We start from the raw sequence: 57,139 nt of genomic DNA, 5'->3' as shown, positions 1-57,139 counted from the left end.
ATCACCGGGCAGGTCGCTGCGCCGCTGATTGGCACCGACGCTTTTCAGGAAGTGGATGTGCTGGGCATGTCCCTCTCCTGTACCAAACATAGTTTCCTGGTTGACTCCCTCGATTCGCTGCCGCGCGTGATGGCCGAAGCGTTTCATATCGCCAACTCTGGTCGCCCCGGCCCCGTGCTGGTTGATATTCCAAAAGATATTCAGCTCGCCGTCGGTAATTGGGAGCCGGACTTCGTCACTGAGCAAGAGGAAGTGGTATTCCCTCAGGCTGAGGCGGCTCAGGCCGCAATGATGCTTGCCCAGGCGAAAAAGCCGATGCTCTACGTTGGCGGCGGCGTAGGCATGGCGCAAGCGGTTCCTGTTCTGCGCGCGTTTCTGGCAGAGACGCAAATGCCGATCGCCTGCACGTTGAAAGGCTTGGGCGCCGTGGCATCTGACTACCCTTACTACCTCGGTATGCTGGGCATGCACGGCACGAAAGCGGCTAACTTTGCCGTACAAGAGTGTGATTTGCTGATTGCGGTTGGCGCGCGTTTTGATGATCGTGTGACCGGTAAACTGAACACCTTCGCGCCTCATGCTCGCGTCATCCATATGGATATCGACCCGGCAGAGATGAGCAAGCTGCGCCAGGCGCACGTTGCCTTACAGGGTGATTTAAATGCGCTGCTGCCTGCACTGCAACAGCAACTTGCGATCGATGAGTGGCGTCAACACTGTGCCGATCTGCGCCACGAGCATGCCTGGCGCTATGACCACCCCGGCGAGGCGATCTATGCTCCGCTGCTGTTAAAGCAGCTCTCCGATCGCAAACCGGAAAACAGCGTTGTGACGACGGATGTCGGCCAGCATCAGATGTGGGCCGCGCAGCATCTGAGCTTTACCCGTCCGGAAAATTTCATCACCTCCAGCGGCTTAGGCACGATGGGCTTTGGCCTGCCCGCCGCCGTTGGCGCACAAGTTGCACGCCCGGAAGATACGGTAATCTGTATCTCCGGTGACGGCTCCTTCATGATGAACGTGCAGGAGCTGGGCACCGTAAAACGCAAGCAGTTACCGCTGAAGATCGTTTTACTTGATAACCAGCGATTAGGGATGGTTCGCCAATGGCAACAGCTGTTCTTCAATGAGCGTTACAGTGAAACCACCCTGACCGATAACCCCGATTTTCTCATGCTGGCCAACGCCTTCGGCATCCCAGGCCAACACATTACCCGTAAAGACCAGGTTGAAGCGGCACTTGACGCAATGCTCTCAAGCGATGGGCCCTATCTGCTTCATGTCTCGATCGACGAGCTCGAGAATGTCTGGCCGCTGGTGCCGCCTGGTGCCAGTAACTCACAAATGCTGGAGAAATTATCATGATGCACCATGACGTCGCTGTTGAAGCCCGCTTTAATCCGGAAACATTAGAACGCGTGCTGCGCGTAGTACGCCATCGTGGCTTTCAGGTATGTGCAATGAACATGGAAACGGCCTGCGATGCGCGCAACATAAATATTGAATTGACCGTTGCCAGCCCGCGGCCTGTCGAATTACTGTTTAGCCAGTTGAGCAAACTTGTCGACGTTGCCAGGGTCGATATCCGGCAGCGCGCTACATCATCATCATCACAACAGATCCGCGCGTAAGCGCAAAAGGAAGCATAATGACGACGAAAAAAGCAGACTACATTTGGTCCAATGGCGAGATGGTACGTTGGGAAGACGCGAAAGTTCACGTAATGTCTCACGCATTGCACTATGGTACGTCTGTGTTTGAAGGTATTCGCTGCTACGACTCCCACAAAGGGCCGGTTGTTTTCCGCCATCGTGAACATATGCAGCGTCTGCGCGACTCCGCCAAAATCTACCGTTTCCCGGTCTCCCAGAGCGTCGACGAGCTGATGGAAGCGTGCCGCGCGGTGATCCGTAAAAATAATCTGACCAGCGCCTATATCCGTCCGCTGGTATTTGTCGGTGATGTTGGCATGGGCGTTAACCCGCCGGCAGACTACACCACCGATGTCATCATTGCCGCCTTCCCGTGGGGTGCCTATCTGGGCGCAGAAGCGCTGGATCAGGGCATTGATGCCATGGTCTCCTCCTGGAACCGCGTGGCACCGAACACCATTCCGACTGCTGCGAAAGCGGGCGGTAACTATCTCTCCTCCCTGCTGGTCGGTAGCGAAGCGCGCCGCCATGGTTATCAGGAAGGCATCGCACTGGATGTTCACGGTTATATCTCTGAAGGCGCGGGCGAAAACCTCTTCGAAGTGAAAGATGGCATCCTGTTTACCCCGCCATTCACCTCCTCCGCGCTGCCTGGCATTACCCGCGACGCCATCATCAAGCTGGCAAAAGATCTCGGTATCGAAGTGCGCGAGCAGGTGCTGTCCCGCGAATCGCTCTACCTGGCGGATGAAGTCTTTATGTCCGGTACTGCGGCTGAAATCACGCCGGTGCGCAGCGTCGATGGTATTCAGGTTGGTGAAGGCCGTTGCGGCCCGGTGACCAAACGTATTCAGCAAGCATTCTTTGGCCTCTTTACCGGTGAAACGGAAGATAAGTGGGGCTGGTTGGATCAAGTTAATCAATAACTATCCGTCATAATTTAGGTTGTCGGTGTGTTGGCTGCACGCGTTCAGCCCAGTCACTAACTTATGTAAGGTGCTGGGCATTTGCTCGCTTGCCGCCTTCCTGCAACCCGAAATGATTTAGGGTAGAGCAAATAATATGGGATGGCATGCACCATCCCATCGACAAGACAGACGGGAGTAAAGAGCATGCCTAAGTACCGTTCCGCCACCACTACTCATGGGCGCAATATGGCGGGTGCCCGCGCGCTGTGGCGCGCCACCGGAATGACAGACGATGATTTCGGCAAGCCGATTATTGCCGTCGTAAACTCGTTTACCCAGTTCGTGCCAGGCCACGTTCATTTGCGCGATCTCGGTAAGCTGGTTGCAGAGCAAATCGAAGCCGCAGGCGGCGTAGCGAAAGAGTTTAATACCATCGCTGTGGATGACGGCATCGCCATGGGCCACGGCGGCATGCTCTACTCTCTGCCTTCGCGCGAACTGATCGCCGACTCCGTTGAGTATATGGTGAATGCCCACTGTGCCGACGCGATGGTGTGCATCTCCAACTGCGACAAGATCACTCCAGGGATGTTAATGGCCTCTCTGCGCCTGAACGTTCCGGTCATTTTTGTCTCCGGTGGCCCAATGGAAGCCGGGAAAACCAAACTCTCCGACCAGATCATCAAGCTCGATCTGGTGGATGCGATGATTCAGGGCGCTGACCCAAAAGTCTCTGATGATCAGAGCGAGCAGGTTGAACGCTCTGCCTGCCCGACCTGCGGCTCCTGCTCCGGCATGTTTACCGCCAACTCGATGAACTGCCTGACTGAAGCACTCGGCCTGTCGCAGCCGGGTAATGGTTCGCTGCTGGCAACCCACGCTGACCGCAAAGAGCTCTTTATCAACGCCGGCAAACGCATTGTTGAGCTGACCAAACGTTACTACGAGCAGGACGATGAAACCGCGCTGCCGCGCGCTATTGCCAGCAAAGCCGCTTTTGAAAACGCCATGACGCTGGATATCGCCATGGGCGGCTCCACCAATACCGTGCTGCACCTGCTGGCTGCGGCGCAGGAAGCGGAAATTGATTTCACCATGAGTGATATTGACCGTCTCTCCCGCCATGTGCCGCAGCTGTGCAAAGTGGCACCGAGCACGCAGAAGTACCATATGGAAGATGTTCACCGCGCGGGCGGCGTGCTGGGCATTCTGGGCGAGCTGGATCGCGCCGGTCTGCTCAACCGTGAGGTAAAAAACGTGCTTGGCCTGACGCTGCCGCAGACACTGGAAAAATATGATGTGATGCTGACCCAGGACGAGGCGGTGAAAACCATGTTCCGCGCGGGCCCGGCAGGCATTCGCACCACCCAGGCGTTCTCGCAGAATTGTCGCTGGGATACGCTGGATGACGATCGCGCCGAAGGATGTATCCGCTCCCTGGAGCACGCTTACAGCCAGGAGGGCGGTCTGGCGGTGCTGTACGGCAACTTCGCGGAGAATGGTTGTATCGTCAAGACCGCAGGCGTGGATGACAGCAACCTGACCTTCACCGGCCCGGCGAAAGTGTATGAAAGCCAGGATGCCGCTGTTGAAGCGATCCTCGGCGGGAAAGTGGTCGCGGGCGATGTAGTCGTTATTCGTTACGAAGGGCCGAAAGGCGGACCGGGCATGCAAGAGATGCTCTATCCGACCAGCTTCCTGAAATCGATGGGTCTCGGCAAAGCGTGCGCGTTAATCACCGACGGTCGTTTCTCTGGCGGTACCTCTGGCCTCTCTATTGGTCACGTTTCACCGGAAGCCGCCAGCGGCGGCAATATCGGCCTGATTGAAGATGGCGACATCATCGAGATTGATATCCCGAACCGGGGTATTCAGCTGCAACTGAGCGACCGCGACCTGGCGGCCCGCCGCGAAGCGCAGGAAGCCCGTGGCGATAAAGCCTGGACCCCGGTTAACCGTGAGCGTCAGGTCTCCTTTGCGCTGCGCGCTTACGCCACTCTCGCCACCAGTGCGGATAAAGGCGCAGTACGCGACAAATCCAAACTGGGAGGTTAATGATGGCCGATGCCCAACCCCTCTCTGCCGCCCCTGAAGGGGCGGAGTATCTGCGCGCCGTGCTGCGCGCACCGGTCTATGAAGTGGCGCAGGTGACGCCGCTGCAGAAGATGGAGAAGATCTCTGCCCGGCTGGATAACGTTGTGCTGGTGAAGCGGGAAGACCGCCAGCCGGTACACAGCTTTAAGCTGCGCGGCGCCTACGCGATGATTGCCGGCCTGAGCGCAGAGCAGAAAGCCCACGGTGTGATCACTGCCTCGGCAGGCAATCATGCCCAGGGCGTGGCGCTATCATCCACGCGGCTCGGCATTAAGTCGCTGATTGTGATGCCAGTGGCGACGGCGGATATCAAAGTCGACGCGGTACGCGCGTTTGGCGGCGAAGTGCTGCTCCACGGCGCAAACTTTGACGAAGCGAAGGCCAAAGCGATCGCTCTCTCGCAGCAGCAGGGCTACACCTTCGTGCCGCCGTTCGATCACCCGATGGTAATCGCCGGCCAGGGTACGCTGGCGCTGGAGCTGTTGCAGCAGGATGCGCATATCGACCGCATCTTTGTGCCGGTGGGCGGCGGCGGGCTGGCGGCGGGTGTCGCGGTGCTGATTAAGCAACTGATGCCGCAGATTAAAGTGATTGCTGTTGAAGCGGAAGATTCCGCCTGCCTGAAAGCGGCACTGGACGTCGGTTATCCGGTTGACCTGCCACGCGTGGGGCTGTTTGCCGAAGGCGTGGCGGTAAAACGCATTGGCGATGAGACCTTTCGCCTCTGCCAGGCCTACCTTGATGACATCATCACCGTCGATAGTGATGCCATCTGCGCGGCAATGAAAGATCTGTTTGAAGATGTGCGCGCGGTAGCTGAACCCTCCGGTGCGCTGGCGCTGGCGGGGATGAAGAAATATATCGCCCAGCATAACATTCGCGGCGAGCGGCTGGCGCATGTGCTTTCCGGCGCGAACGTCAACTTCCACGGCCTGCGCTATGTCTCAGAGCGCTGCGAGCTGGGCGAACAGCGTGAAGCGCTGTTGGCGGTGACTATTCCGGAAGAGAAGGGCAGTTTCCTCAAATTCTGCCAGCTGCTGGGCGGCCGCTCGGTGACGGAATTTAACTACCGCTTTGCGGATGCGAAAGATGCCTGCATTTTTGTCGGCGTGCGCCTGAGCCGCGGGCTGGAAGAGCGTAAAGAGATCCTCGCTCTGCTACATGAAGGCGGCTACAGCGTGGTGGATCTCTCCGATGATGAGATGGCAAAACTGCATGTGCGCTATATGGTCGGCGGGCGTCCGTCCAAGCCGTTGCAGGAGCGCCTTTACAGCTTCGAGTTCCCGGAGTCGCCCGGCGCGCTGCTGAAATTCCTGCATACCCTTGGCACCCACTGGAATATCTCGCTGTTCCACTACCGCAGCCACGGCACCGATTACGGGCGTGTGCTGGCGGCGTTTGAGCTGGGCGAGCATGAGCCGGATTTCGAAACCCGCCTCAATGAACTGGGCTATGAGTGTCACGATGAGACCCAAAACCCGGCGTTTCGCTTCTTTCTTGCCGGTTAATGGCCCGGCAGGATCTGCCAGAACGCGTTAATAAGCGGCTCATGCAGCCGCTTTTTTTGTGCGCAGACGCCAAGCTCGAACGGCGTTTTTTCATCGCTACGCTCAAGGATCATCACGCGGTTGCGCACCGGTTCAGGGCTGTTCTCCAGCACCACTTCCGGGATTAACGCTACGCCGCAGCCGAGTGCGACCATGGAGACCATCGCTTCGTGACCGCCAACGGTGGCATAAATCGATGGGTTGCTGATTTTATGGTGGCGGAACCAGAGCTCAATGCGGCGACGCACCGGCCCCTGATCCGGCAGAATAAACGGCACCGTCGACCAGTCCGGATCGGGCTGGGAGACCTGGTTACGTACCGGGCAGGGCAGCGCCGGGGCAATCAACACGACCGCAAGATTCTCCAGCATCGAAAAGGCCACGGCACCTGGCAACGTCTCCGGTTTGCCGGCAATTGCCAGATCCGCTTCACCGGTCACCACTTTTTCCATCGCATCGGCGGCATCGCCGGTAGAGAGTTTGATCTCCACCGACGGATGCTCTGCACGAAAGCGATCAAGAATCGGCGGCAAATGGCTGTACGCCGCGGTCACCGAGCAAAAGAGATGCAGTTCACCGGAGAGTGATGGGCCTTGCTGATCGAGAGTGTGTCGCAACTGCTGATACTGCAACAGCGTCTGCTGGGCAAAAACCCGCAGCTCGTCGCCCGCTTCGGTCAGCGTGACCGTGCGGTTATCGCGCACAAAGAGCGGTTGGCCGAGATCCTCTTCCAGCCGCTGAATCTGGCGCGAAAGCGTTGAGGGGCTGACATGCATGGCGCGCGCGCTGCGGCCAAAATGGCGGCTCTCCGCCAGGTGCAGAAACATTTTCAGATCGCGTAAATCCATGAGACCCGCTCCACAAAATTACATTGCAAAAATTGCAATGTCACATTGTTAATATATCAATTTAAGCAACGCATTTCCTGACATATAGTGGGTTCAACCTCGCGCAACAGCGAATCGAACAATAAGCACGACACAACATCTACGGAGTACACCATGGCTAACTACTTTAATACACTGAACCTGCGCCAGCAGCTGGCGCAGCTGGGCAAATGTCGCTTTATGTCGCGTGAAGAATTTGCTGATGGCGCAAGCTACCTTCAGGGTAAAAAAGTGGTCATCGTCGGCTGTGGCGCACAGGGCCTCAACCAGGGTCTGAACATGCGTGACTCCGGTCTGGATATCGCTTACGCCCTGCGTGCGGAAGCGATCGCCGAGAAGCGTGCCTCCTGGCGTAAAGCGACTGAAAATGGTTTTAAAGTAGGCACTTACGAAGAGCTGATCCCGCAGGCGGACCTGGTTGTTAACCTGACGCCGGACAAACAGCACTCTGACGTTGTACGTACCGTTCAGCCGCTGATGAAAGATGGCGCAGCGCTCGGTTACTCTCACGGTTTCAACATCGTGGAAGTGGGCGAGCAGATCCGTAAAGATATCACTGTAGTAATGGTTGCACCGAAGTGTCCGGGGACCGAAGTGCGCGAAGAGTATAAGCGTGGTTTCGGCGTGCCGACGCTGATCGCGGTTCACCCGGAAAACGATCCGAAAGGCGAAGGGATGGCGATTGCCAAAGCCTGGGCGGCAGCGACCGGCGGTCATCGCGCTGGTGTGCTGGAATCCTCCTTCGTTGCCGAAGTGAAATCTGACCTGATGGGCGAGCAAACTATCCTCTGCGGCATGCTGCAGGCGGGTTCGCTGCTCTGCTTTGACAAGCTGGTGGCGGAAGGTACCGATCCGGCCTATGCGGAAAAACTGATTCAGTTCGGCTGGGAGACCATCACCGAAGCGCTGAAGCAGGGCGGTATCACGCTGATGATGGATCGCCTCTCCAACCCGGCGAAACTGCGTGCTTACGCACTCTCCGAGCAGTTGAAAGGCATTATGGCGCCGCTGTTCCAGAAGCACATGGATGACATCATCTCCGGCGAATTCTCCTCCGGTATGATGGCTGACTGGGCGAACGACGATAAGAAACTTCTCACCTGGCGTGAAGAGACCGGCAAAACCGCCTTTGAGACTGCGCCGCAGTACGAAGGCAAAATCAGCGAGCAGGAGTACTTCGATAAAGGCGTACTGATGATCGCGATGGTGAAAGCGGGCGTTGAGCTGGCATTCGAAACCATGGTCGCTTCCGGCATCATCGAAGAGTCGGCTTACTATGAGTCTCTGCACGAGCTGCCGCTGATCGCCAATACCATCGCGCGTAAGCGTCTGTACGAAATGAACGTGGTGATCTCCGATACCGCCGAGTACGGCAACTATCTCTTCTCATACGCCTGTGTGCCGCTGCTGAAAGAGTTTATGACCATGCTGCAGACCGGCGATCTGGGCAAAGCGATTGCAGAAGGTGCGGTAGACAACGCGCAGCTGCGCGATGTGAACGAAGCGATTCGCAGCCATGAGATTGAGAAAGTGGGTCACAAATTGCGTGGATATATGAAAGATATGAAACGTATCGCCGTCGCGGGCTAATTTTCGCAAAGTAATAATAGAAGCCCGGTAAATGCTACCGGGCTTTTTTATTAGTTGCGGTACAGCACTTTGATAATGTGGTAACCGAACTGGGTGTGCAGCGGGCCGGTTGGCTCCAGCACCGGGCAGGAGAAGACTACTTTATCGAACGCCGGTACCATCTGTCCCTGACGGAATTCACCTAAATGGCCACCCTTTTTGCCTGACGGGCAGATAGAGTGCTTTTTCGCCAGCTTCTCGAAATCGCCGCCGTTTTTGATCTGCTCCAGCAGGTCCAACGCCAGTTTCTCTTCTTTAACAAGGATATGCAGTGCTGCTGCGGTTTTTGCCATGATCGTGCCTTGAGTGAGGTTATTGAGGCTGGCTATACTACCACGCCTTTATACACTTCGGCCTTCAACCTGCCTCTTTGTCGGCCCGTCGTCGCCTTGCCGAATCGGTGTATTTTCCCTGACTTTCATTGAGTGATGTTTCTTTATGCGTTTAAACCCCGGACAACAACAAGCCGTCGAATTTGTCACCGGACCTTGCCTGGTGCTTGCGGGCGCGGGATCCGGTAAAACACGCGTGATCACCAATAAGATCGCCCACCTGATCCGCGGCTGCGGCTATCAGGCGAAGCATATTGCTGCCGTCACCTTTACCAACAAAGCGGCGCGCGAAATGAAAGAGCGCGTAGCACAGACGTTGGGGCGCAAAGAGGCGCGCGGTCTGATGATCTCCACCTTTCATACGCTGGGGCTGACCATCATCAAGCGCGAATATGCCGCACTGGGTATGAAAGCCAACTTCTCCCTGTTTGACGATACCGATCAGGTGGCGCTGCTCAAAGATCTTACCGAAGGGGTGATCGATGACGACAAGGTCGTGTTGCAACAACTGATCTCAACGATCTCCAACTGGAAAAACGATCTGCTGACGCCGCAACAGGCTGCCGCGCAAGCGGCGGGCGAACGGGATCGCATTTTCGCGCACTGCTATGGTCTCTACGACGCGCATATGAAGGCGTGTAACGTTCTCGACTTTGACGACCTGATTCTGCTCCCGACACTGCTGCTACAGCGCAATGAAGAGGTGCGCGAGCGCTGGCAGAATAAGATCCGCTACCTGCTGGTGGATGAGTATCAGGACACCAACACCAGCCAGTATGAGCTGGTAAAACTGCTGGTTGGCCAGCGCGCGCGGTTTACGGTAGTAGGCGATGACGATCAGTCGATCTACTCCTGGCGCGGCGCGCGTCCGCAAAACCTTGTCCTGTTAAGCCAGGATTTTCCTGCACTGCAGGTCGTGAAGCTGGAGCAGAACTACCGCTCTTCCGGGCGCATTCTGAAAGCGGCCAACATCCTGATTGCCAATAACCCGCACGTCTTTGAAAAGCGGCTCTTTTCGGAGCTGGGCTACGGTACTGAGTTGAAAGTGCTCAGCGCCAACCATGAAGAGCATGAGGCGGAGCGTGTCACCGGTGAGCTGATCGCCCATCACTTCATCAATAAAACGCAATATAAAGATTATGCGATCCTCTACCGCGGTAACCATCAGTCGCGCGTGTTTGAAAAATTCCTGATGCAGAACCGTATTCCTTACAAAATTTCCGGCGGCACCTCGTTCTTCTCGCGACCGGAAATTAAGGATCTGCTCGCTTACCTGCGCGTGCTCACCAACAGCGATGATGACAGCGCTTTTCTGCGCATCGTCAATACGCCAAAGCGCGAGATTGGCTCCGCGACGCTGCAAAAACTGGGCGAGTGGGCAATGGTGCGCAACAAGAGTTTGTTTGCCGCTAGCTTTGATGTCGGTCTTAACCAGACGCTCACCGGGCGCGGTTATGAGGCATTAACGCGCTTTACCCAATGGCTCGGCGAGATCCAGCGCCTGGCGGAGCGCGAGCCGATCGCTGCGGTGCGCGATTTGATCCACGGCATTGATTACGAATCCTGGCTGTTTGAAACCTCGCCCAGCCCGAAAGCCGCTGAAATGCGGATGAAAAACGTCAATACGCTGTTTGGCTGGATGACCGAGATGCTCGAAGGTAACGAGCTGGATGAAGCGATGACGCTGGCCGAAGTGGTCACGCGCTTCACCCTGCGCGACATGATGGAGCGCGGCGAAAGCGATGATGAATCGGATCAGGTGCAGTTAATGACCCTACACGCTTCGAAAGGCCTCGAATTTCCTTATGTCTTTTTAGTCGGCATGGAGGAGGGGCTATTGCCGCACCAGAGCAGCATTGATGAGGACAACGTTGACGAAGAGCGACGTCTGGCTTATGTCGGCATTACCCGCGCACAAAAAGAGCTCATCTTTACTCTGTGTAAAGAGCGTCGCCAGTATGGCGAGCTGGTGCGCCCGGAGCCAAGCCGATTCCTGCTGGAACTGCCGCAGGACGATCTTATTTGGGAGCAGGAGCGTAAAGTCATCAGCGCTGAAGAGCGAATGCACAAAGGCCAGGCTAACGTCGCAAATATTCGTGCCATGCTGGCAAAAGCGAAGGGCCAATAAAATAAACATAAGCTTTCTGAATAATCATCAGGAAGCTTCTGTTTCTATTCTCGCAAATATTATTCGGAATTTTGTTTTTTATTGAAGCATGCTTATTGCATGGTTATTTCTTTCTGCTATTAATTGTGACTCTCTCCTCGCTCTTATTAAATAAAGAGTTATCTCGCTTATAGTCTTTGACATTATCAAATGTCGCTTGTAGTTTAATTTGTGTCACAGCCTCTGCTGTATATTAGTTATCTATATTTATTGTCATAAACATGTTTATAAGGATATGGATATGAGCGAAAAACTCGATCGTTTTCTGCGGTCGTTAATTAATAAGCTAACAGATTATGATATCGCAGAGCTTAATCACACTACCCCATCGAAGCGCTGGAATTGGTTAGCCTTGACTTTGTGACTATTAAAGTCGAAGCGAAAACGGTGCTCGGCATTGATATAGATTTGAATGCATTAGCTGAATCACAGCCCGCAACCTACGGTGATTTAATTAGCTATTTGCAAAAGAAATATTTTCGAGAGGAATAAGATGCAAGCTGCCGTAAATCATGGGCACCGCGTTGTTATTACAGGATATGGTGCTATCTGCTCATTAGGTGAGAATAGCGAGAAAATATGGCAAGCGATACGTGATAAAAAATTAGGCTACGAAATATGTGACGATCCGGGAAAAGGCGTCGGTGCGAAATTCTTTGGGCGGGTAAACTTTCCGCTTAATCATTCTCGCTTCTCGAGAAAAGTTCTGAAAAATGCCCCGCGTTTTGCCGAGTTTGGTCTCATTGCTGCTGATGAAACTATCACCATGGCCTTCGGTAACGAGCAAGATATCTTTTCTCATTACGATCCATGCGACTGCGGTGTTATTTTTGGCACCGGATGGGCGGGGTTTGATTGCTCGACTATCAATTATTACGCCTATTCCGATCCCAACTCGCTGACCGCATCGGCACATAGCTGCTTTCACTCGATGCCGAGCATCGGTACCTCACTTATTACCGTCAACTGGAAGCTCAGGGGTTATCAGAATAGCCCGGTTGCCGCCTGTGCCACGGGCAATATCGCGATAGGCGATGCCTATGAAATTATCAAAAGCGGAAAAGCGCGAATGATGATTGCCGGAGGCGGCGAGAGCCTTATGCAGCCTTTCACCGTCTGGTCTGTCGACATCCTTGGTGCTTTGTCGAAAGAGCAGCAGAACGTTATTAGAGCCTGTTGTCCTTTCAGCCTCGACAGAAGCGGGTTCATACTCTCCGAAGGCGCGGCAACTGTCTGCCTTGAGCGGCTGGAAGATGCGCTGGCGCGGAATGCGACCATCTATGGCGAAGTGGTGGGCTATGCGAACCACAGCGATGCTTATGTTAATCCCACCGCGCCTGCGCCAGATCTCGTCGGTAGAGTGACCACCATTCAGCGTGCCATGGCGTATGCTGGGCTTGGCGTTGAGGATATCGACTACATCAATGCGCATGGTACCTCGACGCCGATGAATGATTACAACGAAACGTTGGTGTTAAAAGAGGTTTTTGGCGAGCGGGCGTACGCCATTCCGGTTTCCAGCACCAAATCCTATACGGGTCATCTGATTGCCGCGGCGGGCGGGGCAGAAACCATATTCTGTCTGAAAAGTATTGCCGATGGGATGATCCCGGCAACGATAAATCTTCAGCGACCAGACCCGAAATGCGATCTTAACTATGTACCTAATAACCATCTTTTCGATCAAAAATTAGAGCATATCGTAAACGTGAATTACGGCTTTGGTGGGGCAAATAGCTGCCTGGTACTGAAGAGGTTCGCCGCATGATGAGACGCTATGGCGCGCAGGATATCGAGCGATGGGCGCAATTTTCCGGCGATCGCAATCGTGTTCACTTTGATAAAGACTTCGCCATTAAAAATGGTCTAAAAGATATTATCGTGCAAGGGATGCTGACGCTACTTGATGCTAAGCTGCTGCTTGTAGATAGCCTCGACCAAACCGCTATGCTCAATTTCTATATCAAGAAGCCGGTGTTTATAGATACGGCTGTTCATATGAGCATTAAGGGTGAGGACGCGAAGAGAAGCGTCGCGGTTACAATCGGAGATGATCCGCAGAATATCTGTATTACGGCAGCGGTTTTGCCGCAGAAGCCGCCGGATCCTTTCCTGAGCGCCCACCCCGTAGCGGTGAGCGGGCAAACAATCCAGATGCATCTTGAACAATTAAGATCCGGTTTCCCACACGTCACTAATCGATGGGTAATGTTTGATACCTTACTGTTTTCAATTTGCTTTAATCAAAGGAAAGATGACTACTTTAAAAAGCAGGCTGAAAAAATAGTTAAATATCATCCTTTAGAAAATATTACGACATACCATGTGGCGAATAAGCTATTTATTAGCGAGCGGTTGATTAGTGGCGGGGAGCTAAATTATTCAGGCCTCAACTATCTGATTGAAGACAAAGATATCTATATTGATAAAGCTTCCGCCTACAACACCTTTACTATTCATGTACTGGAGAATAATGAGATTATTTTCCAGTCCTCTATCGATTGTTTAACCAGAGCATACGATCGCACGCAGGAAAGTTAAGGGACTAACAAAATGAGTAACAAAAAATGGGTTTTAGTCACGGCAGGCAGTCGTGGCATTGGGGCTGCTATTGTTAAAGAGCTGGTGCGGCGCGATTACAATGTTGTCTTCACCTATAAAAATAATAGCGCGCTTGCGGCTGTGCTTATGCATTCGCTCAACGTTAATCGTGAGGTTTGCTGGTGCTATCCATGTGATGTATCAAGCGTTGAGTCCGTAAAAAAGCTCAGCGAAACGCTACGCAAAAATCATGGCACTCCCTACGGCATTATTAATAATGCCGGTATTACCAAAGATGCTCTCAGCTTTACCATGAGTCTGAATGAATGGCTGGATGTAATTAATACCAACCTTAATTCGCTATTTTATCTGAATCACTTTTTGCTTAATGACATGTTAATGCAGAGAGATGGCTGCATTATCAATATCAATTCTGTTGCTGGCTTACGCGGTAATATCGGACAGGCGAACTATTCAGCGTCAAAATCCGCACAGTATGGTTTTACCAAAACGCTGGCCCGGGAAGTGGGTAATTTTAATATTCGCGTGAACTGCATTGCGCCGGGTCCGGTGAAGACCGACCTGCTTTCGGCACTTCCGGAAAAGGCCGTTTCGCAACTAATCAAAATGACCCCGCTAAGGAAGTTGGGCCAGCCTGAAGATGTGGCGCTCATGGTTGCTTTTCTGCTCGGTAAAGGCGGGAAGCATATCACCGGGCAGACCTTTGTCATCGACGGTGGCTTGTCCATTTGATCAGGACGTTCAAATGAAGAGGAAAAGAGTATGGATCTTAAATTAAGAGCGGTACCGCAAGAAGTGTATGGCGTAATGGAGTTGAATGAGAATTTTAATTTTCAGTGGAACCCCGATCCCGTCTCTTCGCTTATTGGCCTTGGTACCTCTTATGTTCTGGAGTTTTTCGAATTCTACGGTGAGCGTATCGGTGACTACTACGATGAGTTCATTCAGGGATCGCCGCAAAAAGATGAACGCTTTGCCGTATTTGTGACGCAAGAAAAAAGGCACGCGGCAGCACACCGCAAATTAAATAATTTTATTACTAAAGGCATTACTCCGCCGGTAAGGGAGAAGTTCCATCCTCGCGTTTACGATTTTCTGTATGGTGCTTATAAAGAGCTGGCCGAGCCGATTATCGGCGGCATTGAGCGCGATAAAGCCAGCGGCAAAAAAGCCGATGGTGGCTTTTTTAAAGAGGCGGTTCGCAGCATCGCGATTTTTGAAAGCCAGGTCTGTATGACCGGGCTCTCGTTCTTTGAGAATCTGTTTGAAAATGGTCGCTTTGAACTAGTGAGCAATTTGTCTGGTAATCTCGGCGTGCTCTATTTACTGGGCTACCACTACACCGAAGAGATGGAACACTGCTGCGTTTCAATTGAAGCGTTCGAAACTATTTATCAGGAAAAAGTCTGGACCCCTGCCTTAGTTGATCAACACATCTATGGCCGCGACCTGCTTGCCAGCCAGGTTCTGCTTTCAACCCTGCATGTCGCCAGAATGCTTAACCAGGAACTTACCGTTGAGCAGATCATGAATAGCGTTGCTTACCAGTATCGCGAGCAGATGGCGAAGAAATACATCGTTGCCGGGTTCAATGCCAGAGAGCCGGAAATTCTGGCTCGCCGTAAATCGCTGGTCGAACGCTGGGACAACGAGTGGGAACCGCGTTTGTTAGAGAAGATCGTGCAGCGTATTCGCGCAGGTGCCTGAGGATAGCGTTCCACCCTCGCTGATACCTGAAGCGTGTTGGGCATCAGCGAACAATATGCAGAAGAGTGATGATGACGCAGACAAGTCAGATGCTGCATTTTGTCAGTCATGACAACCAGCAGATACCTTACCAGCTTTTTCCGGCGCGTTCGCAAAGCGGGCCTGCGACGGCCATCGTGTTGTTGCACAACACTGAGGATGTTAATAAGAAAATTGCCGCGTTCGGGTTGCCCGAGTGCATTTTACTTGCTGTTGATTTTTCACCTGGCAAGGTCAATACAGGCACCTCCGATGGTTCGTCGGCTCTCTCTCTACAAGGTTATTATTTTCAGCAGTTTATTGAGCACATTACCGCGCAGTGTGGGCTACGAGCGCAGGATATTGCCGCCGGAAAGGGTCGCTATATTGTGGATGCGATCGAAAAAATTGAGCCGGCCGTGGAACATCTTCTGCTACGCGATTTTGATGCTGCAAACGTGGATGCGGGCAACCGCCTCCTGCTACAGCGAGGGTTAAGTGAACGTGCGCGTTTCGAGCAGGGAGATGCTTTTTCACCCGCCGATCTCGCGACGCTGCCTGCCGACCGTACTCTGGCGGTGGTGTCGGGCTTCTATGAACTCTTCAGCGATAACAACCTGGTGCTGGCTTCGCTCAATGGCCTCGCCAATGCGGTGAAGAAAGGGGGATATCTGGTCTATACGACAAAGCTGTGGAACCCAAAACTGGCGTTAATGGCACGCATTTTACCCAGACACCAGAAAGGAGCGTTCTGGTTACTGCGTCAACGTTCTCAGCGTGAGATCGATCAGTTGGTGAGGCGGGCCGGTTTTGCCAAAGTGACGCAGCGGGTCGATGGCTGGGGATTATTCAGCGTTACGCTGGCGAGAAAGGTAAGGTAAGGGCTATAACAGGCTGGTTTGTTGCCGCGGAGGAGTTCACGGCAACATACTCTTGCTCTTAATGAATAATCAGCGCCCAGTGGACATAGCTTTGCCACTGGCTCTCCTGCTCAATCAGCTCTGCGCCCAGCGGATGGCTCGCCAGCCAGCCCGATGGCAGCGCCAGCGTAAGCTGTTCCCCTTGTGCGGTGACAGAAATTTCCGGCAGTAAATCATCACGACGACGGCTGGCGAAAATAATCGCCAGTCGCAGCAAGCGGCAGAGATGCTCCGCAACACGCGGTGGAACGGCATTTTGCTGATGCAAAGAAGAGAGATCGATGGCGTTGGTCTGGTTGAGTAGCAGCGTGGCGAGCAGCTTTTTCTGCGCGGGAGTAAAACCCGGTAGATCAAGGTTACGCACCAGCCAGGCGGCATGAAGCGGTGCCTGTTTAAATTCAATGCTCAGACCTATTTCATGCAGTTCGCAGGCAACATGCAAAATTTCGGTGCTATAAGCGTCTAAATCCCAGCTTGTCGCCACGCTCTGCGCGAACCGTTCCGCCAGCATTGATACGCGTCTCGACTGATCGATATCAACCATAAACCGGCGCTGAATATTGCGCAGTGTCCGGCTGCGAATATCTTGATCTACCGCCAGATGAAGCATGCCGTAAACCAGCCCTTCGCGCAGCGCGCCGCCGGCGAGGGTCATGCTCTCAATATTCATTTCGGTGAAAATGGCGATCAGAATGGCGAGGCCGCTGGGAAAGACCAGCGCGCGCTCAAGGGTTAGCCCTTCGATCTCCAGCTCTTCAAGCCGCCCGCACTGGATCGCGCGCTGCTTAAGCTGCTGGAGTTTGGCAAGCGTGATGCGCTCATCCATGCCCTGGGCCATCATAATCTCTTGCAGCGCCTGCACGGTACCTGACGCACCGACACACACTTTCCAGCCGTGGCGACGGAGCTCATCGGCGACCGGGCGCAGCACTTCACGGGCCGCTTGCTCCGCAGTATCGAAATTTTCCTGCCCCAGATGACGATCGGTGAAGTAGCGCTCCAGCCAGGTGACGCAGCCCATCGACAGGCTGAACAGCGAGGTGGTTTGCGCCCCGGTACCGGTGACGAGTTCTGTACTCGCGCCTCCGATATCAACCACCAGGCGCTGATCCGCGCCGCCGGTAGTGTGGGCAACGCCCTGGTAAATCAGACGGGCTTCTTCCTCGCCGCTGATCACCTGTACTGGACAGCCGAGAATCTCCTGCGCTTTGTCGAGAAATTCATGCGCATTGACGGCCAGACGCAGCGTGGCGGTTGCCACCACGCGGATCTGCTGTTGCGGGATATCTTGCAGACGTTCGGAAAAGAGGCGCAGGCACTGCCAGCCGCGTTCCATCGCCTCCTGAGAGAGGCGATTATCCTGGCTCAGGCCCGCCGCGAGGCGGACTTTGCGTTTAATACGCGACAGAGTCTGGATACTGCCAGCCACCTCGCGCACAACCAGCATATGAAAACTGTTGGAACCGAGATCAATAGCTGCGTAGAGCGAGGCGGAACCGAGCATAGTAATTAACCTGAACGACGACGATTACGCGGCGCGCCACCACCACTACGGCGCGGACCATTAGCCGGGCGAGAACGCGTTAAGCGCTTCGGCGGCGGCAGCTCGCTGAGCAGCGCATCAGGGTTATATTTGCTGACCGGAATAGAGTGACCAATGTAGGTTTCAATTGCTGGCAGGTTCAGCGCGTACTCTTCGCACGCCAGGCTGATTGAGTTACCGCTGGCACCTGCGCGACCAGTACGTCCGATACGGTGAACGTAATCTTCGCAGTCGTCCGGCAGATCGTAATTAAAGACGTGCGTGACAGCAGGAATATGCAGACCACGTGCCGCGACGTCGGTCGCAACCAGAATATCGAGATCGCCACGGGTGAACTCATCAAGAATACGCAGGCGTTTCTTCTGCGCGACGTCGCCCGTCAGCAGGCCAACGCGGTGACCATCGGCGGCCAGGCTGCCCCAGATCTGCTCACAACGGTGTTTGGTATTGGCGAAAACAATGGCGCGATCCGGCCACTCTTCTTCAATCAGGGTCTGCAGCAGACGCATTTTCTCGTCGTTAGACGGGTAGAAAAGCTCTTCTTTAATGCGGTGGCCGGTTTTCTGTTCCGGTTCCACTTCAACATATTCTGCGTTGTTCATCTGCTCAAATGCCAGTTCACGCACGCGGTAAGAGAGCGTAGCGGAGAAGAGCATATTGAGGCGCTGATCGGTTGCCGGCATACGGCGGAACAGCCAGCGAATATCTTTAATAAAGCCCAGATCGTACATGCGATCGGCTTCGTCCAGCACCACGACCTGAATCGCGCCCAGGTTAATATGGTTCTGTTTGGTGTAATCAATCATACGACCGGTGGTGCCGATAAGAATATCGACGCCGCTTTCCAGCACTTTCAGCTGTTTGTCGTAGCCATCACCGCCATAAGCCAGACCCAGCTTCAGGCCTGTCGCCTGAGCCAGTGGCTCTGCATCAGCGTGAATTTGCACTGCGAGTTCACGTGTCGGCGCCATGATAATCGCGCGCGGCTGGTTGACTTTACGGTCTTCGATTGCCGGGTGAGAGAGGAGATAATGAAACGTTGACGTTAAAAACGCCATCGTTTTACCGGTACCGGTTTGCGCCTGACCTGCAACATCACGACCCGCCAGCGTCAGCGGAAGGGCGAGAGCCTGAATAGGCGTGCAATTATGAAAGCCTTTATTTTCAAGGGCTTCTATCACTTTTGGGTGCAGGGCGAAGTCGGAAAACTTCTGTTCTGTTAAATGTGTTTTGCTCATAGTGTGGTAGAATATCAGCTTACTATTGCTTTACGAAAGCGTATCCGGTGAAATAAAGTCAACCTTTAGTTGGCTATTGTGGCATCAACACGTTGCTGTTTTATGCTACACCAACATGCCAGGCTTATTCCTGTGGAGTTATATATGAGCGATAAAATTATTCACCTGACTGACGATAGTTTTGACACGGATGTACTCAAAGCGGACGGGCTTGTGCTCGTTGATTTCTGGGCAGAGTGGTGTGGACCGTGCAAAATGATCGCCCCGATTCTGGATGAGATCGCTAATGAGTACGAAGGCAAATTGACCATTGCGAAGCTGAACATCGACCAGAACCCAGGCACTGCGCCGAAGTATGGTATTCGTGGCATCCCGACCCTGCTGCTGTTCAAAAGCGGCGAAGTGGCGGCGACCAAAGTGGGCGCACTGTCCAAAGGTCAGTTGAAAGAGTTCCTGGACGCTAACCTGGCGTAATCCCAGACTCTCATCGGTGCGGCCAGCTATCCTAAATTGCCAGGATTGCTGGACGCCCGTCCCCTGGCGTGCTAATTTAGTTTTGACTTCGTTCTAAACATATCTATAGTTGTTTGAACCTTGCATTACCCCAATACTTCCCGCTGAGCATCTTAGCCGCGTTGAGAAGTAGACAGATTCCGGGCTTGTCGCTCATTCCGTCTTATCGTTTCAGTTCTGCGTACTCTCCTGTGACCAGGCACCGATTAGACATGAGTTGATGGCCGCTAACAGGCATGGATGACCCTGCCATACCATTCACAACATTAAGTTCGAGTATCACCCCGAGTTTAAGAACCCACACCATTATGAATCTTACCGAATTAAAGAATACGCCGGTTTCTGAGCTGATCACTCTCGGCGAAAATATGGGGCTGGAAAACCTGGCCCGCATGCGCAAACAGGACATCATTTTCGCCATCCTGAAGCAGCACGCTAAGAGTGGCGAAGATATCTTCGGCGACGGTGTGCTGGAGATTCTGCAGGATGGATTTGGTTTCCTCCGCTCCGCAGACAGCTCCTACCTTGCCGGCCCCGACGACATCTACGTATCCCCCAGCCAAATCCGCCGTTTCAACCTCCGCACCGGTGACACCATTTCAGGTAAGATTCGTCCGCCTAAAGAAGGTGAACGTTACTTTGCACTGCTGAAAGTTAACGAGGTGAACTACGATAAACCGGAAAACGCGCGCAATAAGATCCTGTTTGAGAACTTAACGCCGCTGCATGCGAACTCTCGTCTGCGTATGGAACGTGGTAACGGCTCTACTGAAGACTTAACCGCACGCGTTCTCGATCTGGCCTCGCCAATCGGCCGTGGTCAGCGTGGTCTGATTGTGGCGCCGCCGAAAGCGGGTAAAACCATGCTGCTGCAAAATATTGCGCAGAGCATCGCTTACAACCATCCTGACTGTGTGCTGATGGTGCTGCTGATTGATGAACGTCCGGAAGAAGTGACGGAGATGCAGCGCCTGGTGAAGGGCGAAGTCGTTGCGTCAACCTTCGACGAACCGGCTTCCCGCCATGTGCAGGTCGCTGAAATGGTTATCGAAAAAGCGAAACGCCTGGTTGAGCACAAGAAAGATGTCATCATCCTTCTCGACTCCATCACCCGTCTGGCGCGTGCGTATAACACCGTTGTTCCCGCTTCCGGTAAAGTGTTGACCGGTGGTGTGGATGCGAATGCCCTGCACCGTCCGAAGCGCTTCTTCGGTGCTGCACGTAATGTGGAAGAGGGCGGAAGCCTGACCATCATCGCGACGGCGCTGATCGACACCGGTTCGAAGATGGATGAAGTGATTTACGAAGAGTTCAAAGGCACCGGTAACATGGAGCTGCATCTCTCGCGTAAAATCGCGGAAAAACGTGTCTTCCCGGCGATTGATTACAACCGCTCCGGTACCCGTAAAGAAGAGCTGCTTACCACGCAGGAAGAGCTGCAGAAAATGTGGATCCTGCGCAAAATCATTCACCCGATGGGTGAGATTGACGCGATGGAGTTCCTCATCAACAAGCTGGCCATGACCAAGACTAATGATGAGTTCTTCGACATGATGAAGCGCTCTTAATTTAAATAAACCTCAGAAACGCCACGTTTTTACGTGGCGTTTTTCATTGGTGGGCTATACGCTATATGCACCAGGACAGGCATCGTCCGAGGCTAGCGGCACCCGAGAGGTTATTGATTTTTAAATACTCTGTCTGGTTGAAAAGTAAAAATAATATCCGCGAAAGACCTCCATTCTCCTTTTGTGGGTCATAGCTCTGTCGTTATACTGTCAGGATAAACATTAGCTGAGAGCATGCATTGTGAATCTACTCACTGCTTTTACTGAATTATTCAGTATTTTTTTGTTTACTATGCTTTTCTTATTTGTTGCGCGCAAAGTAGCAAAACGGATTGGTTTGGTTGACAAGCCCAACTTTCGTAAACGTCACCAGGGATTAATACCGTTAGTGGGTGGGATCTCGGTCTATGCAGGTATCTGTTTTACCTTTGGGATCACAAACTACTATATTCCTCACGCCGCTCTCTATCTTCTCTGCGCCGGCGCGCTGGTTTTAATCGGCGCGCTGGACGATCGTTTTGACATAAGCGTTAAATTCCGTGCCTCTGTTCAGGCTCTGGTCGCTGTCGTCATGATGGTGGTCGGTAAACTCTATCTCAGCAGCCTCGGTTACATCTTTGGCTCATGGGAAATGGTGCTTGGCCCATTTGGTTACCTGCTTACGCTCTTTGCCGTGTGGGCCGCGATCAATGCCTTTAATATGGTTGACGGGATTGATGGTTTGCTTGGTGGGCTCTCCTGCGTATCCTTTGCCGCGATTGGCTTCATTCTATGGTTCGATGGGCAATCAAGCCTTGCGCTGTGGTGTTTCGCCATGATCGCCGCCATCTTGCCCTATATTCTGCTCAACCTGGGCGCCCTTGGGCGTCGCTACAAAGTCTTTATGGGTGACGCCGGCAGTACGCTTATCGGCTTCACCGTGATTTGGATCTTACTGGAAACTACGCAGGGTAAAACTCACCCTATTAGCCCGGTGACGGCGCTGTGGATAATCGCTATTCCGCTGATGGATATGGTGGCGATTATGTACCGTCGCCTGCGTAAAGGCATGAGTCCTTTCTCTCCCGATCGCCAGCATATTCATCATCTGATCATGCGCGCAGGTTTTACTTCTCGTCAGGCATTTGTGCTGATCACCTTAGCCGCCGCACTGCTCGCTACTATCGGCGTGGTGACGGAATATCTTCGTCTGGTTCCAGAGTGGGTGATGTTGGCATTATTCTTGCTAGCGTTCTTTCTGTATGGCTACTGTATTAAACGCGCATGGAAAGTGGCGCGTTTTATCAAACGGGTAAAACGCAGAATGCGCCGTAACAGAGGTCATAAATCAACACTAACCAAGTAAAATCGGGAAAGCGATGATTCAACAAGCGTCGGAAACACCTTCAGCGGTTACGGAAAATGAACTGGATATTCGGGGTTTGTTTCGTACTTTGTGGGCAGGAAAATTTTGGATTGCTGGCGTCGCGCTGCTCTTCTCATTGCTGGCGCTAGTCTGGACCTTTTTTGCTCCCCAGGAGTGGGGAGCCACTGCTGTTACCGACCGACCAACCGTCAATATGCTCGGCGGCTACTACTCCCAGCAGCAGTTTTTACGCAATCTGGATGTAAAAGCAAACCTGACACCTGTAGAGCAAGTGTCTGTCATGGATGAGGCGTATAAAGAGTTCATTATGCAGCTTGCTGCATGGGATACGCGCCGCGATTTCTGGTCGCAAACCGACTATTACAAACAGCGTCGCGTCGGCAACAGTAAAGCGGATGCCGCGATGCTCGACGATCTCATCAACAATATCCAGTACACACCAGGCGATGTCATGCGTAATCAGAATGACAACGTAAAACTGATCGCTGAAACCGCGCCGGATGCGAATAATCTGCTGCGTCAATATGTTGCTTTCGCCAGCCAGCGTGCCGCCAGCCATCTGAACGATGAGCTGAAAGGTGCATGGGCCGCACGAACCATTCAGATGAAAGCGCAAGTGAAACGTCAGGAAGAGGTTGCCAAAGCTATCTATAACCGGCGTGTACATAATGTTGAGCAGGCGCTGAGAATCGCTGAACAACATAACATTTCGCGCAATGAGACCGATATTCCGACGGATGAGCTGCCGGATTCTGAACTCTTCATGCTTGGTCGCCCGATGCTGCAGGCACGTCTGGAAAACCTGCAGGCAGTGGGGCCGCAATACGATCTCGATTACGATCAAAACCGGGCGATGCTGAACACTCTCAACGTCGGCCCGACGCTGGATCCGCGTTTTCAGACCTATCGATATCTGCGTACACCGGAAGAGCCGGTGAAACGCGACAGCCCGCGTCGTGCTTTCCTGATGATTATGTGGGGAATTGTCGGTGCGTTAACCGGAGCTGGGGTGGCGTTAGCACGTCGCCGTTCGAACTAAACGCCGTCTGAGATGGGGGCGTTATGCCTCCATCCTCCAATTAAAGAGAATCGTTGTGAAAGTACTGACCGTATTCGGCACGCGACCAGAAGCCATCAAAATGGCACCGCTGGTTCATGCGCTGGCAAAGGATCCTGACTTTGAGGCAAGAGTCTGCGTCACTGCACAGCATCGGGAGATGCTCGATCAGGTGCTAAACCTCTTTTCTATCGTCCCGGATTACGATCTAAATATTATGCGTCCCGGACAGGGGCTGACCGAAATTACCTGCGGTATCCTGCAAGGGTTAAAACCTATTCTTGAAGAGTTTCGCCCTGATGTCGTACTGGTTCACGGCGATACCACCACGACTATTGCCGCCAGCCTCGCCGCGTTTTATCAACGCATTCCCGTGGGGCATGTGGAGGCGGGGCTGCGTACCGGCGATCTCTCATCGCCCTGGCCGGAAGAGGCTAACCGCACGCTCACAGGTCACCTGGCAATGTACCACTTCGCACCCACGGAGAACTCCCGGCAAAATTTACGCCGGGAAAACGTTGCCGATGAGCGCATTTTCGTCACCGGCAATACGGTAATTGATGCGCTCTTCTGGGTACGCGATAGCGTGATGAACAACCCGACGCAATATGAGGCGCTGGCAGCCCGGTACCCTTTTCTGGATAGCAAGAAGAAGCTGGTGCTGGTTACCGGCCACCGCCGGGAGAGCTTCGGCCAGGGCTTCGAGCAGATTTGTCAGGCGCTGGCGGATATCGCTGCCCAGCATGATGATGTGCAGATCGTCTATCCGGTGCACCTCAATCCTAATGTCAGCGAACCGGTAAACCGTATTCTCGGGCCGGTTGAGAATGTCTTTTTAATTGAGCCGCAGGATTATTTACCCTTCATGTGGTTGATGAACCACGCCTGGCTGATCCTCACCGACTCCGGCGGTATTCAGGAGGAGGCGCCTTCACTGGGGAAACCCGTGCTGGTGATGCGTGATACAACCGAGCGTCCGGAAGCCGTCGACGCCGGGACCGTAAAACTGGTGGGCACCGATCGCCAGCGCATACTGGATGAGGTTACGCACCTGCTTAATGACAATGAAGCATGGCAGACCATGAGCCGCGCGCATAACCCCTACGGGGATGGGCAGGCTTGTGGCCGAATTTTGCACGCACTTAAAAACAATCAGGTAACACTATGAGCTTTACAACCATTTCCGTGATTGGCCTCGGCTACATTGGCCTGCCTACCGCAGCGGCTTTTGCCTCCCGCCAGAAGCAGGTCGTGGGGGTAGATATCAACGCGCGTGCCGTGGAGACCATTAACCGCGGAGAGATCCACATCGTTGAGCCGGAACTGGATAGCGTAGTAAAAGCGGCGGTGGAGGGGGGATACCTGCGCGCCAGCACCACGCCTGTTGCGGCAGACGCCTACCTGATTGCCGTGCCGACGCCGTTTAAAGGCGATCACGAGCCGGACATGGCCTACGTTGAAGCCGCCGCAAAATCGATTGCACCCGTACTGCATAAAGGCGCGCTGGTGATCCTCGAGTCCACCTCGCCGGTTGGCGCGACGGAGCAGATGGCGCAGTGGCTCGCCGAGGCGCGCCCGGATCTGACTTTTCCCCAGCAGGCTGGTGAACAGGCGGACGTCAATGTCGCTTACTGCCCGGAACGCGTGTTGCCGGGCCAGGTGATGGTCGAGCTAATTAAAAATGACCGCGTGATTGGCGGCATGACTCCGCAGTGTTCAGCGCGCGCCAGCGAGCTCTATAAAATCTTTCTTGAAGGCGAGTGTGTGGTCACTAACGCCCGCACGGCCGAGATGTGCAAGCTGACGGAAAACAGCTTCCGTGACGTTAACATCGCTTTTGCTAACGAGCTGTCGCTGATTTGCGCCGATCAGGGGATCAATGTCTGGGAGTTGATCCGCCTGGCGAATCGCCATCCGCGCGTCAATATCCTGCAGCCGGGCCCGGGCGTTGGCGGCCACTGTATCGCGGTCGACCCGTGGTTTATCGTGGCTCAGAACCCGGATCAGGCAAGGCTTATCCGCACCGCGCGTGAAGTGAACGATCACAAACCGCACTGGGTGCTGAACCAGGTGAAAGCCACCGTCGCCGATTGCCTTACCGCGAGCGGCAAGCGCGCCAGCGAGGTCAAGATCGCCTGCTTCGGGTTGGCGTTTAAACCGAACATTGACGATCTGCGTGAAAGCCCGGCGATGGAGATCGCGCACGATATCGCCCAGTGGCACAGCGGCCAAACCCTCGTCGTCGAACCTAATATCGATACGCTGCCGGAGAAAATGGCCGCGCACAGCACGCTGGTTAATACCCAGGATGCGCTGGCGCAGGCCGATGTGCTGGTGATGCTGGTCGACCATAAGCAGTTTAAAGCGGTCAATGCCGCCACCATTTCGCAACCGTGGGTTGTCGATACCAAAGGCGTCTGGCGCTGAGGATAGAAGAGCATGGCTCTGCATGGCACGATTGAAGAGCTGGCATGGGAAAGCGCCTTTTTTGGTCTGCGCAGCGCGATCATTCGGCTGAATCCCTCCGCGCCGGCGCTCACTGGCGCAGATTTTGCAAAGTGGGAACGTCTGCAGGTGAAATTGCCCGCCACGCACACCCATCAGCTTGATGCTCTGCAACAGCAGGGTTTTCAACTGGTCGAAGGTGAGATCGATCTGCGACTGTCCGTCGCCGCACAGAGTGTCGATCCCATCGCCAGCGTGGCAGATGAAAGCGATATTTCCGCGCTGCGCCAGATGGCGGCAGAGATATTTGTCCAGAGCCGCTTTCGTGCGCCCTGGTATGCGCCCGATGCGAGCGGGCGTTTCTACGCGCAGTGGATTGAAAATGCGGTAAAAGGCCTCTTTGATCACCAGTGCCTGATATTCCGCGCACCGGACGATACTATCAGTGGTTTTGTCTCCCTTCGCCAGCTTAATGAGCATGAGGCGCGTATTGGCCTGCTCGGCGGACGCGGTATGGGAGAGAAATTGATGCAGGCGGCGTGCCAGTGGGCGCGAGCGCGGCAGTTAACACACGTGCGCGTGGCGACCCAGCTTGGGAATACAGCCGCGCTTAAACGCTATATTCAGAGCGGTGCGAACGTCGAAAGCACCGCCTTATGGTTATACAGGTAACGCTATGATCCCTTTCAATGCACCACCGGTAGTAGGAACGGAAATTGACTACATGCAGTCGGCAATGGGCAGCGGGAAGTTATGCGGCGACGGCGGTTTTACCCGCCGCTGCCAGCAGTGGATGGAGCAGCGTTTTCGCAGCGCTAAAGTTCTGCTGACGCCTTCATGCACCGCATCGCTGGAGATGGCCGCGCTGCTCCTCGATATCCAGCCCGGTGATGAAGTGATCATGCCGAGCTACACCTTCGTCTCCACCGCGAATGCCTTTGTGCTGCGCGGGGCGAAGATCGTCTTCGTGGATATCCGCCCGGATACGATGAATATCGACGAAACGCGAATTGAAGCGGCGATCACCGACAAGACGCGCGCAATTGTGCCGGTGCATTACGCGGGTGTCGCCTGTGAAATGGACACCATCATGGCGATCGCGCAAAAGCATAAGCTTTTTGTGGTGGAAGATGCCGCGCAGGGCGTGATGTCGACCTACAAAGGGCGGGCATTAGGCACCATCGGCCATATTGGCTGCTTCAGTTTTCACGAAACCAAAAACTACACTGCGGGCGGGGAAGGCGGCGCGACGCTGATTAATGACCGTGCGCTGGTTGAACGTGCAGAGGTGATTCGCGAAAAGGGCACCAACCGCAGCCAGTTTTTCCGCGGGCAGGTCGATAAGTACACCTGGCGTGATATCGGTTCCAGCTACCTGATGGCCGATTTGCAGGCCGCTTACCTGTGGGCGCAGCTGGAGTCAGCCGAGCGTATTAACCAGCAGCGGCTGACTCTATGGCAAACCTACTATGATGCGCTCTCCCCGCTGGCGCGCACCGGGCGCATTGAGCTGCCCTCCATTCCGGCAGAGTGCAGCCATAACGCGCACATGTTTTACATTAAGCTGCGCGACGAAGCGGATCGCAGCAAACTGATCGCCTTCCTGAAGGAGGCGGAGATTATGGCGGTGTTCCACTATATTCCGCTGCATGCTTCTCCGGCTGGCGAGAAGTTCGGTATCTTCCACGGCGAAGACCGCTACACCACGCAAGAGAGTGAGCGGTTGCTTCGCCTGCCGCTGTTCTACAACCTGGCGTCGGTCAACCAGCGGACGGTGATCAGCACGCTTCTGAGCTACTTCAGCTGATATGTCGCTGGCAAAAGCATCGCTCTGGACTGCCGCAAGCACGCTGGTCAAAATCGGCGCGGGCCTGCTGGTGGTCAAACTGCTGGCTATCGCATTTGGACCATCCGGTGTCGGGCAGGCGGGGAACTTCCGCCAACTGATTACCGTGCTTGGCGTACTGGCGGGCGCAGGGATCTTTAATGGCGTCACGAAGTTTGTGGCGCAGTCCCATGACGATCCCGCGCGTCTGCGCATAGTTGTCGGCACCTCATCAGCGATGGTGCTCGGGTTTTCAACCCTGCTGGCGCTGCTCTTCCTGCTTGCCGCCGCGCCTATCAGCCAGGGGTTATTTGGCCATACCCACTATCAGGGCCTGGTGCGCTTAGTCGCGCTGGTGCAGATGGGCATTGCCTGGGCTAACCTGCTGCTGGCGGTGATGAAAGGGTTTCGCGATGCAGCAGGGAATGCGCTATCGCTGATTATCGGCAGTATCATTGGCGTGCTGGCCTGGTCTCTCTGTTATCGCATCGGTGGCTATCAGGGGGCGCTGCTGGGGCTGGCGCTGGTGCCCGCGCTGGTAGTCATCCCGGCGATGATCATGTTGCTAAGACGCAAAGCGATACCGCTGCGTTTCTTTGCGCCGCAGTGGGATCGCGCCCTGGCAGGCCAACTAGGTAAATTCACACTGATGGCGCTGATCACATCGTTTACGATGCCGCTGGCGTACGTGATGATGCGAAACCAGCTTGCTGCCCACTACAGCTGGGACGAAGTGGGGATTTGGCAGGGGGTAAGTACGATTTCTGATGCTTACCTGCAGTTTATTACCGCCTCGTTTAGCGTCTATCTGCTACCAACGTTGTCACGGCTGGTGACGAAGCAGGAGATCTCGCGTGAAATCGGCAGATCACTGCGCTTTGTTCTCCCCGCCGTGGCGGCGGTGAGCCTCGGCGTCTGGCTGCTGCGCGATGTAGCGATCTGGCTGCTCTTTTCCGATAAGTTTATCGCCATGCGCGATCTCTTCGCCTGGCAGCTGGTCGGGGATGTATTAAAAGTGGGGGCTTACGTCTTTGGCTATTTAGTCATCGCGAAGGCTTCGCTGCGATTCTATATACTGGCTGAAATAAGCCAGTTTGCGCTGCTGACCCTCTTCGCGCGCTGGCTTATTCCAGCGCACGGCGCTGCAGGCGCGGCGCAGGCCTATATGGCCACCTACATTATCTATTTCGCTGTTTGTTGCGGCGTTTTTTTGATTTGGCGTAAAAAGGCATGACTGCACTGATTCACATACTGGGATCGGATATCCCACACCATAACCAAACTGTGCTGCGCTTCTTTAACGACCATCTTGCGGCATCGGGAGAGCATGCCCGCGAGTTTATGGTTGTCGGGCGCGACGAGTCGCAGCGGGCGCGCTATCCTGCGCTGACGCTACATTTTTATCCCGACAAAAAGAGTCTGGCAAAAGCGGTCATCGCCCAGGCGAAGGCGCAACGTCAGCAGCGCTTCTTCTTCCACGGCCAGTTTAATTTCGATCTCTGGCTGGCACTGCTGCAAGGGGCTATCAAGCGCGAGCAGTTTTACTGGCACGCCTGGGGTGCCGATCTGTATGAAGTCTCCCGCAGCCTGAAATTCCGTCTCTTTTATCCACTGCGCCGTTTAGCACAGCGTCGCGTAGGGCGTATCTTCGCAACCCGCGGCGATCTGGCGTGGTTTGCCGAACGTAACCCTAAGGTGCCCGGTGAGCTGCTCTACTTCCCAACGCGTATGGACCCGGCGCTGAACACCATGGCGGATGAACGCCCGCAGAGGGACAAGCTGACGGTTCTGGTCGGCAACTCCGGCGATGCGAGCAATGAGCATATTGCCGCTCTGCAGGCGATCCACCGACAGTTTGGCGATACGGTCAATATCATTGTGCCGATGGGCTATCCGGCGAATAACGACGCTTATATCGCGTCGGTACGCAGCGCTGGGCTGGCGCTCTTCAGCGCCGGAAACCTGCGTATTCTTGATGAGAAAATGGATTTTGATGCCTATCTGGCGCTGCTCGCGCAGTGCGATCTGGGTTACTTCATTTTTGCCCGTCAGCAGGGGATCGGCACGATGTGTCTGCTGATCCAGGCAGGCGTGCCTTGTGTGCTGAACCGTGAAAACCCCTTCTGGCGTGATATGGTGGCGGAAGGCATTCCTGTTCTCTTTACCGGCGATGCGCTGGATGAGGCGGTGATCCATGAGGCCCGCCGTCAGCTGTTAGCGGTGGATAAAAATGCCATCGCCTTTTTTAGCCCGAATTACGAAACGCTGTGGCACAAAGCGCTCCTTAACGCTGCGGGGATCAACGGATGAGCCCACTCGAATTTTGCGGATTGTTTGTTATCTGGTTGCTGGCGACGCTGTTTATCGGCACGCTCACCTGGTTCGAATTTCGCCGCGTACGTTTTAACTTTAACGTCTTCTTCTCGCTGCTCTTTTTGCTGACCTTCTTCTTCGGCTTTCCGCTGACCAGCGTGCTGGTGTTCCGCTTCAACGTCGGCGTTGCGCCACCCGATATCCTGATGCAGACGCTGCTGGCGGCGGTCTGCTTCTATGGCATCTACTATGTCACCTATAAAACGCGGCTGCGGGCAACCTCAACGCTTACGCCGCGACGTCCGCTTTTTACTATCAACCGTGTAGAGGCGCACCTGACGTGGGTGATCCTGATGGTCATCGCGCTAGTGAGCGTCGGCATCTTCTTTATGCACAACGGCTTTTTACTTTTCCGTTTGCACTCCTATAGCCAGATTTTTTCCAGCGAAGTCTCTGGCGTGGCGCTAAAGCGCTTCTTCTATTTCTTTATTCCGGCGATGCTGGTGGTCTACTTCCTGCGGCAGAATGCCCAGATGTGGCTCTTCTTCTTGGTTAGCACCGTGGCGTTTGGCCTGCTGACCTACATGATTGTTGGCGGTACGCGCGCCAATATCATCATTGCCTTCGCTATCTTCCTGTTTATTGGCATCATTCGCGGCTGGATCTCTTTGTGGATGCTTGCGGCGGCGGGCGTGCTCGGCATTGTGGGTATGTTCTGGCTGGCGCTGAAACGCTACGGGCTGGATGTGCGCGGCGATGAGGCGTTTTATACCTTCCTCTACCTGACGCGTGACACCTTCTCGCCGTGGGAAAACCTTGCCCTATTGCTGCAAAACTACGACAAGATCGAGTTCCAGGGGCTGGCACCGATTGCGCGTGACTTCTATGTCTTTATCCCTACCTGGCTGTGGCCATCGCGCCCGGGGATTGTGCTTAACACCGCGAACTACTTTACCTGGGAAGTGCTGAACAACCACTCGGGGCTGGCGATTTCACCGACGCTGATTGGCTCATTAGTGGTAATGGGCGGCGCGTGGTTTATTCCGCTGGGCGCGGCGACGGTAGGGCTTATCATTAAATGGTTCGACTGGGTTTATACCCTCGGCAACCGGGAAACAAACCGCTACAAGGCGGCGATCCTGCACAGCTTCTGCTTCGGCGCAATTTTCAACATGATTGTGCTGGCGCGCGAAGGGCTCGATGCATTCGCCTCCCGTGTGGTCTTTTTCCTCGCCGTTTTCGCTTTCTGCCTGCTGGCGGCGAAACTGTTGTACTGGCTGTTCGATAGCGCCGGGTTGATACAGCGTCGCGGTACGCGCGCGGTCAAACCGCTCTCCCAGTTGTAAAAAGGACGAAACATGACGGATAAGACGGCGGCACCGCTGTATGACCTGCGCGGCGTGAAGCTGATTGGCTGGCGCGATATGCCCCACGCGCTGGATTACCTCTTCGCAGACGGGCGCGTAAAGCAGGGCACGCTGGTGGCTATCAATGCCGAAAAGATGCTGACGCTGGAAGATAATGCCGAGGTTCGCGCTCTGATTAACGCGGCGGAGTTTAAATATGCCGATGGCATCAGCGTTGTGCGCTCGATACGCAAAAAGTTTCCGCAGGCGCAGGTTTCCCGCGTGGCGGGTGCCGATCTGTGGGAAGCGTTAATGGCACGGGCAGGAGAGTCGGGCACGCCGGTGTTCCTCGTGGGCGGTAAGCCGGACGTATTGGCGCAAACCGTGCAGAAACTGCGCGATCAGTGGCAGGTGAATATTGTCGGATGCCAGGATGGCTACTTCAAACCCGAGCAGTCCGAGGCGCTGTTTGCGGCAATCCGCGAAAGTGGGGCGAAAATTGTCACCGTAGCGATGGGCTCGCCGCGGCAGGAAATTTTTATGCGCGACTGCCGCCTCATCTACCCGGATGCGCTCTACATGGGCGTCGGCGGCACCTATGATGTCTTTACCGGCCATGTTAAGCGTGCACCGAAATTCTGGCAGAACCTTGGACTTGAGTGGCTGTACCGCCTGCTATCGCAGCCTTCGCGGCTAAAGCGCCAGCTCCGCCTGCTGCGTTATTTACGCTGGCACTACAGCGGAAAACTCTGAACTCTCCCGGCGGCGCAATGCGCTGCCTTTTTCCCTCCTGCTGCTCTTTAATTGTGCGGTGCTCGGATTTTTTATCGACATCGTTTGCCATTTCCGTCGTTTTAAGAAACCATTCGCTCTCTCCTTGCAGTGCCGCGCTGGTTTTGCGCCATCCCTTTCGCGGGGCGAAGCAGCATGGATTGCTATGGGGTGAGGGAAACTCATAACAATAACCCGCGACGCGGGCGAAGAAAGAAGCAAATACAACAGAGGATTTATGGCCGAAAAACAACCCGAACTTCAGCGTGGGCTGGAGTCTCGTCACATTGAATTAATTGCCCTTGGCGGCACCATCGGCGTTGGCCTGTTTATGGGTGCCGCCAGCACCCTGAAGTGGGCTGGTCCGTCAGTTCTGCTGGCCTATATTATTGCCGGACTTTTCGTCTTCTTTATCATGCGTTCGATGGGCGAAATGCTCTTTCTCGAGCCGGTTGCCGGGTCGTTCGCGGTCTACGCTCATCGTTACATGAGCCCCTTCTTTGGTTATCTCACCGCCTGGTCCTACTGGTTTATGTGGATGGCGGTGGGGATTTCGGAAATCACCGCCATTGGCGTCTATGTCCAGTTCTGGTTCCCGGATCTCGCCCAGTGGATACCGGCCCTGATTGCCGTTGGGCTGGTGGCGCTGGCGAACCTCGCGGCGGTGCGCCTGTATGGCGAGATTGAGTTCTGGTTTGCGATGATCAAAGTCACTACCATCATTGTGATGATCATTGTGGGTCTGGGCGTGATTTTCTTCGGCTTCGGCAATGGCGGCCACTCCATCGGCTTTAGCAATCTCACCGGGCATGGAGGCTTCTTCGCCGGCGGCTGGAAAGGGTTCCTTACCGCGCTCTGTATTGTTGTCGCCTCCTATCAGGGCGTTGAGTTAATCGGTATTACCGCGGGTGAAGCGAAAAACCCGCAGGTGACACTGCGCAGCGCGGTAAGCAAGGTGCTGTGGCGTATCCTGATTTTCTATGTCGGTGCAATCTTCGTTATCGTCACTATCTTCCCGTGGAATGAAATTGGTACCAACGGCAGCCCGTTCGTCCTGACCTTCGCGAAAATCGGTATTACCGCGGCGGCAGGCATCATTAACTTTGTGGTGCTGACTGCGGCGCTCTCCGGCTGTAACAGCGGCATGTACAGCTGTGGCCGCATGCTCTATGCGCTGGCGAAGAACCGCCAGTTACCGGCAGCGGTCGCAAAAGTCTCCAAAAACGGCGTACCGGCGGTAGGGGTGACCATTTCGATTATCATCCTGCTGATTGGTTCGTGCCTGAACTACATCATTCCTAACCCGCAGCGCGTGTTTGTCTATGTTTATAGCGCCAGCGTACTGCCGGGCATGGTGCCGTGGTTCGTGATCCTGATTAGCCAGCTGCGTTTTCGTAAGGTTCACAAAGAGGCGATTGCCAACCATCCGTTCCGCTCAATGCTCTTCCCATGGGCGAACTGGCTCACTATGGCCTTCCTTGTGTGCGTATTGATTGGGATGGGATTCAATGAAGACACCCGTATGTCGCTGTTTGTCGGCGTGATCTTTCTTGCTGCCGTAGCCCTCATCTATAAGGTCTTTGGCTTCGATCGTCGTGCGGCAACGCCTCAGGTGGGTGAATAAGAGACAAAGTGCGCAAAGCATAACCAAACGCGCATTTTTCTTCAAAAAAGCACTAGACAGCTGCCCCCGAAGTCCGTACTATCCACCCCCGCAACGGCGCTACGCGCCCGTAGCTCAGCTGGATAGAGCGCTGCCCTCCGGAGGCAGAGGTCTCAGGTTCGAATCCTGTCGGGCGCGCCATTTTAACCCGGCGCTTGAGCTGCGGTGGATCGTGAATTATCACGATACCGCGTGAACAGATTTACAGTGGTGGCTATAGCTCAGTTGGTAGAGCCCTGGATTGTGATTCCAGTTGTCGTGGGTTCGAGTCCCATTAGCCACCCCATTATTTAGCAGTAAAAAGTTTCGTGGCGATGCGAAGGTGGCGGAATTGGTAGACGCGCTAGCTTCAGGTGTTAGTGTCCTTACGGACGTGGGGGTTCAAGTCCCCCCCCTCGCACCACAACTTTGATTGAACAAAAAAGTCAAAAAGCAGTAAAACGGCGAGTAGCGCAGCTTGGTAGCGCAACTGGTTTGGGACCAGTGGGTCGGAGGTTCGAATCCTCTCTCGCCGACCAATTTTGAACCCCGCGTAAGCGGGGTTTTTTGTTTTCTGCGGTTCAGGTTTTCCTCATTTCCCTCTGTTGCTCTTCAGCAACATTCCCATCGCGCGTTGTCGCCTATTGGCTACATATAACCTATTGATTTAAAATAATTTATCTAAGATGGCGCAGATATGTCGTCCCACAGCGACACACTGTGGCTGCAAAGAGGTTTGAACGGATGTTTGCTGCCTGCTAACGGCATGAATATAGAGGTTTCTTAAAACGTTGCGTGATGTAACATTTCTTAATGCGGGGTTGGCACGCTATGTGCAATAATACATGGGTAGATGCTCATTCCATCTCTTATGTTCGCCGTCTGGCCTCATAAACCCAGGAATGACGCAGAGCCGTTTTATGGTGCTTATCGTCCACCGAGAGATGTCGCTTCGGCCTCATCAAACACCATGGGCATAACGTTGAGTGAAGCACCCATTAGTTGTCAAAGACCTGTTTTAACGCCTGTCAGTTTATGCTGACAGGCGTTTTTTTATGGCTGAAGAGAAGACTCGCGCTACAGACAAATTCTGTAACGCGAAGGGAAGGTTAAGCTGGGGGATTGTTCTGCAACGTTAACAGCAGGCCGTCACGACGCATCGTTGCGGCCTCTTCAGGCTGGCGCAGGCGGTCGAGACAGTCGGCGAGCCATGCGTAGTCAAATGCATCCGGGCGCTGTTTCAGCGCGGCGCGAAATGCGACCGTCGCTTCTTGCCACTCGCCGTGTTTCATCAGCGACTGGCCGAGCGTGCTCCACAGCAGCGGGCGATCGCCCTGGGTTTTGATCTGCTGACGCAGCACTTTTTCAACCTGTTCCGGGTTGTTGGTCTTCAGGCGCGGGATCACCAGCACCAGACGATCGTCATATTGTCGTTTCAGGCCGTCGAGGATGATCTCCTGCGCGGTGTCGTGATCGTCGCACTCAATTAAGTGCTCCGCCATGGCCACCTGCAGCGCTACCTGGTGGCGCGTCTTACGGCTCTGATTCTTCCACCAGCCCTTCAAGCCGTCGCTACCCTGATCGGCGCGAGCTTGATCCATAATGCCGATCCACGCCTGCTGTTGCAGCCTGTCGCGGTGCTCTTCATCGCCAACGTTAGCTTTCGCCATCGAAGGAGTGATATCGAGCAGCGATGTCCATGCACCGGTGCGAATATAGGCCTGTTCCGCCAGACGCAGCACTTCCGGATGGCGCGGCGCGATCTCCAGCAGTTTATCAACGCCATGGCGTGCAGCATGGTTTTCATTGCGCGCCAGTTGCAGACGAACGCGCGTGATTTCTACCGGAATCGGATCATTTTCTGCCAACTCAGCGGCACGCTGAAGATGTTGATTAGCGCGCATTTCATCGCCGCGCTGCTGTGCAGCTTCCGCTGCCAGCAGGTAGTTAACCAACGGCTGCTCTGCGTGATCGGCATTTTTCGACATCAGCTTCTCAACCTGCTGATAATCGCCTTCCGCCAGCTTCAGCAACGCCTGTTCCGTCTGCTTGCGCGCACGACGGCGCTTACGACCCATAAACCAGCCGCGGGTATGCGCACCGGTGCGGAAGATACGGCGCAGCAGCCACTCCAGTGCGAACATCACCACCAGCGTCAACACCAGTAAAATCACCAGACCGGTGACGCTGGTTTCAATGTTGTAGTTATCCGTCTGGATCAGCACATAGCCCTGATGCCCGGCGAGCATTGGGCCAAGCACAATACCAGCGAGAAGCAGTGCAAAAAGCAATAATACTTTCAGCATAATTATTCTCCCTGCGCTGCATCAGCGGGCGCTGATGGGGCCTGTTCAGACGGCACAGCGGGCTGCGCGAGCAGATTGCGCACGCGGGTCTGCATCAGTTTTTCCAGAATAGGCTGGCTCTGGAGCGATTCAGGCAGCTCCATAGCGATAGATTGCTGGCCGAGCTTATCCACCTCTTCGAGAAACGCTTTGGTGGCCGCATCGTCAGTATCGTAGTAGGCGCGAACCCACGTCGACACGTTATCCAGCGCCTGTTTATAGGTCTCTTCCTGGTGACGCGGCACGGCCTGCGCCGCAACCAGCAGACGCGAGCGGATATTCTCGCGCAGATAGACATCCTGATTTGGCGCTAACAGCGGCACGGCGGTCTCATCCCGGCGGCGAATGGTAATAAAGCTGTCCATAAAATTGCGCCAGCTTTTTTGCAGGTTGACGCGCCACTCGCTGATGGAGCTTGAGAGCTCGCCGCTGTCGGCATCCATCGGCGAATCATCGTCGTTATTGTCCGCCAGCCGCAGGTTATCGATCTGATTAGAGAGCTGGTTCAGCTTAAGAATGGCACCGTCATAATCGACCTGGGCCACAGATGAGAGGCTGGCGATATCGTCAGTGATGGCGCGGCGCGCAGTAATCAGGCTCGGATCGTTCATATCCGCCAGGCTTGCGTCAGCGCTTTTCAGCAGCGCGGCTGCGGTGGTGACATCCTGATCGCTCCACAGCTTGCGACCCGCCAGCTTGACGAGGAAATCGGCCTGCGCCAGCTGCCAGGTCCTGGCATCGGAGCCGGAGATGGTCGCGACTTTCTGCTGCACTTCATCAAGCTGCTTCGCCAGCGCTTCGCTTTGGCGTTTTTCTGCCGCCAGCGCATCAGCCTGCTGTTTAATCACCCCTTCCAGCTCGCTACGCTGCTTATCCTGCGTCTGTTGCAGCGCGATCAGTTGGTCAGCAATTTCGCCGTTAGTGGTTTGCAGGGTTGCATTTTGATGCTTCACCCAGCCATAAAGCCCGGCGCCCGATGCCAGCGCAATAGCGATGGCGATCGCGCTTAGCGCGAGGCTGGTCCTGTTAGCGCGTCTCTTCTTCTCTGCTTTCTCCGGCGGCGGCGTTACGCCGTCAGCCGCTTTGGTCTCTTCAACCACGGCGGAGGAGTTTTCGTGTTCCGTCATTATGGCTTCCCATTATGAGAGTTATTGTAATGCGCGAAGCAGCGCATCGTTGTCGGCATTGTCAGCGACCTGAATGTCTTGCCAGCCCAGTTCCCGGGCAAGGTTCGCCAGACGTTCGCTTACCACCACCAGGCGGCAGCGAAGTAACCAGTTCTCCCGATACCAGGGAGGAATAAGTGAAAAAAGTTGCTGCAGCATTTCGCCGCTGGTGACCACCAGCGTTGAGACGCCCCGCGTATGCCAGCGCATCGCTTCTTCTGCACCGTCATAAAATTTTGCACTGCGTTGATAACACTCGCAAAATTCAACCTGTGCGCCGCGCTCAGTCAACGTCTCTGCCAACAGTTCGCGTCCGCCGTTGCCCCGTAAGATTAGCGCATGCTTGCCCTGAACATCTTGCAATTCAGGTAATTGTAGCAACACTTCGCTGATTTCCCGGTCGTGAGGGTAGCGCACATCAATGCCGCTTACCGTATGTAGCGCGAGCGCGGTGGTGCGCCCGATAGCAAACCAGGCTGGTTCCATTGGGAAAGAGAGGCCAGCCTGCTGCAAATGGGCGTGCGCGAAGGAGACAGCATGCTGTGACAGGACAAACGCGAGATCATGTGCGCCGAGCTTGGCGAGCCGCTCAGGCAATAATGGCAACTCGCGGCCCGGCGTAAATTCAATCAACGGAAAGCTCCAGGCCACCAAACCCAGTGTGCGCAGTCGGCTCACTAACTCTTCTCCGGAGGGAGAGGGACGGGTGACCAGGATACTCATGCAGGGGCTTCTCCGTTGTAAATATCAGCAAGAATGGCGCGTGCGCCGTTATCTAACAGCTCTTCCGCCAGTGAGATGCCCATTTCAACCGCATCTTCCGGCCGACCACGGCGCTCGCCGCGTATCATCGTCGAACCATCCGGCGCGCCAACCAGCCCGCGTAACCAGAGCTCGCTGCCGATCAGTTCAGCATAGCTGCCGATCGGCACCTGGCATCCACCTTCAAGACGGGTATTCATCGCCCGCTCGGCTTTAACGCGGATTGCGGTCTCATCATGGTTCAACGGCTGCAGCAGCGCACGGGTGCGCGCATCGTCAAGACGGCACTCAACGCCGACCGCGCCCTGGCCTACGGCCGGGAGTGAGATCTCCGGCGGCAGCGCCCAGCGTACGCGATCGCTCAGACCCAGGCGGTTAAGACCGGCGACGGCGAGGATAATCGCATCGTATTCGCCGTTATCGAGCTTGCTCAGGCGAGTACCCACGTTGCCGCGCAGGGAGCGGATCACCAGATCGGGGCGCAGCGCAGCCAGCTGACACTGGCGACGTAAACTGGAGGTGCCGACAATACTGCCTGCGGGCAGTTCGTCCAGCGCTTTATAGCGGTTCGATACAAAAGCATCGCGCGGATCGTCGCGTTCGCAAATCGTCACAAGGCCGAGGCCATCGGGAAAGTCGACCGGCACATCTTTCATTGAGTGCACGGCGATGTCGGCGTGGTTGTCGAGCAGTGCCCGTTCAAGCTCTTTGACGAACAGACCTTTGCCGCCCACTTTCGCCAGCGGCGTATCAAGGATCACATCGCCGCGCGTTACCATCGGCACCAGTTCCACTGATAACCCCGGATGGCTCGCTTCAAGGCGCGCTTTTACATAATGTGCCTGCCAGAGCGCAAGCGGGCTTTGCCGTGTGGCAATTCTTAAAACATTGTCTACCATGCTTGATACCGTCAATTTCGTCCGTTGACCATCCTAACACTGTTGCATTAGGGTGTCAGTGTTCACGGTCGATTGCGGGTCTCGCCCCGCGCAACAGGCGCAGCGGGGGATGTAATTCGGAATTTACAGGGTGCGTTTAATGCTAAACTGGTTTGTAGCGCATCTTTCTTTACGGTCAATGAGCAAGGTGTTAGATTGATCACGTTTTAGACCATTTTTTCGTCTGTCCTCCCATAACGATAACGACGAAAAAAGGGCAACGGCTACTTTTGGATTCTCTGTCTACGCACCCCTTTTCAAGCTGCGGCCTACAAAACATCAGCATGAAGGTGTGTATAAAACATCAGGCGATATGTCTTGTACCTCTATATTGAGACGCTGAAACAGCGACTGGATGCCATTAATCAACTGCGTGTGGATCGCGCGCTTGCTGCCATGGGCCCTGCTTTTCAGCAGGTTTACAGTCTGCTGCCGACATTACTGCACTATCACCATCCGCTGATGCCTGGCTACCTTGACGGTAACGTTCCCAATGGCATTTGCCTCTACACGCCTGATGAAAACCAACTTCACTACCTGAACGAACTTGAGCTGAACCGTGGCCTACCTGCGCAGGATGCGCCGACCGGCGAGCTGCCGATCACCGGTGTCTACTCCATGGGCAGCACCTCCTCGGTTGGGCAGAGCTGCTCTTCGGACCTTGATATCTGGGTCTGCCACCAATCCTGGCTCGATAACGACGAGCGCCAGCTGCTACAGCGTAAATGCAGCCTGCTTGAGAGCTGGGCGGCCTCCCTCGGCGTGGAAGTGAGCTTCTTCCTGATTGATGAGAACCGCTTCCGCCATAATGAAAGCGGCAGCCTCGGCGGCGAAGATTGCGGCTCAACGCAGCACATTTTACTGCTCGATGAGTTCTACCGCACCGCCGTGCGCCTGGCAGGTAAACGTATTCTGTGGAATATGGTGCCGGGCGACGAAGAGGAGAATTACGACGATTACGTCATGACGCTCTACGCGCAGGGCGTGCTGACGCCGAACGAGTGGCTCGATCTGGGCGGCTTAAGCTCGCTCTCGGCGGAAGAGTATTTTGGCGCCAGCCTGTGGCAGCTCTATAAGAGCATTGACTCGCCCTATAAAGCGGTGCTGAAAACCCTGCTGCTCGAAGCCTACTCCTGGGAATATCCGAATACCCGCCTGCTGGCGAAAGATATCAAACAGCGCCTGCACGACGGCGAGATCGTCTCCTTTGGCCTCGATCACTACTGCATGATGCTTGAGCGCGTGACGCACTATCTGCAGGCGATTGAGGATCCGACGCGTCTGGATCTGGTGCGTCGATGTTTCTACTTAAAAGTGTGTGAAAAGCTGAGCCGCGAACGCGCCTGCGTCGGCTGGCGTCGCGAAGTGATCACGCAGTTAGTAAAAGAGTGGGGCTGGGATGAAGCGCGCCTCGCGATGCTCGATAACCGCGCTAACTGGAAAATCGATCAGGTGCGTGAAGCGCACAATGAGCTGCTTGATGCGATGATGCAGAGCTACCGCAACCTGATCCGCTTTGCCCGCCGTAATAACCTGAGCGTCTCCGCCAGCCCGCAGGATATCGGTGTCTTGACCCGTAAACTCTACGCGGCGTTTGAAGCGTTGCCGGGCAAAGTGACGCTGGTGAACCCGCAGATTTCACCGGATCTCTCCGAACCGAATTTAACCTTTATTCATGTGCCGCCGGGGCGCGCCAACCGCACCGGTTGGTATCTCTATAACCGCGCGCCGAATATGGACTCCATCGTCAGCCATCAGCCGCTGGAGTATAACCGCTACCTGAATAAGCTGGTGGCCTGGGCGTGGTTTAACGGCCTGCTGACGTCGCGTACGCGCCTGTTTATTAAGGGCAACGGCATTGTCGATCTGCCGAAGCTGCAGGAGATGGTTGCTGATGTTTCGCACCACTTCCCGCTGCGCCTGCCTGCACCGACGCCGAAAGCGCTCTACAGCCCGTGCGAAATCCGCCACCTGGCGATTATCGTCAACCTGGAGTACGACCCGACAGCGGCGTTCCGTAACCAGGTGGTGCACTTTGATTTCCGTAAGCTTGATGTCTTCAGCTTTGGCGAGCAGCAAAATTGCCTCGTTGGCAGCGTCGATCTGCTCTACCGCAACTCGTGGAACGAAGTGCGTACCCTGCACTTCAACGGTGAGCAGGCGATGATTGAAGCGCTGAAAACCATCCTCGGCAAAATGCACCAGGATGCTGCGCCGCCGGACAGCGTCGAGGTCTTCTGTTATAGCCAGCATCTGCGCGGCCTGATCCGCACCCGCGTGCAGCAGCTGGTCTCTGAATGTATCGAGCTACGCCTCTCAACGACGCGTCACGAAACGGGTCGCTTTAAAGCGCTGCGCGTGGCGGGGCAAACCTGGGGCTTGTTCTTCGAGCGCGTGAACGTTTCGGTGCAGAAGCTGGAAAACGCCATTGAGTTTTACGGGGCTATCTCCCACAACAAGCTGCACGGTTTGTCGGTGCAGGTGGAAACCAACCACGTCGAATTACCGGCGGTGGTGGATGGCTTTGCCAGCGAAGGGATTATTCAGTTCTTCTTTGAAGAGGCGGGGGAAGAGGGCTTTAACATCTATATTCTGGATGAGAGCAACCGCGCCGAAGTGTATCACCACTGTGAAGGTAGCAAAGAGGAGCTGGTGCGTGACGTAAGCCGCTTCTTCTCCTCCTCCCACGATCGTTTTACCTACGGCTCAAGCTTTATCAACTTCAACCTGCCGCAGTTCTACCAGATTGTGAATGTTGAAGGGCGCGCGCAGGTGATCCCGTTCCGCAACCAGGCAATCAGCACCGCATCGCCGGCCAATCAGGATAACGCTGCACCGCTGTTGCAGCAGTACTTCTCCTGATATTGCTGCCCGGTCTCCCGGGCAGTGCCTCTTAGCGGAAAGTGACGCTTTCGCCGGCTTGCTGGCTTGCGGCCTTCTCCAGCAGATCCCAGAAGGTTTCGCCGCTGCGATCGCAGACCCACTCATTCCCTTTGAGACTGAAATGGTAACCGCCCTGTTTTGTCGCCAGCCACACCTGGTGCAGCGGCTCCTGACGGTTAATGATGATTTTACTGCCGTTTTCAAAGCTGAGGGTTAACACGCCGCCGTTGATTTCACAGTCGATATCGCTGTCGCCGTCCCACTCATCCAGGCGTTCTTCGATGGTGAGCCACAGGCCGTCGGCGAGGCGATGAAATTCTGAATCGTTCATTCTGCTTTCCTGTTTTTTATGATGGCCGCAGTATAACGCGAAACATTTCCCGTTGCCCTAAACGTGCAAACTCTTGCTTTTGTGTCTTCTCCTGCGATGATAGAGCGCAGTAAGAATCAACTCACAGGCAATGATAATGAAAGATCTGTTTCGCACGCTGGCCGTAGTGCTGACTCTGTTCAGCCTGACGGGCTGCGGTCTGAAAGGGCCGCTCTACTTCCCTCCGGCCGATAAAACCGCGCCGCCGCCAACCAAAACGCAGGAAAGCACGATCCAGCCTACTATTCCGGATAGTAACGATCGGGGCGATACCGGCTCGCCGACTCAGGTGAATTATTGACGTTACCGCTCTGTACCCGCGTAAATGGAGTAGATAATGCAGTTCTCAAAGATGCATGGCCTTGGCAACGATTTTATGGTCGTCGACGCGGTGACGCAGAATCTCTTTTTCTCCCCGGAGTTGATCCGTCGTCTGGCGGATCGCCATCTTGGCGTCGGCTTCGACCAGCTGCTGGTGGTTGAGCCTCCTTACGATCCCGAGCTCGATTTTCACTACCGTATTTTCAACGCTGACGGCAGCGAAGTGTCCCAGTGCGGCAACGGCGCGCGCTGCTTCGCCCGCTTTGTGCGTCTGAAAGGTTTGACCAATAAACGTGACATTCGCGTCAGTACGGCGAACGGGCGTATGGTATTGAGCGTAACGGAAGATGAACTGGTACGCGTAAACATGGGCGAGCCGAACTTCGAACCGTCGCAAGTGCCGTTTCGCGCAAACAAAGCTGAGAAGACCTATATTATGCGCGCGGCGGAACAAACCGTGCTCTGTGGCGTCGTATCGATGGGCAACCCGCACTGTGTTATCCAGGTCGATAGCGTGGAAAACGCGCCGGTAGAGACGCTGGGACCGGTGCTGGAGAGCCATGAGCGTTTTCCTGAACGCGCCAATATCGGCTTTATGCAGGTCATCAAAACCGATCATATCCGCCTGCGCGTTTTCGAGCGCGGCGCAGGTGAAACGCAGGCGTGCGGAAGCGGTGCCTGCGCAGCCGTTGCCGTCGGCATTCAGCAAGGCTTGCTGGCGGAAAGCGTTCGTGTGGAGTTACCGGGCGGTCGACTTGATATCGCCTGGAAAGGCCCGGGCCAACCGCTGTACATGACTGGCCCGGCGGCACATGTCTATGACGGGTTTATTCATCTATGAAGCAACCAGGGGAAGAATTGCAGGAGACGCTGACGGAGCTGGAAGATCAGACCGTCGCTGATTATTTGGTGCGTCATCCTGACTTCTTTATCCGTAACGCGCGGCTGGTGGAACAGATGCGTGTGCCGCATGCGGTGCGCGACACGGTTTCGCTGGTGGAGTGGCACATGGCGCGTTCGCGCAACCACATCAACGTGCTGGAAGAGAACATGACGCTGCTGATGGAGCAGGCAAGCGCCAATGAAGGGCTCTTTTATCGCCTGCTGCGCCTGCAAAGTCGGCTGGCTTCCGCGCCAAGCCTGGATGAGATGCTGAACCGCCTGCACCGCTGGGCGCGCGATTTAGGGCTGGCGGGTGCCACGGTGCGCCTCTTTCCGGATCGCTGGCGTCTCGGCGCGCCGTCGCGCTACACCCATCTCTCTCTCTCCCGGCAGGCCTTTGAGCCGCTGCGCATTCAGCGCCTTGGTCACCAGCATCACTACCTGGGATCGCTCAACGGGCCGGAGCTGTTGCTGCTGCTGCCGGAAGCGAAAGCCATCGGTTCTGTCGCGATGTCGCTAATGGGGCAGGATGGATCGCTCGGCGTGGTGCTGTTCAGCAGCCGCGATCCGCACCATTATCAACATGGCCAGGGTACCCAACTGCTGGAGGAGATCGCGCAGATGCTGCCAGATCTGCTCGAGCGCTGGATCGCGCGCGCATGACCGCTTCGCCGCTCTTTCCGCTCGTTACCCGCTTTTTACGTTACCTCGGCGTTGAGCGCCAGCTCAGCCCGATCACCCTGCGCAACTATCAGCGCCAGCTGGACGCCATTATGGCGATGGCAGGCGATCTTGGGCTCAAAAGCTGGCAACAGTGCGATGCCGCGACGGTGCGATCGATTGCCACCCGCAGCCGCCGCAAAGGGCTGGGTGCGGCGAGTCTCGCGCTACGGCTCTCCGCCCTGCGCAGCTTCTTCGACTGGCTGGTGAGCCAGGGCGAGCTGCCCGCCAACCCGGCGAAAGGGGTCTCCGCACCGAAAGCCGCACGCCATCTGCCGAAAAATATCGATGTCGATGATGTAAGCCGTTTGCTGGAGATCGACATTAACGATCCGCTGGCGGTGCGCGACCGCGCGATGCTGGAAGTGATGTACGGCGCGGGCCTGCGTCTGTCGGAACTGGTCAATCTCGATATCAAACACCTCGATCTGGAGAGCGGCGAAGTGTGGGTGCTCGGCAAAGGCAGCAAAGAGCGCCGCGTGCCGATTGGCCGCAATGCGGTGAGCTGGGTGGAGCACTGGCTCGATCTGCGCGAACTGTTTGGTGCGCAGGATGATGCGCTCTTCCTCTCAAAGCTTGGCAAGCGCATCTCGGCGCGCAATGTGCAGAAACGGTTTGCCGAGTGGGGCATTAAGCAGGGGCTGAACAGCCATGTGCACCCGCATAAGCTGCGCCACTCCTTTGCCACCCATATGCTGGAGTCGAGCGGCGATCTGCGCGGCGTGCAGGAGCTGCTCGGCCACGCCAATTTATCCACCACCCAGATCTATACCCATCTTGATTTTCAACACCTTGCTTCGGTCTACGATGCGGCGCATCCGCGCGCAAAACGGGGGAAATAATGCGTTTTTACCGCCCACCAGGCGAGATCTCTGCGATCACCTTCGACCTGGACGACACCCTTTATGACAACCGGCTAGTGATCCAGCGTACAGAGCAGGAGTCACTGACCTTTTTGCAGGGCTACCACCCGGCGCTCTCGACGCTGGAGAACAGCGAATTTAAGCGCCTGCGCCAGTCGCTGCGCGAAACCGAGCCGGATATCTATCACGATGTCACCGAGTGGCGGCGGCGCGCCGTTGAGCGCGCCATGCTTGATGCCGGGCTGACGGCAGACGAGGCCGCAGCCGGTGCAGAAGCGGCAATGGCCAACTTTGCGCACTGGCGCAGCCGTATTGATGTCCCGGAAGAGACTCACGACACGCTGGCGAAGCTGGCAGAGAAGTGGCCGCTGGTGGCGATCACCAACGGCAATGCGCAGCCGGAGCTGTTCGGGCTCGGCGACTATTTTAAATTTGTCCTGCGCGCCGGGCCGGATGGGCGTTCAAAACCCTTCAGCGATATGTATCACCGCGCCGCAGAGCGTCTTGGCGTGCCCATTGGCAACATTCTGCACGTTGGCGACGATCTCACTACCGACGTTGCGGGCGCGATCCGCTGTGGCATGCAGGCCTGCTGGATCAAACCCGAGGGCGCAGATCTGCTGCAAGCCAGCGACAGCCGCCTGTTGCCGCATATGGAAATTTCGCGGTTGGCATCCCTCACTACGCTGATATAATCACCCATTGTTCTGTATAAAATACCAGGGTTTTGGTGGCGGGCGCGGCGCGAATGCGTCCACGCAAACCGGACCCTGGTACGCGAAGCGCCACCGGCGTTTTGTTCAATTCCTGATGACTACGCGACGGTACCTATGGACGTTTCTTATCTGCTCGACAGCCTCAATGACAAACAGCGCGACGCCGTAGCGGCGACACGCAGCAATATGCTGGTGCTGGCGGGAGCGGGAAGCGGCAAGACGCGCGTGCTGGTGCACCGTATCGCATGGCTGATGACCGTGGAGAACTGTTCGCCCTTCTCGATTATGGCGGTCACCTTTACCAACAAAGCGGCGGCGGAGATGCGCCACCGTATCGGCCAGTTGATGGGCACCACCCAGGGCGGCATGTGGGTCGGCACCTTCCACGGTCTGGCGCACCGGCTGCTGCGCGCACACCATATGGACGCGAAGCTGCCGCAGGATTTCCAGATCCTCGATAGCGAAGATCAGCTGCGCCTGCTCAAGCGCCTGATCAAAGCGATGAACCTTGATGAGAAGCAGTGGCCAGCGCGGCAGGGGATGTACTACATCAACGGTCAGAAGGATGAGGGCATTCGCCCGCACCACATTCAAAGCTTCGGCAATCCGGTAGAGCAGACCTGGCAGAAGGTCTACCAGGCCTATCAGGAGGCGTGCGATCGCGCCGGGCTGGTCGATTTTGCGGAGCTGCTGCTGCGCGCCCACGAGCTGTGGCTGAACAAACCGCATATTCTGCAGCACTATCGCGAACGCTTTACCAATATCCTGGTCGATGAGTTCCAGGATACTAACAACATTCAGTACGCATGGATCCGTCTGCTGGCGGGCGATACCGGCAAGGTGATGATCGTCGGCGACGATGACCAGTCAATCTACGGCTGGCGCGGCGCGCAGGTGGAGAACATCCAGCGCTTCCTCACCGATTTTCCCGGTGCGCAAACCATTCGCCTGGAGCAGAACTACCGCTCCACCAGCAATATTCTGAGCGCCGCCAACGCCCTGATTGAGAACAACAACGGGCGTCTGGGGAAAAAGCTGTGGACCGAAGGATCCAACGGCGAGCCGATCTCCCTCTACTGCGCGTTTAACGAGCTGGATGAGGCGCGTTTTGTTGTCAATCGCATCAAAGCCTGGCAGGACGATGGCGGCCAGCTGACGCAGTGCGCCATTCTCTATCGCAGTAACGCCCAGTCGCGCGTGCTGGAAGAGGCGTTACTGCAGGCGAGCATGCCCTACCGCATCTATGGTGGCATGCGCTTCTTCGAGCGGCAGGAGATCAAAGATGCGCTCGCCTATCTGCGCCTGATCGCTAACCGTAACGACGACGCGGCATATGAGCGCGTCGTTAATACGCCGACGCGCGGCATTGGCGATCGCACCCTCGACGTGGTTCGCCAGACCTCTCGTGAGCGTCAGCTGACGCTGTGGCAGGCGACCCGCGAGCTGTTACAGGAGAAAGCGCTGGCGGGTCGCGCAGCGGGCGCGTTACAGCGTTTTCTTGAGCTAATTGACGCGCTGGCGCAGGAGACGGCGGATATGCCGCTGCATGTGCAAACTGACCGGGTGATTAGCGATTCCGGCCTGCGCGCGATGTACGAGCAGGAGAAGGGCGAGAAAGGCCAGACGCGTATTGAGAACTTAGAGGAGCTGGTCACCGCAACGCGCCAGTTCAGCTACAACGAAGAAGATGAGGATTTAATGCCGCTGCAGGCGTTCCTCTCCCACGCGGCGCTGGAAGCGGGCGAAGGGCAGGCGGACACCTGGCAGGATGCGGTGCAGTTAATGACCCTGCACTCGGCGAAGGGGCTTGAGTTCCCGCAGGTGTTTATTGTCGGTATGGAAGAGGGGATGTTCCCGAGCCAGATGTCCCTTGATGAGGGTGGTCGTCTGGAAGAGGAGCGCCGTCTGGCCTATGTCGGCGTCACGCGTGCGATGCAAAAACTGACCTTAACCTACGCGGAAACGCGTCGGCTTTACGGTAAAGAGGTTTATCACCGACCTTCGCGCTTTATTGGCGAACTGCCGGAAGAGTGCGTCGAAGAGGTGCGCTTACGCGCCAGCATCAGCCGTCCGGTCAGCCATCAGCGGATGGGCACGCCGGTCGCGCAGAGCGATACGGGTTATAAGCTTGGTCAGCGTGTGCGCCACGCCAAATTTGGCGAAGGCACGGTGGTGAATATGGAAGGCAGCGGTGAGCATAGCCGCTTGCAGGTGGCGTTCCAGGGGCAGGGCATTAAGTGGTTAGTTGCCGCCTATGCGAAGCTAGAAACCGTGTAACATTCAGAAAAATATCATTATTTTGTAATATTCTGCTAGCCTTATACGCTGAAGGGCAAATATTGCTCTTTAGCGTTTCGTTGCGTGTTGACGCCTTCAGAGTGCTGGCGTAACATGCGCGCACGATCACGCTAAGAGGACATTCGCCTTGGACACACCCAGTAGATGCTGGCTCAATTTCCTGGATTTCAGGAACAACTCCTAAGGCTTTCTCCTCATGCTGATGGCCTTAGTGGTTGTCGGCGACCCGCTTTATCCCCCGTCGCGCTGAGTCAGACTGTTTAATGGTCTGAAACCCCAATTGTTTCTTGTGTGCCCTGCGAACTGTCCGATATTTTTTGCATTGGGAGTCCCGGCCATGCTGAGCGCATTTCAACTGGAAAACAACCGTTTAAGCCGTCTTGAGGCTGACGAAATCAAACACCTCGCCAGCTCGGTTTGGGTTGATTTGGTCGAGCCGGACGATGATGAACGTACCCGCGTGCAAACGGAATTGGGCCAGAATCTGGCTACGCGACCTGAACTGGAAGACATCGAAGCCTCGGCGCGTTTTTTTGAAGACGAAGATGGCCTGCATATTCACTCATTCTTCTTTTATGAAGATGCGGAGGATCACGCAGGCAACTCAACGGTGGCATTCACCATTCGCGAAGGGCGTCTCTTTACCCTGCGCGAGCGTGAACTGCCCGCGTTTCGTCTCTACCGTATGCGCGCCCGCAGCCAGGAGATGGTCGACGGCAACGCCTATGAGCTGCTGCTCGATCTCTTCGAAACCAAAATCGAACAGCTGGCGGATGAGATTGAGAACATCTACAGCGATCTGGAAAAGCTCAGCCGCGTCATTATGGAAGGGCAGCAGGGCGATGAGTATGACGAAGCGCTCTCGACGCTTGCTGAACAGGAAGATATCGGCTGGAAAGTGCGGTTGTGTCTGATGGATACCCAGCGCGCGCTGAACTTCCTGGTGCGCAAAGCGCGTTTACCGGCGGGTCAGCTTGAGCAGGCGCGTGAGATCCTGCGCGATATCGAATCGCTGCTGCCGCATAACGAATCCCTGTTCCAGAAGGTGAACTTCCTGATGCAGGCGGCGATGGGTTTTATCAATATCGAGCAGAACCGAATCATCAAGATCTTCTCGGTCGTTTCGGTGGTGTTTCTGCCGCCAACGCTGGTGGCGTCGAGCTATGGGATGAACTTCGAGTTTATGCCTGAGCTGCACTGGAGCTTCGGCTATCCCGGCGCGATTATCTTTATGATCCTCGCCGGCCTTGCTCCCTACCTCTACTTCAAACGCCGCAACTGGCTTTGACGTCATAAAAAAGGTTCAGCCTGCGCTGAACCTTTTTTCTTTACAGGCCCCAGGTCTGGATGCCTTTAACCTTATATTCGTGATACCAGACATTCGTTCGCATCATGATAAGCATGGGCACGATAAAGGAGAGGAAAGGGAAACCTATAAGAGCGGCGACTAATAATCCCAATACGTTCAGCCCAATAGAGGTCAGCGCTTTTTTCCACAGGCCCAGGACAAAGAGATAAATACAGCCGAAGAAGAATGCGTAGAAGTTTTGGTTAACAGTTACTTTCTCCCCAAATTTCATCTGCTTAAACGCTTGTTTCCACGCCGGAGTAGGGCGCCAGAATCCGGGGTAACCATTCTTTTCAAAAAATGCGAAGCGATATTTCCACGTATCGCTCAGCGATTCATCTTTCTGATAGTCATAGTCGTTGATGGTGCTCATTTTTCTCTCCTGAAAAACCCTGTCTTTTAAACTAATTAGCTGTTTTTACTTCCGTTGGCGCGAACATAAACATAAAAAATACCAGGCCGTCGAACCAAATATAGATCTGAGCGCCAAGCAGCAGATATTCATCATCCAGCACGAAACCGGCCGCAGAGACCACTGGCGAAATGAGATAAACCAGGATCGACAGAATGACGACATAACGCCCCTTTAATCCACTATCCCGGCAGCGCTGCGCATTGATATTGATCTTCACCCACGTGTAAACCAGCAGGCAGAGCAGTGGCAGTATGGGAAGCTTCGCCACGCTAACCATGGCAATTAAAAAAACAATATGCAGAAGCATAAAAATAAGGAAGTAGGGCTTACGCGCGAGGCATGCCTTGCCTGTTGGCCAAAAAATCCTGCGGATCATTTTTCCGGGTCGTCCTGAATAGCGTAATAATAAAGCGGCGAACATACCATTCAGCAGATTAATATGCGACGCGACGATCGAATAACCCACGAATATTTGTAGGTCGCGGGCGGCAATTCCGCCCGCCTGATTAGTTCCCTAAGCGGAATTAGCGTGTTTTACGCAACGCGCGCTGGGTGTAAAGGGCATCCATTACGAAGATCGCCAGTGCCACCCAAATAAAGCCAAAGGTCACCATCTTATCCGCGCCGGGATGCTCGCCGTAAAAAGTGACCGCTAGCAGGAACATCAGTGTCGGGCCGATGTACTGAAAGAAACCGAGTGTTGAGAGGCGCAGACGCGTTGCCGCTCCGGTAAAGCAGAGCAGTGGCACGGTGGTGATCACGCCTGCTGCCATCAGTAGCAGATTGAGGGACAGGCTATTTTGCGACATATGGCTGGTCGGGCTATCGGTAATGCCAAACAGCCAGATAGCCGCTACCGGCAGCAGCCATAAGGTCTCTATCAGCATGCCGGTTTGCGCCTCGACGGCGATTTTTTTTCGCAACAGGCCGTAAAAGGCGAAGCTAAAGGCGAGGCCGAGGGCAATCACCGGCAGCGAACCAAAGGTCCAGAGCTGCACCAGTACACCCAGCGCGGCGAGGATCACTGCCAGCCACTGCATACGGCGGAAACGCTCGCCCAGGAAGAGCATTCCCAGCAGGATATTCACCAGCGGGTTAATAAAGTAGCCGAGGCTCGCCTCCAGCATATGGTTATGGTTAACTGCCCAGATAAACAGCAGCCAGTTGCCCCCTACCAGCACCGCCGAAACCGCCAGCAGCAGGATCTTTTTCGGCGTTTGCAGCAGCGTTTTCACACTCTTCCACTGACGGCTTACGCTTATCAGCGCCAACATAAAAAAGAAGGACCAGATGACACGGTGCGTCAGGATCTCATCGGCGGGAACATACCAGATTAGTTTGAAATAGGCGGGCGCAATGCCCCAGATAAAATAAGCGGCGAGCGCAAGTAATACGCCAAGCCGCGTCTGCTTTGCATCCATCAGAAAGACTCGTTGCGAAAATGTAACCGCATGGTACCCGATTTCGCAGGCCTGCTCACCCCACCATATAGGTGGCGGTCGCGCTGGCGATATGCACCTGCTCTTCGTTATGCAGCTCCACGCGCGCAACGGCGACTTTATTGCCAGCGCGCAACAAACTGCTGCTGGCGGTAAAGCGCGTACCGCGGCCCGGTCGCAGGTAATCGACACGCAAATCAATCGTTCCCATACGTGACAGGCGCTGGCGAAGTTCATCTTCGCTAATGGTTTCATGGCGTGTCAGAGTGCTGCCAACACAGACCAGCCCTGCGGCAACATCCAGCGCAGACGCAATCACTCCACCGTGTAAAATACTCTGCGCCCAGTTACCGACCATCATCGGCTGGTTAGTGAAATGGAGCTCTGCGAAGGCTTTTTCATAGCGCCCCAGTTCAAGACCTAACGCGCGGTTGTAGGGCATGTGATAGACAAAAATTTCGCCTACCATTTGCAGAGCCTGATCGGCGGTAAGAACGGCTGACATATCAATCTGATCCGATGAGTTAATAGAGTGTTAATTTTATGCCCAATGTTCGTTGATTGCTACTTTAAGAGCGATAGACGAGCAGTGGCGCAAGAAATATGTAGAATACGTGCGGATAAGACTATTAACTAACTCAACAATAATTCGGAGTTTGAACCGATGCGCACCTGGCCGGGGTATTTTTTCGCAGTGCTGGCACTGCCGTTTATGGCTCTCGCACAAGAAGCAACTGTCAAAGAAGTGCATGATGCGCCCGCCGTGCGCGGTAGCATTATTGCGAATATGTTGCAGGAGCATGATAATCCCTTCACGCTCTATCCGTATGAATCCAACTACGTGATCTATACCGATACCAGCGATCTGAATAAGGAAGCGATCCGCTCCTACAACTGGGCTGACAACGCGCGTAAAGATGAAGTGAAGTTCCAGATAAGCCTGGCCTTCCCCTTCTGGCGCGGCATCCTCGGGCCAAACTCGGTTTTAGGCGGCTCCTATACGCAAAAATCCTGGTGGCAGCTCTCTAACAGCGGCGAGTCTTCTCCCTTCCGTGAAACCAACTATGAACCGCAACTGTTCCTCGGTTTCGCCACAGATTACACATTTGCCGGCTGGACGCTACGCGACATCGAGGTTGGTTTTAACCATGACTCCAATGGCCGCTCCGATCCGACCTCGCGCAGCTGGAACCGCGCTTACACCCGCTTGATGGCGCAAAATGGTAACTGGATGGTAGAAGTGAAGCCCTGGTATGTCGTAGGCTCGACCGATGACAACCCGGATATCACCAAATATATGGGTTACTACCAGTTGAAAATCGGTTACGAAATTGGTGATGCGATCCTTAGCGCGAAAGGGCAGTACAACTGGAATACCGGTTACGGCGGCGCGGAGATTGGCCTCAGCTACCCGGTTACCAAACACGTTCGCCTCTATACTCAGGTTTACAGCGGCTATGGCGAATCGCTGATTGATTATAATTTCAATCAGACCCGTTTCGGCGTGGGCGTGATGCTCAACGATCTGTTTTAAGGCATTGCAGTTTCAGTCACAGGCGCTGAAAATAGCGCCTGTTTTTATTTCAGGCAAATGGGGTCAATGTGGCGCAGGCGGAAGTATTGAATCAGGAATCGCTGGCTAAACAGGTTTTACAAGAGACCTTTGGCTACCAGCAGTTCCGCCCTGGCCAGCAGGATATTATCGACACCGTGCTTGGCGGTCGCGACTGCCTGGTGGTGATGCCGACCGGCGGCGGCAAATCGCTCTGTTACCAAATTCCGGCGCTGGTGCTGGAAGGGCTGACGGTGGTGGTCTCGCCGCTTATCTCGCTGATGAAAGATCAGGTCGACCAGCTGCTCGCCAACGGCGTCGCGGCGGCCTGTCTCAACTCGACCCAGAGCCGCGAGCAGCAGCTTGAGGTGGTAAACGGCTGTCGCAACGGGCAGATCCGTCTGCTCTATATCGCACCTGAACGCCTGATGCTCGACAACTTCCTTGACCAGCTGCGCCAGTGGAACACGGTGCTTATCGCTGTCGACGAAGCGCACTGTATCTCCCAGTGGGGGCACGATTTCCGCCCGGAATACGCTGCGCTCGGCCAGCTGCGCCAGATGCTTCCCAACGTGCCCTTTATGGCACTTACCGCCACCGCCGATGACACAACGCGCCGCGACATTGAACGCCTGCTCGGCCTTAACGACCCGCTGATTCAGGTCAGCAGTTTCGACCGCCCGAACATCCGCTACATGCTGATGGAGAAGTTTAAGCCCCTCGACCAGCTACTGCGCTATGTGCAGGAGCAGCGGGGTAAGTGCGGCATTATCTACTGTAACAGCCGGGCGAAAGTGGAAGATACCGCCGCGCGTTTACAGGGGCGGGGTTTCAGCGCCGCACCTTATCACGCCGGGCTGGAGAACGAAGTTCGCGCGCGGGTGCAGGAGCAGTTCCAGCGTGATGACCTGCAAATCGTTGTCGCCACCGTCGCCTTCGGTATGGGTATCAACAAACCCAACGTCCGCTTTGTGGTGCACTTCGACATTCCGCGCAATATCGAATCCTACTACCAGGAGACCGGGCGCGCCGGGCGCGATGGCCTGCCCGCCGAAGCGATGCTGTTTTACGATCCGGCGGATATGGCCTGGCTGCGCCGCTGCCTCGAAGAGAAGCCTGCCGGGCCGTTGCAGGATATTGAACGTCATAAGCTCAATGCGATGGGTGCCTTTGCCGAAGCGCAAACCTGCCGTCGCCTGGTGCTGCTCAACTACTTTGGCGAAGGGCGTCACGCCTCATGCGGCAACTGCGATATCTGTCTCGATCCGCCGCGTCAGTACGACGGGTTGCAGGATGCACAGAAAGCGCTCTCTGCCATCTATCGCGTGAACCAGCGCTTCGGGATGGGCTATGTAGTTGAGGTGCTGCGCGGCGCGAACAACCAGCGTATCCGCGAAATGGGCCATGACAAGCTGCCGGTCTACGGCATCGGGCGGGAGAAGAGCCACGAGCACTGGGTAAGCGTGATTCGCCAGCTGATCCACTTAGGCTTCGCTATGCAAAATATCGCCCAGCACTCGGCGCTACAGCTGACTGAAGCGGCGCGCCCGGTTCTGCGCGGCGAGGTCCCACTGATGCTGGCGGTACCGCGCATGGTGACGCTAAAGCCGAAAGTGATGCAGAAGGCGGCGGTCGGCAATTACGATCGCAAGCTGTTCGCCAAGCTGCGTAAGCTGCGTAAAGCGATTGCCGATGAAGAGAATATTCCGCCGTATGTGGTCTTTAACGATGCCACGCTGATTGAGATGGCAGAGCAAATGCCGCTTTCACCGGGTGAAATGCTCAGCGTTAACGGCGTCGGCACGCGCAAACTTGAGCGTTTCGGCCAGGAGTTTATGGCGCTGATCCGCGCCCATGTCGATGGCGATGAGGAGTAGTCAGCCTGTGGGAAAAGTGTCAGGATAGCTCCTCACTACATTCTTTATCGCGAGTTCGTTATGTTAACGCTCTTCCTCTCTGTTATGACAGTCCACTTCCTTGCGCTGATGAGCCCCGGACCCGATTTCTTCTTTGTTTCTCAAACTGCCGCCAGCCGCTCGCGTAAAGAAGCGATGCTGGGCGTGCTCGGCATCACCAGCGGCGTGATGGTGTGGGCAGCAGTGGCGCTGCTTGGCCTCAACCTGATCCTCGCGAAAATGGCGTGGCTGCATAGCATCATTATGGTCGGCGGCGGGCTCTATCTCTGCTGGATGGGTTACCAGATGCTGCGCGGCGCGTTAAAGAAAGAGGCAGTGAACAGCCCTGTGCCGCAGGTTGAGCTGGCGGCGGGCGGGCGCAGTTTTGTGAAAGGCTTGCTGACCAACCTCGCGAACCCGAAAGCGATTATCTACTTCGGTTCAGTCTTCTCACTTGTTGTCGGCGACAGCGTCGGCGCTGACGCGCGCTGGGGCATCTTTATGCTGATTGTGGTAGAGACCTTTGCCTGTTTTGCGCTGGTCGCTAGCGTCTTCGCGCTACCGCGGGTTCGTCGCGGTTATCAGCGCATGGCGAAATGGATCGATGGCATCGCCGGCGCGCTCTTCGCCGGGTTCGGTATCCATTTGATTATTTCCCGCTGATGCCAATTGCCGGATGGCGCTTGCGCTTATCCGGCCTACAAAGGTCGCCACCTGGTTTTGCATATGCCGGATGGCGCTTACGTTTATCCGGCCTACAAAGGCCACCACCTGGTTTTGTATATGCCGGATGGCGCTTACGCTTATCCGGCCTACAAAGGCCACCGCCTGGTTTTGCATATGCCGGATGGCGCTTACGCTTATCCGGCCTACAAAGGCCACCACCTGGTTTTGCATATGCCGGATGGCGCTTACGGTTATCCGGCCTACAAAGGCCACCGCCTGGTTTTGCATATGCCGGATGGCGCTTACGCTTATCCGGCCTACAAAGGTCGCCACCTGGTTTTGCATATGCCGGATAAGGCGTAGCCGCCATCCGGCAAACAGACTGCACTCAGGCGTGTCTCGCCGACGCTAAAAGCGCTCCCACCAGCACAAACAGCGATCCGAATACTTTATTCAACGCCTTCATCTGATGCGGGCCTTTGATCCATCCCGCAATGCGCCGCGCCAGCGTGGCATAACCAATCATCACAATGATATCGACCACGATGGTCGTCGCCCCAAGCACCACATACTGCATCACCTGCGGTTGATTGGGGGCGATAAACTGCGGAAAGAGGGCGGCAAGAAACACAATGCTCTTCGGGTTGGTGAGGTTCACAAACACCGCGCGTTTAAACAGCCGCCCGCGTGATTGCGTCTGCGCCAGGGTATGGAGATCGAGCGCACCTGCGGCGCGCCACTGCTGAATACCGAGCCACACAAGGTAGGCCGCGCCCGCCCACTTCAGCACCTCAAACGCCAGTACCGAGCGGGAAAAGAGCGTGCCCAGACCGATACCGACCAGCACGATATGGATCCCCAGCCCGGTCTGCAATCCGGCAATGGATGCCACCGCGCCGCGATAGCCGTGGCTAATGGAGGTGGTCATGGTGTTGATCGCCCCGGAGCCGGGGGAGAGGCTTAAAATCAGCGATGTCAGCAGGTAGGCGAACCACCACTCGAAGGTCATGAGAAATTCCCTGGTTGTCGGTTTTTATGCCACAATACGCCATTGTCTGTGGAATTTGCTATTGGTCACAAAAAAACGATTTTACATGGCTAAAAGGGGCAAAATCCCGATGTTTCGGCAAAAAAAGGCGTGGGAAAGCAGAGAAACAGCGTTCGCCGCATTCACTATGGGTCCGTTAATGGACTTCTGGCGATCGCGTGAAGAGGACCTATTTACCGGCGTGGACGACGTGCCGGTCAGTTTTGTGCGTTTTCGCGCGCAGAGTAACGATCGGGTGATCGTGATCTGCCCTGGCCGTATCGAAAGCTACGTAAAGTATGCCGAACTGGCCTATGACCTGTTCCATCTCGGTTACGACGTGCTGATTATCGATCATCGCGGGCAGGGGCGTTCCGGGCGTATGCTGCCCGATGCGCACCGCGGCCATGTGGTGAAATTTAGCGACTACGTCGAGGATTTAGCCGCATTCTGGGAGCAGGAAGTGGCCAGCGGCCCGTGGCG

At 55.2% G+C, this 57,139-nt stretch carries 53 protein-coding genes and 4 tRNA genes (2 of these 57 running past the window's edge); 43 read left to right on the top strand and 14 right to left on the bottom strand.

Annotated elements, in window-relative coordinates; genetic code table 11:
- The 5 genes from ilvG to ilvA form a co-directional block, all read left to right on the top strand.
- Window positions 1–1,365: the 3' portion of an acetolactate synthase 2 catalytic subunit gene (gene ilvG, locus HF650_RS23525; protein ID WP_187800582.1), read on the top strand. The gene continues 282 nt to the left of window position 1, outside the view; 1,365 of the gene's 1,647 nt are visible here — the last part of the coding sequence; its start codon lies off the left edge, out of view; its stop codon occupies window positions 1,363–1,365.
- Window positions 1,362–1,631, top strand: coding sequence for an acetolactate synthase 2 small subunit (gene ilvM, locus HF650_RS23520; RefSeq protein WP_023479554.1), 270 nt, complete (start codon window positions 1,362–1,364; stop codon window positions 1,629–1,631). Before ilvG ends, ilvM begins: the two co-directional genes overlap by 4 nt.
- A 17-nt stretch (window positions 1,632–1,648) precedes the next feature.
- Window positions 1,649–2,578, top strand: a complete 930-nt coding sequence (locus HF650_RS23515) for a branched-chain amino acid transaminase (RefSeq protein WP_187800581.1) — start codon at window positions 1,649–1,651, stop codon at window positions 2,576–2,578.
- A gap of 186 nt (window positions 2,579–2,764) precedes the next feature.
- The gene (gene ilvD, locus HF650_RS23510; protein WP_187800580.1) at window positions 2,765–4,615 is read left to right on the top strand and encodes a dihydroxy-acid dehydratase; all 1,851 of its coding nucleotides are present in this window, start codon (window positions 2,765–2,767) and stop codon (window positions 4,613–4,615) included.
- A 2-nt stretch (window positions 4,616–4,617) separates the two neighbouring features.
- Window positions 4,618–6,162: a threonine ammonia-lyase, biosynthetic gene (gene ilvA / locus HF650_RS23505; protein ID WP_187802800.1), complete on the top strand. Its 1,545-nt coding sequence runs from the start codon at window positions 4,618–4,620 to the stop codon at window positions 6,160–6,162.
- Here the strand turns inward: ilvA and ilvY are convergent.
- Window positions 6,159–7,049 carry an HTH-type transcriptional activator IlvY gene (gene ilvY, locus HF650_RS23500; RefSeq protein ID WP_187800579.1) on the bottom strand — a complete coding sequence of 297 codons (891 nt, stop codon included), beginning with the start codon at window positions 7,047–7,049 and terminating at the stop codon, window positions 6,159–6,161. The two genes, ilvA and ilvY, sit on opposite strands and share 4 nt — an antisense overlap.
- 153 nt (window positions 7,050–7,202) lie before the next feature.
- Here ilvY and ilvC point away from each other — a divergent pair, with 153 nt between their 5' ends.
- A complete protein-coding gene (gene ilvC, locus HF650_RS23495) occupies window positions 7,203–8,678 on the top strand; it encodes a ketol-acid reductoisomerase (protein WP_187800578.1) in 1,476 nt (491 codons plus the stop codon).
- Between the two features lie 50 nt (window positions 8,679–8,728).
- Here the strand turns inward: ilvC and ppiC are convergent, their stop codons facing one another.
- Window positions 8,729–9,010, bottom strand: a complete 282-nt coding sequence (ppiC, locus tag HF650_RS23490; RefSeq protein WP_001140255.1) for a peptidylprolyl isomerase PpiC — start codon at window positions 9,008–9,010, stop codon at window positions 8,729–8,731.
- Between the two features lie 145 nt (window positions 9,011–9,155).
- On the opposite strand from ppiC, the gene rep reads away from it, so the two are divergent.
- From rep to HF650_RS23460, 6 genes are all read left to right on the top strand, one after another.
- Window positions 9,156–11,177 carry a DNA helicase Rep gene (gene rep, locus HF650_RS23485; RefSeq protein WP_023479546.1) on the top strand — a complete coding sequence of 674 codons (2,022 nt, stop codon included), beginning with the start codon at window positions 9,156–9,158 and terminating at the stop codon, window positions 11,175–11,177.
- Between the two features lie 532 nt (window positions 11,178–11,709).
- Entirely contained in the window at window positions 11,710–12,984 is a 1,275-nt protein-coding gene (locus HF650_RS23480) for a beta-ketoacyl-[acyl-carrier-protein] synthase family protein (protein WP_187800577.1), read from the top strand.
- Window positions 12,981–13,757, top strand: a complete 777-nt coding sequence (locus HF650_RS23475; protein WP_187800576.1) for a MaoC/PaaZ C-terminal domain-containing protein — start codon at window positions 12,981–12,983, stop codon at window positions 13,755–13,757. Before HF650_RS23480 ends, HF650_RS23475 begins: the two co-directional genes overlap by 4 nt.
- 12 nt (window positions 13,758–13,769) lie before the next feature.
- Window positions 13,770–14,510: a 3-oxoacyl-ACP reductase FabG gene (gene fabG, locus HF650_RS23470; RefSeq protein WP_187800575.1), complete on the top strand. Its 741-nt coding sequence runs from the start codon at window positions 13,770–13,772 to the stop codon at window positions 14,508–14,510.
- 30 nt (window positions 14,511–14,540) lie between these two features.
- A complete protein-coding gene (locus HF650_RS23465; RefSeq protein WP_187800574.1) occupies window positions 14,541–15,485 on the top strand; it encodes a hypothetical protein in 945 nt (314 codons plus the stop codon).
- A 68-nt stretch (window positions 15,486–15,553) separates the two neighbouring features.
- Window positions 15,554–16,384 carry a class I SAM-dependent methyltransferase family protein gene (locus tag HF650_RS23460; protein ID WP_187800573.1) on the top strand — a complete coding sequence of 277 codons (831 nt, stop codon included), beginning with the start codon at window positions 15,554–15,556 and terminating at the stop codon, window positions 16,382–16,384.
- Window positions 16,385–16,442: 58 nt separating this feature from the next.
- On the opposite strand, the gene gppA is transcribed toward HF650_RS23460, so the two are convergent.
- Together gppA and rhlB are read right to left on the bottom strand one after the other, a co-directional pair.
- The gene (gene gppA, locus HF650_RS23455; RefSeq protein WP_187800572.1) at window positions 16,443–17,927 is read right to left on the bottom strand and encodes a guanosine-5'-triphosphate,3'-diphosphate diphosphatase; all 1,485 of its coding nucleotides are present in this window, start codon (window positions 17,925–17,927) and stop codon (window positions 16,443–16,445) included.
- A gap of 5 nt (window positions 17,928–17,932) precedes the next feature.
- Window positions 17,933–19,204, bottom strand: a complete 1,272-nt coding sequence (rhlB, locus tag HF650_RS23450; RefSeq protein WP_187800571.1) for an ATP-dependent RNA helicase RhlB — start codon at window positions 19,202–19,204, stop codon at window positions 17,933–17,935.
- 144 nt (window positions 19,205–19,348) lie between these two features.
- On the opposite strand from rhlB, the gene trxA reads away from it, so the two are divergent.
- The 18 genes from trxA to HF650_RS23360 all read left to right on the top strand — a co-directional run bounded on the left by trxA (window position 19,349) and on the right by HF650_RS23360 (window position 34,589).
- On the top strand, window positions 19,349–19,678 hold the full coding sequence (gene trxA, locus HF650_RS23445; protein ID WP_187800570.1) for a thioredoxin TrxA: 330 nt from the start codon (window positions 19,349–19,351) through the stop codon (window positions 19,676–19,678).
- 161 nt (window positions 19,679–19,839) lie between these two features.
- Window positions 19,840–19,938, top strand: coding sequence for a rho operon leader peptide (locus tag HF650_RS23440; protein ID WP_124971653.1), 99 nt, complete (start codon window positions 19,840–19,842; stop codon window positions 19,936–19,938).
- Window positions 19,939–20,025: 87 nt separating this feature from the next.
- The gene (rho, locus tag HF650_RS23435) at window positions 20,026–21,285 is read left to right on the top strand and encodes a transcription termination factor Rho (protein WP_023479599.1); all 1,260 of its coding nucleotides are present in this window, start codon (window positions 20,026–20,028) and stop codon (window positions 21,283–21,285) included.
- A 241-nt stretch (window positions 21,286–21,526) separates the two neighbouring features.
- A complete protein-coding gene (gene wecA, locus HF650_RS23430; protein WP_187800569.1) occupies window positions 21,527–22,630 on the top strand; it encodes a UDP-N-acetylglucosamine--undecaprenyl-phosphate N-acetylglucosaminephosphotransferase in 1,104 nt (367 codons plus the stop codon).
- Window positions 22,631–22,643: 13 nt separating this feature from the next.
- Window positions 22,644–23,690, top strand: coding sequence for an ECA polysaccharide chain length modulation protein (wzzE, locus tag HF650_RS23425; protein WP_187800568.1), 1,047 nt, complete (start codon window positions 22,644–22,646; stop codon window positions 23,688–23,690).
- 55 nt (window positions 23,691–23,745) lie between these two features.
- On the top strand, window positions 23,746–24,876 hold the full coding sequence (gene wecB, locus HF650_RS23420) for a UDP-N-acetylglucosamine 2-epimerase (non-hydrolyzing) (protein ID WP_187800567.1): 1,131 nt from the start codon (window positions 23,746–23,748) through the stop codon (window positions 24,874–24,876).
- Window positions 24,873–26,135, top strand: coding sequence for a UDP-N-acetyl-D-mannosamine dehydrogenase (gene wecC, locus HF650_RS23415; RefSeq protein ID WP_187800566.1), 1,263 nt, complete (start codon window positions 24,873–24,875; stop codon window positions 26,133–26,135). Before wecB ends, wecC begins: the two co-directional genes overlap by 4 nt.
- A gap of 12 nt (window positions 26,136–26,147) precedes the next feature.
- Window positions 26,148–26,825, top strand: a complete 678-nt coding sequence (gene rffC, locus HF650_RS23410) for a dTDP-4-amino-4,6-dideoxy-D-galactose acyltransferase (RefSeq protein ID WP_187800565.1) — start codon at window positions 26,148–26,150, stop codon at window positions 26,823–26,825.
- A 4-nt stretch (window positions 26,826–26,829) separates the two neighbouring features.
- Window positions 26,830–27,960, top strand: coding sequence for a dTDP-4-amino-4,6-dideoxygalactose transaminase (rffA, locus tag HF650_RS23405; protein WP_187800564.1), 1,131 nt, complete (start codon window positions 26,830–26,832; stop codon window positions 27,958–27,960).
- 1 nt (window position 27,961) lies between these two features.
- A complete protein-coding gene (gene wzxE, locus HF650_RS23400) occupies window positions 27,962–29,212 on the top strand; it encodes a lipid III flippase WzxE (RefSeq protein ID WP_187800563.1) in 1,251 nt (416 codons plus the stop codon).
- Entirely contained in the window at window positions 29,209–30,288 is a 1,080-nt protein-coding gene (locus HF650_RS23395) for a TDP-N-acetylfucosamine:lipid II N-acetylfucosaminyltransferase (RefSeq protein WP_187800562.1), read from the top strand. Before wzxE ends, HF650_RS23395 begins: the two co-directional genes overlap by 4 nt.
- Complete coding sequence (wzyE, locus tag HF650_RS23390; protein WP_187800561.1) at window positions 30,285–31,637, top strand: ECA oligosaccharide polymerase; 1,353 nt, start codon at window positions 30,285–30,287, stop codon at window positions 31,635–31,637. Before HF650_RS23395 ends, wzyE begins: the two co-directional genes overlap by 4 nt.
- A 12-nt stretch (window positions 31,638–31,649) precedes the next feature.
- The gene (gene wecG, locus HF650_RS23385; protein WP_187800560.1) at window positions 31,650–32,390 is read left to right on the top strand and encodes a lipopolysaccharide N-acetylmannosaminouronosyltransferase; all 741 of its coding nucleotides are present in this window, start codon (window positions 31,650–31,652) and stop codon (window positions 32,388–32,390) included.
- 256 nt (window positions 32,391–32,646) lie between these two features.
- A complete protein-coding gene (locus HF650_RS23380; RefSeq protein ID WP_187800559.1) occupies window positions 32,647–34,032 on the top strand; it encodes an amino acid permease in 1,386 nt (461 codons plus the stop codon).
- Window positions 34,033–34,135: 103 nt separating this feature from the next.
- Window positions 34,136–34,212, top strand: a tRNA-Arg gene (locus HF650_RS23375).
- 69 nt (window positions 34,213–34,281) lie between these two features.
- A tRNA-His gene (locus tag HF650_RS23370) sits at window positions 34,282–34,357 on the top strand.
- A 30-nt stretch (window positions 34,358–34,387) separates the two neighbouring features.
- Window positions 34,388–34,474: transfer RNA gene (locus tag HF650_RS23365), tRNA-Leu, on the top strand.
- Window positions 34,475–34,512: 38 nt separating this feature from the next.
- Window positions 34,513–34,589 (top strand) — tRNA-Pro (locus HF650_RS23360).
- A gap of 570 nt (window positions 34,590–35,159) precedes the next feature.
- Here the strand turns inward: HF650_RS23360 and hemY are convergent.
- From hemY to hemC, 4 genes are read right to left on the bottom strand one after another with little or no spacing between them, the layout of a single operon-like run.
- On the bottom strand, window positions 35,160–36,356 hold the full coding sequence (gene hemY, locus HF650_RS23355) for a protoheme IX biogenesis protein HemY (RefSeq protein ID WP_187800558.1): 1,197 nt from the start codon (window positions 36,354–36,356) through the stop codon (window positions 35,160–35,162).
- Between the two features lie 2 nt (window positions 36,357–36,358).
- Window positions 36,359–37,522: a uroporphyrinogen-III C-methyltransferase gene (gene hemX, locus HF650_RS23350; RefSeq protein ID WP_187800557.1), complete on the bottom strand. Its 1,164-nt coding sequence runs from the start codon at window positions 37,520–37,522 to the stop codon at window positions 36,359–36,361.
- A 21-nt stretch (window positions 37,523–37,543) separates the two neighbouring features.
- Window positions 37,544–38,284, bottom strand: a complete 741-nt coding sequence (hemD, locus tag HF650_RS23345) for a uroporphyrinogen-III synthase (RefSeq protein WP_187800556.1) — start codon at window positions 38,282–38,284, stop codon at window positions 37,544–37,546.
- Window positions 38,281–39,222 carry a hydroxymethylbilane synthase gene (hemC, locus tag HF650_RS23340; protein ID WP_187800555.1) on the bottom strand — a complete coding sequence of 314 codons (942 nt, stop codon included), beginning with the start codon at window positions 39,220–39,222 and terminating at the stop codon, window positions 38,281–38,283. The genes hemD and hemC overlap by 4 nt, the downstream gene beginning before the upstream one ends.
- A 357-nt stretch (window positions 39,223–39,579) precedes the next feature.
- On the opposite strand from hemC, the gene cyaA reads away from it, so the two are divergent.
- Window positions 39,580–42,123 (top strand): class I adenylate cyclase, encoded by a 2,544-nt coding sequence (gene cyaA / locus HF650_RS23335; RefSeq protein ID WP_187800554.1) that lies wholly within the window; start codon window positions 39,580–39,582, stop codon window positions 42,121–42,123.
- 31 nt (window positions 42,124–42,154) lie between these two features.
- Here the strand turns inward: cyaA and cyaY are convergent, their stop codons facing one another.
- Window positions 42,155–42,475, bottom strand: a complete 321-nt coding sequence (gene cyaY / locus HF650_RS23330) for an iron donor protein CyaY (protein ID WP_187800553.1) — start codon at window positions 42,473–42,475, stop codon at window positions 42,155–42,157.
- A gap of 136 nt (window positions 42,476–42,611) precedes the next feature.
- Between cyaY and HF650_RS23325 the strand changes: the two genes are divergently transcribed.
- From HF650_RS23325 to corA, 7 genes are all read left to right on the top strand, one after another.
- Window positions 42,612–42,815, top strand: coding sequence for a lipoprotein (locus tag HF650_RS23325; RefSeq protein WP_187800552.1), 204 nt, complete (start codon window positions 42,612–42,614; stop codon window positions 42,813–42,815).
- Window positions 42,816–42,851: 36 nt separating this feature from the next.
- A complete protein-coding gene (dapF, locus tag HF650_RS23320; RefSeq protein WP_187800551.1) occupies window positions 42,852–43,676 on the top strand; it encodes a diaminopimelate epimerase in 825 nt (274 codons plus the stop codon).
- Window positions 43,673–44,380, top strand: coding sequence for a DUF484 domain-containing protein (locus HF650_RS23315; protein WP_187800550.1), 708 nt, complete (start codon window positions 43,673–43,675; stop codon window positions 44,378–44,380). Before dapF ends, HF650_RS23315 begins: the two co-directional genes overlap by 4 nt.
- Window positions 44,377–45,279 carry a tyrosine recombinase XerC gene (gene xerC / locus HF650_RS23310; protein WP_187800549.1) on the top strand — a complete coding sequence of 301 codons (903 nt, stop codon included), beginning with the start codon at window positions 44,377–44,379 and terminating at the stop codon, window positions 45,277–45,279. Before HF650_RS23315 ends, xerC begins: the two co-directional genes overlap by 4 nt.
- Window positions 45,279–45,995: a 5-amino-6-(5-phospho-D-ribitylamino)uracil phosphatase YigB gene (yigB, locus tag HF650_RS23305; RefSeq protein ID WP_187800548.1), complete on the top strand. Its 717-nt coding sequence runs from the start codon at window positions 45,279–45,281 to the stop codon at window positions 45,993–45,995. The genes xerC and yigB overlap by 1 nt, the downstream gene beginning before the upstream one ends.
- 135 nt (window positions 45,996–46,130) lie before the next feature.
- Window positions 46,131–48,293, top strand: coding sequence for a DNA helicase II (gene uvrD / locus HF650_RS23300; protein ID WP_187800547.1), 2,163 nt, complete (start codon window positions 46,131–46,133; stop codon window positions 48,291–48,293).
- Window positions 48,294–48,651: 358 nt separating this feature from the next.
- Window positions 48,652–49,602, top strand: coding sequence for a magnesium/cobalt transporter CorA (corA, locus tag HF650_RS23295; protein WP_023479615.1), 951 nt, complete (start codon window positions 48,652–48,654; stop codon window positions 49,600–49,602).
- Window positions 49,603–49,642: 40 nt separating this feature from the next.
- Here the strand turns inward: corA and HF650_RS23290 are convergent, their stop codons facing one another.
- Genes HF650_RS23290 through yigI form a run of 4 tightly spaced genes read right to left on the bottom strand, consistent with a single transcriptional unit; the run spans window position 49,643 to window position 52,021 of the window.
- Entirely contained in the window at window positions 49,643–50,035 is a 393-nt protein-coding gene (locus tag HF650_RS23290) for a DUF2628 domain-containing protein (RefSeq protein ID WP_187800546.1), read from the bottom strand.
- Window positions 50,036–50,066: 31 nt separating this feature from the next.
- Window positions 50,067–50,543 carry a hypothetical protein gene (locus HF650_RS23285; protein WP_223284234.1) on the bottom strand — a complete coding sequence of 159 codons (477 nt, stop codon included), beginning with the start codon at window positions 50,541–50,543 and terminating at the stop codon, window positions 50,067–50,069.
- A 58-nt stretch (window positions 50,544–50,601) separates the two neighbouring features.
- On the bottom strand, window positions 50,602–51,498 hold the full coding sequence (gene rarD, locus HF650_RS23280) for an EamA family transporter RarD (RefSeq protein WP_187800545.1): 897 nt from the start codon (window positions 51,496–51,498) through the stop codon (window positions 50,602–50,604).
- Between the two features lie 55 nt (window positions 51,499–51,553).
- Window positions 51,554–52,021 (bottom strand): acyl-CoA thioesterase YigI, encoded by a 468-nt coding sequence (yigI, locus tag HF650_RS23275; RefSeq protein WP_187800544.1) that lies wholly within the window; start codon window positions 52,019–52,021, stop codon window positions 51,554–51,556.
- Window positions 52,022–52,180: 159 nt separating this feature from the next.
- Between yigI and pldA the strand changes: the two genes are divergently transcribed.
- The 4 genes from pldA (at window position 52,181) to HF650_RS23255 (ending at window position 55,992) form a co-directional block, all read left to right on the top strand.
- The gene (pldA, locus tag HF650_RS23270) at window positions 52,181–53,050 is read left to right on the top strand and encodes a phospholipase A (RefSeq protein ID WP_187800543.1); all 870 of its coding nucleotides are present in this window, start codon (window positions 52,181–52,183) and stop codon (window positions 53,048–53,050) included.
- Window positions 53,051–53,118: 68 nt separating this feature from the next.
- Complete coding sequence (gene recQ / locus HF650_RS23265) at window positions 53,119–54,945, top strand: ATP-dependent DNA helicase RecQ (protein WP_187800542.1); 1,827 nt, start codon at window positions 53,119–53,121, stop codon at window positions 54,943–54,945.
- Between the two features lie 60 nt (window positions 54,946–55,005).
- Entirely contained in the window at window positions 55,006–55,626 is a 621-nt protein-coding gene (gene rhtC, locus HF650_RS23260) for a threonine export protein RhtC (protein ID WP_187800541.1), read from the top strand.
- A 63-nt stretch (window positions 55,627–55,689) separates the two neighbouring features.
- Window positions 55,690–55,992: a hypothetical protein gene (locus tag HF650_RS23255; protein ID WP_187800540.1), complete on the top strand. Its 303-nt coding sequence runs from the start codon at window positions 55,690–55,692 to the stop codon at window positions 55,990–55,992.
- 25 nt (window positions 55,993–56,017) lie between these two features.
- Here HF650_RS23255 and rhtB read toward each other — a convergent pair whose 3' ends face one another.
- Window positions 56,018–56,638, bottom strand: a complete 621-nt coding sequence (gene rhtB, locus HF650_RS23250; RefSeq protein WP_187800539.1) for a homoserine/homoserine lactone efflux protein — start codon at window positions 56,636–56,638, stop codon at window positions 56,018–56,020.
- Window positions 56,639–56,747: 109 nt separating this feature from the next.
- Between rhtB and pldB the strand changes: the two genes are divergently transcribed.
- Window positions 56,748–57,139, top strand: partial view of a lysophospholipase L2 gene (pldB, locus tag HF650_RS23245; RefSeq protein ID WP_187800538.1) — the 5' portion only. It continues 601 nt past the right edge of the window; the window shows 392 of its 993 coding nt (coding positions 1–392); it begins with the start codon at window positions 56,748–56,750; its stop codon lies beyond the right edge, outside the window.

Origin of the sequence: Kosakonia sp. SMBL-WEM22 (assembly GCF_014490785.1) — a bacterium.
Lineage (GTDB): Bacteria > Pseudomonadota > Gammaproteobacteria > Enterobacterales > Enterobacteriaceae > Kosakonia.
Note: the sequence above shows the minus strand (reverse complement) of the source record. Positions and strands in the feature narration are given on the sequence as shown.

What these genes read in the sequence shown, in the direction of transcription:
- ilvM (WP_023479554.1), top strand. Translation starts at nt 1,362, where the DNA reads ATGATGCACCATGACGTCGCTGTTGAAGCCCGCTTTAATCCGGAAACA.
- HF650_RS23515 (WP_187800581.1), top strand. Translation starts at nt 1,649, where the DNA reads ATGACGACGAAAAAAGCAGACTACATTTGGTCCAATGGCGAGATGGTA.
- ilvD (WP_187800580.1), top strand. Translation starts at nt 2,765, where the DNA reads ATGCCTAAGTACCGTTCCGCCACCACTACTCATGGGCGCAATATGGCG.
- ilvA (WP_187802800.1), top strand. Translation starts at nt 4,618, where the DNA reads ATGGCCGATGCCCAACCCCTCTCTGCCGCCCCTGAAGGGGCGGAGTAT.
- ilvY (WP_187800579.1), bottom strand. Translation starts at nt 7,049, where the DNA reads ATGGATTTACGCGATCTGAAAATGTTTCTGCACCTGGCGGAGAGCCGC.
- ilvC (WP_187800578.1), top strand. Translation starts at nt 7,203, where the DNA reads ATGGCTAACTACTTTAATACACTGAACCTGCGCCAGCAGCTGGCGCAG.
- ppiC (WP_001140255.1), bottom strand. Translation starts at nt 9,010, where the DNA reads ATGGCAAAAACCGCAGCAGCACTGCATATCCTTGTTAAAGAAGAGAAA.
- rep (WP_023479546.1), top strand. Translation starts at nt 9,156, where the DNA reads ATGCGTTTAAACCCCGGACAACAACAAGCCGTCGAATTTGTCACCGGA.
- HF650_RS23480 (WP_187800577.1), top strand. Translation starts at nt 11,710, where the DNA reads ATGCAAGCTGCCGTAAATCATGGGCACCGCGTTGTTATTACAGGATAT.
- HF650_RS23475 (WP_187800576.1), top strand. Translation starts at nt 12,981, where the DNA reads ATGATGAGACGCTATGGCGCGCAGGATATCGAGCGATGGGCGCAATTT.
- fabG (WP_187800575.1), top strand. Translation starts at nt 13,770, where the DNA reads ATGAGTAACAAAAAATGGGTTTTAGTCACGGCAGGCAGTCGTGGCATT.
- HF650_RS23465 (WP_187800574.1), top strand. Translation starts at nt 14,541, where the DNA reads ATGGATCTTAAATTAAGAGCGGTACCGCAAGAAGTGTATGGCGTAATG.
- HF650_RS23460 (WP_187800573.1), top strand. Translation starts at nt 15,554, where the DNA reads ATGATGACGCAGACAAGTCAGATGCTGCATTTTGTCAGTCATGACAAC.
- gppA (WP_187800572.1), bottom strand. Translation starts at nt 17,927, where the DNA reads ATGCTCGGTTCCGCCTCGCTCTACGCAGCTATTGATCTCGGTTCCAAC.
- rhlB (WP_187800571.1), bottom strand. Translation starts at nt 19,204, where the DNA reads ATGAGCAAAACACATTTAACAGAACAGAAGTTTTCCGACTTCGCCCTG.
- trxA (WP_187800570.1), top strand. Translation starts at nt 19,349, where the DNA reads ATGAGCGATAAAATTATTCACCTGACTGACGATAGTTTTGACACGGAT.
- rho (WP_023479599.1), top strand. Translation starts at nt 20,026, where the DNA reads ATGAATCTTACCGAATTAAAGAATACGCCGGTTTCTGAGCTGATCACT.
- wzzE (WP_187800568.1), top strand. Translation starts at nt 22,644, where the DNA reads ATGATTCAACAAGCGTCGGAAACACCTTCAGCGGTTACGGAAAATGAA.
- wecC (WP_187800566.1), top strand. Translation starts at nt 24,873, where the DNA reads ATGAGCTTTACAACCATTTCCGTGATTGGCCTCGGCTACATTGGCCTG.
- rffC (WP_187800565.1), top strand. Translation starts at nt 26,148, where the DNA reads ATGGCTCTGCATGGCACGATTGAAGAGCTGGCATGGGAAAGCGCCTTT.
- rffA (WP_187800564.1), top strand. Translation starts at nt 26,830, where the DNA reads ATGATCCCTTTCAATGCACCACCGGTAGTAGGAACGGAAATTGACTAC.
- wzxE (WP_187800563.1), top strand. Translation starts at nt 27,962, where the DNA reads ATGTCGCTGGCAAAAGCATCGCTCTGGACTGCCGCAAGCACGCTGGTC.
- HF650_RS23395 (WP_187800562.1), top strand. Translation starts at nt 29,209, where the DNA reads ATGACTGCACTGATTCACATACTGGGATCGGATATCCCACACCATAAC.
- wzyE (WP_187800561.1), top strand. Translation starts at nt 30,285, where the DNA reads ATGAGCCCACTCGAATTTTGCGGATTGTTTGTTATCTGGTTGCTGGCG.
- wecG (WP_187800560.1), top strand. Translation starts at nt 31,650, where the DNA reads ATGACGGATAAGACGGCGGCACCGCTGTATGACCTGCGCGGCGTGAAG.
- HF650_RS23380 (WP_187800559.1), top strand. Translation starts at nt 32,647, where the DNA reads ATGGCCGAAAAACAACCCGAACTTCAGCGTGGGCTGGAGTCTCGTCAC.
- hemY (WP_187800558.1), bottom strand. Translation starts at nt 36,356, where the DNA reads ATGCTGAAAGTATTATTGCTTTTTGCACTGCTTCTCGCTGGTATTGTG.
- hemX (WP_187800557.1), bottom strand. Translation starts at nt 37,522, where the DNA reads ATGACGGAACACGAAAACTCCTCCGCCGTGGTTGAAGAGACCAAAGCG.
- hemD (WP_187800556.1), bottom strand. Translation starts at nt 38,284, where the DNA reads ATGAGTATCCTGGTCACCCGTCCCTCTCCCTCCGGAGAAGAGTTAGTG.
- hemC (WP_187800555.1), bottom strand. Translation starts at nt 39,222, where the DNA reads ATGGTAGACAATGTTTTAAGAATTGCCACACGGCAAAGCCCGCTTGCG.
- cyaY (WP_187800553.1), bottom strand. Translation starts at nt 42,475, where the DNA reads ATGAACGATTCAGAATTTCATCGCCTCGCCGACGGCCTGTGGCTCACC.
- HF650_RS23325 (WP_187800552.1), top strand. Translation starts at nt 42,612, where the DNA reads ATGAAAGATCTGTTTCGCACGCTGGCCGTAGTGCTGACTCTGTTCAGC.
- dapF (WP_187800551.1), top strand. Translation starts at nt 42,852, where the DNA reads ATGCAGTTCTCAAAGATGCATGGCCTTGGCAACGATTTTATGGTCGTC.
- HF650_RS23315 (WP_187800550.1), top strand. Translation starts at nt 43,673, where the DNA reads ATGAAGCAACCAGGGGAAGAATTGCAGGAGACGCTGACGGAGCTGGAA.
- xerC (WP_187800549.1), top strand. Translation starts at nt 44,377, where the DNA reads ATGACCGCTTCGCCGCTCTTTCCGCTCGTTACCCGCTTTTTACGTTAC.
- yigB (WP_187800548.1), top strand. Translation starts at nt 45,279, where the DNA reads ATGCGTTTTTACCGCCCACCAGGCGAGATCTCTGCGATCACCTTCGAC.
- uvrD (WP_187800547.1), top strand. Translation starts at nt 46,131, where the DNA reads ATGGACGTTTCTTATCTGCTCGACAGCCTCAATGACAAACAGCGCGAC.
- corA (WP_023479615.1), top strand. Translation starts at nt 48,652, where the DNA reads ATGCTGAGCGCATTTCAACTGGAAAACAACCGTTTAAGCCGTCTTGAG.
- HF650_RS23290 (WP_187800546.1), bottom strand. Translation starts at nt 50,035, where the DNA reads ATGAGCACCATCAACGACTATGACTATCAGAAAGATGAATCGCTGAGC.
- rarD (WP_187800545.1), bottom strand. Translation starts at nt 51,498, where the DNA reads ATGGATGCAAAGCAGACGCGGCTTGGCGTATTACTTGCGCTCGCCGCT.
- yigI (WP_187800544.1), bottom strand. Translation starts at nt 52,021, where the DNA reads ATGTCAGCCGTTCTTACCGCCGATCAGGCTCTGCAAATGGTAGGCGAA.
- pldA (WP_187800543.1), top strand. Translation starts at nt 52,181, where the DNA reads ATGCGCACCTGGCCGGGGTATTTTTTCGCAGTGCTGGCACTGCCGTTT.
- rhtC (WP_187800541.1), top strand. Translation starts at nt 55,006, where the DNA reads ATGTTAACGCTCTTCCTCTCTGTTATGACAGTCCACTTCCTTGCGCTG.
- HF650_RS23255 (WP_187800540.1), top strand. Translation starts at nt 55,690, where the DNA reads ATGCCGGATGGCGCTTACGTTTATCCGGCCTACAAAGGCCACCACCTG.
- rhtB (WP_187800539.1), bottom strand. Translation starts at nt 56,638, where the DNA reads ATGACCTTCGAGTGGTGGTTCGCCTACCTGCTGACATCGCTGATTTTA.